Here is a 56,135-nt window from a genome sequence, read left to right on the forward strand (position 1 = left end):
CCCGGTTACATTCCGAACCCGGAAGCTAAGCCTTACAGCGCCGATGGTACTGCAGGGGGGACCCTGTGGGAGAGTAGGACACCGCCGAACAAATAGTAGAGCTCTGGCTCTTGGGTCTCAGATCCGGGAGCCAGAGCTTTTTTGCGTTGCGGTAAGGTCAGGAAGCAACATTCGTACGTTTCCCACAGGAGGCTCCCGGGTGGAGGTCCAGGAGACCCGCGTCCAGACAGACCGGGTGCTCACCATCCCGAACATCCTCAGCATGGCGAGGCTGGTCGGCGTACCGCTGTTTCTGTGGCTGATTCTCCGGCCCGAGTTCGGCGGGCCGAAGAGTGACGGCTGGGCGCTTCTGGTGCTCATGCTCAGCGGGATCAGTGACTACCTGGACGGCAAGCTTGCACGGCAGTGGAACCAGATCAGCAGCCTCGGTCGGCTTCTGGATCCTGCCGCCGACCGGCTCTACATTCTCTCCACTCTGGTTGGCCTCACGTGGCGCGAGATTCTGCCGCTTTGGCTGACGGCCGTGCTCCTGGCGCGGGAACTGGTTCTTCTGGTGATGGTCGGTGTCCTGCGCCGGCACGGCTATCCGCCGCCGCAGGTGAACTTCCTGGGTAAGGCCGCGACCTTCAACCTGATGTACGCCTTCCCGCTGCTGTTGCTCAGCGACGGAAGTGGGTGGATCGCGTCACTTGCTGCTGTTCTCGGATGGGCGTTCGCCGGATGGGGTACAACCCTGTACTGGTGGGCAGGAGTTCTCTACATGGTGCAAGTCCGCCGGCTGGTCCGGGCGGATGCCATGGCCGATTGAACCCGTGTATCTGTGAGGCCGTTGCGGCCGGATGGCCCGCGAATGAAAAGTGCGGCACAATTTGAGCGGGTGAAGTCGGTCAGACCGTCGTCTCTTCGAGGAGGACGCTTCCGACATGAAGGCCGTCGTGATGGCCGGAGGCGAAGGCACGCGCCTTCGTCCCATGACCTCAAGCATGCCCAAGCCGCTCCTGCCGGTGGCGAACCGGCCAATCATGGAGCACGTTCTGCGGCTACTCAAAAGGCATGGGCTGAATGAGACCGTCGTCACCGTCCAGTTCTTGGCCTCACTGGTCAAGAACTACTTCGGTGACGGTGAAGAGCTCGGTATGGAGCTCAGCTATGCCAATGAGGAGAAGCCACTCGGTACCGCCGGAAGCGTGAAAAACGCCGAAGAGGCGTTGAAGGACGATGCGTTCCTCGTCATCTCCGGCGATGCCCTGACCGACTTCGACCTCACCGACCTCGTCAAATTTCACAAGGAAAAGGGAGCGCTCGTCACGGTCTGCCTGACGCGTGTGCCGAACCCGCTGGAGTTCGGTATCACCATCGTGGACGACGAGGGAAAGGTGGAACGCTTCCTTGAGAAGCCGACCTGGGGACAGGTCTTCTCGGACACCGTGAACACGGGCATTTACGTGATGGAGCCCGAGGTCTTCGACTACGTCGAGCCCGACGTGCCCGTCGACTGGTCCGGTGACGTCTTCCCGCAGTTGATGAAGGAAGGCAAGCCGATCTACGGCTATGTCGCCGAGGGCTACTGGGAGGACGTCGGTACACACGAGAGCTACGTCAAGGCTCAGGCCGACGTGCTCGAGGGCAAGGTCGACGTCGACATCGACGGCTTCGAGATCTCCCCCGGTGTCTGGGTGGCGGAAGGTGCCGAGGTGCATCCCGATGCCGTGCTCCGCGGGCCGCTCTACATCGGTGACTACGCCAAAGTGGAATCCGGCGCGGAGATCCGGGAACACACCGTCGTGGGCTCGAACGTCGTGGTGAAGAGCGGCGCCTTCCTGCACAGGGCCGTCGTGCACGACAACGTGTACGTCGGGCCGCACAGCAACCTCCGGGGCTGTGTCGTCGGTAAGAACACCGACATCATGCGCGCCGCACGGATCGAGGACGGCGCCGTCATCGGCGACGAGTGCCTGATCGGTGAAGAATCGATCGTTCAGGGCAATGTGCGTGTCTACCCCTTCAAGACGATCGAGGCCGGGGCCTTCGTCAACACCTCGGTGATCTGGGAGTCCAGGGGACAGGCGCACCTCTTCGGCGCCCGTGGCGTCTCCGGCATCCTCAACGTCGAGATCACGCCGGAGCTGGCCGTGCGCCTGGCCGGCGCGTACGCGACCACTCTCAAGAAGGGGTCCACCGTCACGACCGCGCGCGACCACTCCCGTGGCGCCCGTGCGCTCAAGCGCGCGGTGATCTCCGCCCTGCAGGCCAGCGCCATCGACGTACGCGACCTGGAGAACGTACCGCTGCCCGTGGCGCGGCAGCAGACCGCGCGGGGCAGTGCCGGCGGGATCATGATCCGGACGACGCCCGGGGTGCCGGACTCCGTGGACATCATGTTCTTCGACGGGCAGGGCGCGGATCTCTCCCAGGGCAGCCAGCGCAAGCTGGACCGCGTGTTCGCGCGGCAGGAGTACCGGCGTGCCTTCCCGGGCGAGATCGGTGACCTGCACTTCCCCGCGAGCGTCTTCGACTCGTACACCGGGTCGCTGCTGCGGAACGTGGACATCTCCGGGATCGCCGAGTCCGGGCTCAAGGTCGTCGTCGACGCGTCCAACGGCAGTTCCGGGCTGGTGCTGCCCAGCCTGCTGGGCAAGCTGGGTGTCGATTCGCTGACGATCAACCCGGGGCTGGACGAGTCCAGGCCCACCGAATCGGCCGACATGCGCCGGGCGGGGCTGGTGCGACTCGGCGAGATCGTGGCGTCCTCCCGCGCGGCCTTCGGGGTGCGGTTCGACCCGGTCGGTGAGCGGCTGTCCCTCGTGGACGAGAAGGGCCGGATCATCGAGGACGACCGGGCCCTGCTGGTGCTGCTGGACCTCGTGGCCGCCGAGCGGCGCAGCGGACGGGTGGCGCTGCCCGTGACCACGACCCGGATCGCCGAGCAGGTGGCCGCGTACCACGGTACCCAGGTCGAGTGGACCACGACCTCGCCCGACGACCTCACGCGCGTCGGACGCGAGGAAGGGACCATCTTCGGGGGTGACGGCAAGGGTGGTTTCATCGTCCCGGAGTTCAGCGGCGTCTATGACGGCACGGCGGCATTCGTACGGCTCATCGGGCTGGTGGCCCGGACGCAGCTCACGCTCAGCCAGATCGACGCGCGAATCCCGCGGGCGCACGTCCTGAAGCGGGACCTGGCGACCCCCTGGGCAGTGAAGGGTCTGGTGATGCGCCGGGTCGTCGAGGCGGCCGGGGACCGCTTCGTGGACACCACGGACGGCGTGCGGGTCGTGGAGGCCGACGGGCGCTGGGTCATGGTGCTGCCCGATCCGGCCGAGGCGGTCACGCACCTGTGGGCCGAAGGGCCCGACGACGCCTCCGCACAGGCCCTGCTCGACGAGTGGGCGGCCGTCGTGGACAGCGCAGGACGGTAGAAAAGACCTGCACGAGTGCGTGCCGGACAAGCGCCCCCAAGAGGGCCTGTCCGGCACGCCGATGGGGCCATTCGGAGGTAGCGGCCCCCACATGCGACGATGTGCGGCATGCCGCAGCAACCCCCCGTTCGGAGCACCCCCACGCGGCCCCGGCGCCCGGACGCGTCCATGTCGTTGCTGACCAACGTCATGGACCACAGCCTCGACGACGGATACGCCGAGGCCGCGGCACGGAAGCAGGCCGCCGGTGGCGGGGGCATGCCGAAGACCCTCAGGGCGAAGCTGGGCCTCGCGGCGGGGCTGGTCCTCGCGGCGCTCGTCGTGACCGTGGGCGCGGCCCAGGCGCGTGTGGCGGCGCCCGCGGTGGCCAAGGAGCGCGAAGAGCTGATCGACCGCATCGACCGGGAGACCGCGACGGCCGACAACCTCGAGGAGTCCATCGACACGCTCCGCGACGAGGTCGGTACGCGCCAGCGCGAGGCACTGAGGGACAGCGGCGGCGACCGGTCCACGCTGGTCGGCATCCTGTCGGGCGCGGTCGCGGTGCACGGTCCCGGGGTGAAGCTCGTCGTGAACGACGCGAAGGACACCACGACGGGCGGTGACGGCAACCCGCGCCGTACCACCGGTTTCTCCGACACCGGCCGGATCCGCGACCGGGACATGCAGCGCGTGGTCAACGGTCTGTGGGGGTCGGGCGCGGAGGCCGTCTCCATCAACGGGCAGCGGCTCACGGCACTGTCGGCGATCAGGGCGGCGGGTGACGCCATACTGGTCGACAACCGGCCACTGGTGCCGCCGTACACGGTGCTGGCGGTGGGGGACGGCAAGCGGCTCGGCAACAGGTTCCAGAACAGCGTGGACGGCCTGTACCTGCACGCCCTCCAGGAGAACTACGGCATCAGGACCGCCATCTCCGTGGAGGACGACCTCCGGCTGCCCGCCGCGCCGCGTGTGATCGTACGTTCCGCACAGCCGATAACCGAGAAGGGCACATCGTGATCGCCGTACTGGGCCTCGTCCTGGGAGTCGTGGCCGGCCTGTTGGTCCGGCCGGAGGTTCCGGCGGTCGTCGAGCCGTACCTGCCGATCGCCGTGGTCGCGGCGCTCGACGCCGTCTTCGGCGGTCTGCGGGCCATGCTCGACGGCATCTTCGACGACAAGGTCTTCGTGGTGTCGTTCCTGTCCAACGTGGTCGTCGCCGCGCTGATCGTGTTCCTGGGCGACAAGTTGGGCGTGGGCGCGCAGCTGTCCACCGGCGTCGTGGTCGTGCTCGGGATCCGGATCTTCTCCAACGCCGCGGCGATCCGCCGGCACGTGTTCCGGGCGTGACGCCGATGAGTGACAAGGACGACACGAACGAGAACAGGCTCCGCAAGGAGCTCCCGCAGGAGGTGCCCGTGGCGAGCGAGCCCGAGGCCACGGATCCGCCCGAGGAGGAGGAGCCTGCGCCGAGCGGTCGGCAGCGGCTGGCCGGCAGTCTGTGGCCGCCGCGGGCCTCACGGGCGCAACTCATCGTGGCGCTGCTGCTGTTCGGTCTGGGCTTCGGCCTGGCCGTGCAGGTGGCCTCGAACAGCGGGGGCGACAGTGCGCTGCGCGGCGCGCGTCAGGCGGATCTGGTGCGCATCCTCGATGAACTCGACGACCGCACACAGCGTCTTGAAGACGAGAAGCAGGGACTCGAGAAGCAGCGCGACGAGCTGGAGAGCAGTTCGGACCAGGCCGAGGAGGCCCGTCGGCAGACGATCGAGAAGGAAAGGCAACTCGGTGTGCTGGCGGGCACCGTGGCAGCGCAGGGGCCCGGCGTCACCATGACCATCGGGGACACGAGGGGGACGGTCCAGGCGAACATGCTGCTCGACGCCGTTCAGGAGCTGCGCGCGGCGGGGGCCGAGGCGATCCAGGTGAACGACGTGCGAGTGGTCGCCGGGACCTTCCTCACGGACTCCGGGGGTGGAGTGAGCGTCGACGGGAACAAGATCAACGCGCCTTATCGTTTCAAGGTCATCGGCAAGCCGCAGGACCTCGAGCCGGCGCTCAACATCCCTGGAGGCGTGGTGCAGACTCTGGAGAACAAACAGGCCACCGTCACGATCGAGCGGTCGAGCAAGATCGTCGTGGATGCCTTGCGAGCGGCGAAGCGGCCTGACTACGCTCGGTCGTCCTCCCGGTGAAGCGGGGGTGCATGGCAGCCGTCGGCCGGGGGCATGAGGTTGCGGGGGGTCGGCGCACCAATCGAGTGGTGCGTGGTGGAAACTGTTTGGCGGATACGGACGTTGTGAAGGTGTCCGGGTCGGCCGGTGTAGGCAATCAGGGTTCGTCCTGCCCCACGGGCGGGTCTGTTTCGGTCAAGGGGAATCGCCCGTGAAGTTGTTTGCGAAGTTGTTCGGCAAGAGCGCGCGAGAAGGCGGCGAGAACGCCACCGCTCGTCATCGCGCACAGCCTGACGCAGAAGGGCAGCGTCCGCTGTTCCGGGACCAGGTGGCTGGCCCGGACGGTGGCCTTTCCGGTGGTCAGGGCGCGCCGTCTGTTGACCCTGCGCAGTCCGGCGGCATAGGTTTCGGCCAACCGTCGACCTCGAGTACGGGTGGAGGGTTTTCCGGAGACCCGTACGCGTCCCATGCCCCGCAGGGGCAGCCGCAGGAGGATCCGTCCATGTCGGCCCTGGTGTGCACGAGGTGCGGTAATCGCAACGCCGAGAACAGCCGCTTCTGCTCCAACTGCGGCGCTCCCCTGAGGCCCGCCGCGGCGCCGGAGCGACCGTCGGAGACCACGTCCACGATCTCCATTTCCGGCCTCGAGGCCTACGACTCCGAGACCACCGGCCAGACGGCCGTGCCGGCACTCTCTCCCGAGGCGCAGGCCGCAGTCGACGCGCTGCCGCTGGGTTCCGCGCTGCTGGTGGTGCGCCGCGGTCCGAACTCGGGCAGCCGCTTCCTCCTGGACAGCGACCTGACCACGGCCGGCCGTCACCCGCAGAGCGACATCTTCCTGGACGACGTCACGGTCTCCCGCAGCCACGTGGAGTTCCGGCGTGGTCCGGACGGCTCGTTCACGGTGGCGGACGTGGGCAGCCTGAACGGTACGTACGTCAACCGGGAGCGGATCGACCAGGTGGCCCTGTCGAACGGTGACGAGGTGCAGATCGGCAAGTACCGGCTGGTGTTCTACGCGAGCCAGCAGGGTTACTGACCCGTCCCGGACCAGGTCCGGGGGACCCCCGAGGGAAGGTCCATGCGGCAAACACGGAGCGGCGGTGCCGGGCACGGTGCCGCCGCCACGGACAGCGGGCTGATGAGCATCGGCACGGTGCTGAACGTGCTGCTCGACGAGTTTCCCGAAGTGACCATCTCCAAGATCCGTTTCCTGGAGTCGGAGGGGCTCGTCGAGCCGCAGCGGACCCCGTCGGGGTACCGCAAGTTCAGCGACGGCGATGTCGAGCGTCTCGGCCATGTCCTGAGGATGCAGCGGGACCACTATCTGCCGCTCAAGGTGATTCGCGAGTACCTGGACGCCTTGGAGCGCGGTGAGGCCGTGGAGCTGCCGGCCCTGGGGCGTCATCGCGAGGCTGAGGGCGAGCCGGAGCCCCTGGCGGGGCAGGAGCCCACCGCGGCACGCATCGGGCGTGACGAGCTGCTCGCCGCCGCCGGGATCGATGAGCAGGAACTGAGGGAGTGGGAGTCGTACGGGCTCCTGGCGCCGCTGCCGGACGGGGCGTACGTCGCGGAGTCGGCGACCGTGGCGTCGCTGGTCGTGGAACTCGGGCGGTTCGGGATCGAGCCGCGGCATCTGCGGGCGGTGAAGGCCGCCGCCGACCGTGAGGCCGGGCTGGTGGAGCAGGTGGTGGCGCCGCTGAAACGACACCGCAATCCGCAGACCAGGGCACACGCCGAAGCCCGGTCCAAAGAGCTGGCAGGGCTGACCGTGCGGCTGCATGCCGCGCTGGTGCAGATGTCGCTCGGTGTGCGGCTGCCCTGAGCGGTCGGCGGGCCCCGGATCGGCCAACCGTTCCCGGCCCGACTACCCAAACGTCGTGGGCACGGCCTAGGGTTGCTGTGTGAACGAGCTCGATGTCGTAGGTGTCCGGGTCGAAATGCCCTCCAACCAACCGATCGTGCTGCTGCGTGAAGTGGGAGGCGACCGTCACCTCCCGATCTGGATCGGTCCGGGGGAGGCGACGGCGATCGCTTTCGCTCAGCAGGGCATGGCTCCTCCCCGGCCGCTGACCCACGACCTGTTCAAGGACGTGCTGGAGGCCCTCGGCCAGGAGCTCACGGAAGTCCGCATCACGGATCTGCGTGACGGCGTTTTCTACGCGGAGCTGGTGTTCGCCGGCGGTGTCGAGGTCAGTGCCCGTCCGTCCGACGCCATAGCGCTGGCGCTGCGCACGGGGACGCCGATCTACGGCAGTGACACGGTGCTCGACGACGCGGGTGTCGCGATCCCGGACGAGCAGGAGGACGAGGTGGAGAAGTTCCGCGAATTCCTCGACCAGATCTCGCCGGAGGACTTCGGCTCCAGCAACCAGTGAGGTCGTGTGTGGCATGCGCCGATGGCGACGGGGAGTGTCCGTTCCGTGCCCTGTTCTGAGCGCATTCGGCTAGCCTTTCCCCGCGGTGGGGCACGGGAAACCACTCTTAGGGTGATTATCACTCGGCGTGCCGAGTGTGGCGATCGTTGACGCACCCCCGGTGACTGCCTACCGTCGAGAGGGCAGGTCAAGGGACGGAGGTCGGCGTGAGAAGCAGCGGCGACGGTACGGTTGGGGGCGCTCCCGGACGCAGTCCCGGGCCCGGCGGTCCGTACCCTCCACCCACCCCTCGGCTTCTCTCGAGCGGGGGGTCACCCCATCAAAGCAGCGCCGATCACGCTCCGCAGCGACCGACGGGCGTACCGAGCAGCGGAGGGGCGACGTCCATGACGTCCGAGCAGATCGGCTATCGCGGTCCGACGGCATGTGCGGCTGCCGGCATCACCTACCGGCAGCTCGACTACTGGGCCCGTACCGGCCTGGTCGAGCCGAGTGTCCGGCCCGCACACGGGTCGGGAACGCAGCGGTTGTACAGCTTCCGGGACGTCGTCGTCCTGAAGATCGTCAAGCGGTTCCTGGACACCGGGGTGTCCCTGCAGAACATCCGCACCACCGTCCACCATCTGCGCGCGCAGGGCTTTCGCGACCTGGAGCGCATGACGCTGATGAGCGACGGCGCCACCGTCTACGAGTGCACCTCGCCCGACGAGGTGCACGCCCTGCTCCAAGGCGGTCAGGGCATCTTCGGTATCGCCGTCGGTGTGGTGTGGCGGGACGTCGAGAGCGTGCTGTCGCAACTGCACGGAGAGCGCATCGACACCGGCGAGACCCTCGTCGGTCACAACCCGGCGGACGAGCTGGCCCGGCGGCGCAACCGGGCCGTCTGAGTCCCGTCCCCCGCGCCGGGGTCTTTGTCAGTGGCGTAAGGCAGCATCGGAACTGTGAGAGCCGCGCCCACGATCCTCCATCTCGACATGGACGCCTTCTTCGCCTCGGTGGAGCAGGCGTCCAAGCCGAGCCTGCGCGGGAAAGCCGTGATCGTGGGCGGCCTCGGCCCGCGCGGAGTGGTCGCCACCTGTTCCTACGAGGCCCGGGTCTTCGGAGTGCATTCGGCGATGCCCATGGCGCAGGCCCGGCGGCTCGCGCCGAACGCCGCGTATCTCGTGCCGCGCTTCGGCTTCTACCGGACGATCAGCGAGCAGGTCATGGAGCTGCTGCGGGCCTTGTCGCCGCTGGTGGAGCCGCTCAGCCTGGACGAGGCGTTCGTGGACCTGGAGGCCCGGGGAGTCGCCTGGGACGAGCCTTCGGCGCGGCTTGCCGGGGCGCGGCTGCGGACTGACATCCGGGCCGTCACGGGTCTCACCGGGTCGGTGGGTCTGGCCGCCTCCAAAATGCTCGCGAAGATCGCCTCCGAGCAGGCCAAGCCCGACGGGCTCGTGGTGATCGAGCCGGGAAGCGAGCGGGCCCTGCTCGCCCCGCTGCCGGTGCGGACCCTGCCGGGCGTGGGGCCGGCGACCGGCGACCATCTGCGGCGGGCCGGCATCCACACGGTGGACGAGCTCGCCGAGGCGGGTGAGGACGAGCTCGTACGGCTGCTGGGCAGGGCACACGGGCATGCGCTGTACGCGATGGCGCTGGCGCACGACGAGCGGCCCGTGGTCGCCGAGCGGGAGACGAAGTCGGTGTCGGTCGAGGACACCTACGACGTCGACATCCACGACCGGACACGGGTCGGACTCGAAGTGCAACGGCTGGCCGAACGGTGCGTGCGGCGGCTGCGTGGTGCCGGGCTCTCCGGGCGGACGATCGTGCTGAAGGTGCGGCGCTACGACTTCTCGACGCTGACCCGGTCCGAGACGCTTCGCGGGCCCACCGACGATCCCACGGTGGTGCGGGAGGCGGCTGCCCGGCTGCTGGAGGCCGTGGACACCACGGGCGGGGTCCGGCTGCTCGGCGTCGGGGTGAGCGGCCTCGCCGACTACACGCAGGAGGACCTGTTCGCGCAGGTGGCGGGGGAGCACGCCGAAGAGCTCGACGAGGAGCGCGAGGACGACGGGCCCGCCGAGGAACAGCGGGTGCCCGCCGAGCGGCACTGGCCCGCGGGCCACGACGTGCGGCACGCCGAGTACGGGCACGGGTGGGTGCAGGGGAGCGGGCTCGGGCGGGTCACCGTGCGGTTCGAGACACCCGACTCGGGGCCCGGGCGGGTGCGTACCTTCCGGACCGATGATCCCGGCCTGGAGGCGGTGGAGCCGCTGCCGCTCGTGGGGCGAAGACCCGGGGGCGGCGAGTGGGCATCGGCGAGTGGCGGGCAGGCCGGGGAGCAGGGCTGAGGCGGCATCGCCGCCGGCAACACCCTGGTGTGGATCCCCGCCCCCAGTAGGTGGTGCCTGGCGACGCTGAACCGTGGGGTGGGAAGCGTCTGGCTCGGGGTGCGGGCGGGCGCGCACTTTCCGGACCGATGATCCCGGGCTGGGGGTGGTGGAGCTGCTGCCGCTCGTCGGGCGAAGACCCGGGGGCGGCGAGGGGGCGTCGGCGAGTGGCGGGCAGGCCGGAAGCAGGGTGAGGCGGGCGATGGAACCGTGCGGGTTCGAGACCGCCCGACTCGGGGCCTGCGCGGGTGCGTACGTTCCCGCGGTGGTGAGGGTGACGTGGAGGCGGTGGAGCCGCTGCCGTTGCCGGGCGAAGAGCCGGAGCCGACGGTGATGGGTCCCCGCGAGAAGTGGGTACGCCGGGGAGCCGGGCCCACGGCCGGAGGACAGCGCGGGGCTCAGGCGTCCTCGGTGCCGGCCAGCTTGCCGAAGTCGTGGTCCGGGACGGAGGGAGGGGAGGCGGTGCCGAGACCGTAGTGGTGGTAGAGCTGGAGTTCCTGCTCGGGGGAGAGGTGGCGGCCGACGCCGAAATCCGGGGCGCCCTTGATCAGCGCCCGGTCGAAGGGCACACGCAGGGTGCCCTCCACCAGCTCGCTGGGCTCCAGGGGGACGAAGGCGTCCCGGCCGAACAGGCCCGTGCGTATCGCCGCCCACTCGGGCTCGCCGGTCGCGTCGTCCAGGTAGATCTCGTCCACCGTGCCGATCCTGCTGCCGGTGCGGTCGACGGCCTTGCGGCCGATCAAGTTGCGCGGATCGATGTCGGTCTGCACGGGCCCTCCACGTGGTCGCAGCTCATCCCTGAGTACAACAAAAGAGCACATCGGAGCCCGCGGCCACTCGAAGGTCTGTGCGTTGACCTCGCTGGTAGGCTGGCAATGGCTGCTGACCCCGTGCGGGAGAGTCCTCCGAACTCCACCGGAGGCGCCGAAGGAGCAAATCCTCCCCGGAATCTCTCAGGCTCACGTACCGCACGGACGAGGTCACTCTGGAAAGCAGGGCGGACGTCGACGGCTTCCGCTCTCACCGACGGTGAAAGCCGGGCGTCCCTCGGGCGGCCCGGTGAAGCTCTCAGGTCGAGATGACAGAGGGGGAGGCCGTCCGGGTACCCGCGCCGTGGTGCCCCCCGAAGGTCGTCAGACCAGGAGGCCTCCGCAATGACCGCCCATCGCATCCCGCTCTCCGAGCTCGAACAGGCAATCCCCTTCGAGCAGCGCCACATCGGCCCCGACCACGAGGCACGGGCCAAGATGCTCGCCCAGGTCGGCTACGGCTCGCTGGACGAGCTGACGGCCGCCGCGGTCCCGGACGTGATCAGGAACACCGAGGCGCTGGACCTGCCGGGTGCCCGTTCCGAGGCCGAGGTGCTGGCCGAGCTGCGCGCCCTCGCCGACCGCAACCAGGTCCTCGGCTCCATGATCGGGCTGGGCTACTACGGTACGTTCACGCCGCCCGTGATCCTGCGGAACGTGATGGAGAACCCGGCCTGGTACACGGCGTACACGCCCTACCAGCCGGAGATCTCCCAGGGCCGCCTCGAAGCCCTGCTGAACTTCCAGACCGTGGTCGCCGACCTGACCGGTCTGCCGACCTCGGGCGCCTCCCTGCTGGACGAGGGCACGGCCGCCGCCGAGGCGATGGCGCTGTCGCGGCGCATGGGCAAGAACAAGAAGGGCCTGTTCCTGGTCGACGCGGACGCCCTGCCGCAGACCGTCGCCGTCATCCAGACGCGCGCGGAGCCGGCCGGCGTCGAGGTCGTCGTCGCCGACCTGAGCGACGGCATCCCGGCCGAAGTCGCCGAGCAGGAGATCAACGGCGTACTGATCCAGTACCCGGGCGCGTCCGGCGCCGTACGCGACATCAAGCCCCTCATCGACCGGGCGCACGAGCTCGGCGCGCTCGTCACGGTCGCCGCCGACCTGCTGGCGCTGACCCTGCTGAAGTCCCCGGGCGAGCTCGGCGCGGACATCGCGATCGGCACCACGCAGCGCTTCGGCGTGCCCATGGGCTTCGGCGGGCCGCACGCCGGCTACATGGCCGTACAGGAGAAGATGGCGCGCAGCCTGCCCGGGCGGCTGGTCGGCGTGTCCGTCGACGCCGACGGCAACAGGGCGTACCGGCTCGCGCTGCAGACCCGTGAGCAGCACATCCGCCGGGAGAAGGCCACCAGCAACATCTGCACCGCGCAGGTGCTGCTCGCCGTCATGGCCGGCATGTACGCCGTCTACCACGGCCCCGACGGGCTGCGTGCCATCGCCCGTCGCACCCACCGGTACGCCACGATCCTCGCCGCGGGCCTCGCGGCGGGCGGCGCCGAGGTCGTGCACGGCGGCTACTTCGACACGGTGACCGTGCGCGTCGAGGGCCGGGCCGCCCAGGCAGTCGCGGCCGCCCGCGACAACGGGGTGAACCTGCGCCTGGTCGACGCCGACCACGTCTCCATGGCCTGCGACGAGACCACCACGCGTGCGCAGATCGCCGCCGTATGGGCGGCCTTCGGTGTCGACGGCGACGTCGGGGAGCTCGACGCGACCGCCGAGGACACGCTGCCCGGGGCCCTGCTGCGCACCGACGCGTTCCTCACGCACCCGGTGTTCCACCAGCACCGCTCCGAGACCGCGATGCTGCGCTACCTGCGCCGGCTCGGCGACCGTGACTACGCGCTCGACCGCGGCATGATCCCGCTGGGCTCCTGCACCATGAAGCTCAACGCGACCACGGAGATGGAGCCGGTCACCTGGCCGGAGTTCGGCGCGCTGCATCCCCTCGCACCCGCCGAGCAGGCCCAGGGCTACCTCACGCTCATCCACGAGCTGGAGGACCGTCTCGCCGAGGTCACCGGCTACGACAAGGTCTCCCTCCAGCCGAACGCCGGCTCCCAGGGCGAGCTGGCCGGTCTGCTCGCCGTCCGCGGCTACCACCGCGCCAACGGCGACGAGCAGCGCACCGTGTGCCTGATCCCGTCCTCCGCGCACGGCACGAACGCCGCGAGCGCCGCCATGGCCGGGATGAAGGTCGTCGTCGTGAAGACCGCCGGGGACGGCGAGATCGACATCGAGGACCTGCGGGCCAGGATCGAGCAGTACCGCGACGAGCTCGCCGTGCTGATGATCACGTACCCGTCGACGCACGGCGTCTTCGAGGAGCACGTCGCCGACATCTGCGGGCGGGTGCACGACGCGGGCGGCCAGGTGTACGTGGACGGCGCCAACCTCAACGCCCTGGTGGGCCTGGCCAAGCCCGGCCACTTCGGCGGCGACGTCTCCCACCTGAACCTGCACAAGACGTTCTGCATCCCGCACGGCGGCGGCGGTCCCGGCGTCGGCCCGGTCGCCGTACGGTCGCACCTCGCGCCGTACCTGCCGAACCACCCGCTGCAGCCCGAGGCCGGTCCTGAGACGGGCGTGGGCCCGGTCTCGTCGGCGCCCTGGGGGTCGGCGGGCATCCTGCCGATCTCGTGGGCGTACGTCCGGCTGATGGGCGGCGAGGGCCTCAAGCGGGCCACGCAGATCGCCGTGCTCTCCGCCAACTACATCGCCAAGCGCCTCGAGCCGCACTACCCGGTGCTCTACACCGGCCCGGGCGGGCTCGTCGCGCACGAGTGCATCATCGACCTGCGCCCGCTGACCAAGGCGACCGGCGTCAGCGTGGACGACGTCGCCAAGCGGCTCATCGACTACGGTTTCCACGCGCCGACGATGTCCTTCCCGGTCGCCGGGACGCTCATGATCGAGCCGACCGAGTCCGAGGACCTCACCGAGCTGGACCGGTTCTGCGAGGCGATGATCGCCATACGCGCGGAGATCGAGAAGGTCGGCTCCGGCGAGTGGCCCGCCGAGGACAACCCGCTGCGGGGCGCCCCGCACACCGCCGCCGCGCTCGGCGGGGACTGGGACCACGCCTACAGCCGCGAGGACGCCGTGTTCCCGGGCGACGTGACGGCCGCGGACAAGTACTGGCCGCCGGTGCGACGCATCGACCAGGCCTTCGGCGACCGGAACCTGGTCTGCTCCTGCCCGCCGCTGGACGCGTACGAGGACTGACGGCTTCGACGCGCCCCGACGGTGCGACGAGTGAGGGGGCGCCGCCCGGCCGGGTGGCGCCCCTGGCCTGTGTCGCACGCCGGACCCGCGTGCCTCTGCGCCGCTCAGGTGTGCCACGCCGCCCGCTCGGGGAAAGGGCCGCGTGGTGTGCGGGCGCGTCGCTCAGGCCGGGTACGCGTGCGTCTGCGTCGCCTTCACCGTGGCCCACACCGGTGCACCCGGGTGCAGGTCCAGCTCGGCCGCCGCGACCGTCGTCAGGTCGGCGGCGAGGGACAGCTCACCGGTCAGGCCCGCCCGGATCTGGTCGCCGTGGGAGTCCAGGCCCGCGACCTCGCAGCGCCACAGGTTGCGCGCGCTGGAGCCGGCGGGCCGCTCCCGGTACAGGGTCACGGCGCCCGGCGGGAACGCCACGAACACCGGGCCGGACAGGTCCTCCGACGTGGTGACGGACGGGCCCGCGTCCAGCAGGACGGTGTGGCCGTCGGCCCGCCCGCGGTACAGGTTCAGGCCGACGAGCTGGGCGATGTAGTCGGTACGGGGGTGCCGCGCGATGTCCGACGGAGTGCCTTCCTGGACCACGTGACCGTCCTCGATCACGACGAGCCGGTCGGCCAGCACCATGGCGTCCAGCGGGTCGTGCGTGACGAGGAGGGCCACCGCCTCGAACTCCGCCAGGTGGCGGCGCAGCCGGGCGCGCACCTCGAGGCGGGTGCGCGCGTCCAGGGCCGCCAGCGGCTCGTCGAGCAGCAGCAGACGGGGCCGGGTGGCCAGGGCGCGGGCGAGCGCGACGCGCTGTGCCTGCCCGCCGGACAGCCGGCGGGGCTTGATACCCGCGTACTCGGCGAGGCCCATGCGCTCCAGCCACCGGGCGGCCCGCGCCCTGGCCTCCGCCCTGCCGGCGCCCCGGCAGCGCGGCCCGAAGGCCACGTTGTCCAGGGCGGTGAGGTGCGGGAAGAGCAGGTAGTCCTGGAAGACGACGCCGACCGGGCGGGACTCGGGGGGCGTGCGGTCGAGGTCGGTGCCGTCCAGTCGCAGACGGCCGTCGCTGAGCGGGGTGAGACCGGCGAGGGCGCGCAGGGCGGTGGACTTGCCCGCGCCGTTCGGGCCGAGCAGGGCGACGACGTCACCGGGGGCCGCGGTCAGCGTCACGTCGAGCCGGAACCCCTCGCGGTCCACGACGAGGTGGGCGTCGAGCCCTTGAGGACTGGGGGTTCCCGTGCGGGTCGCGCGGGGGGTGCCCGTTCCGGTCATGACGGTGTCATCCATCGGTCGCGCAGGCCCGCCAGGACCGCGATCGAGACCGCGAGCAGGACCAGGCTGAGGGCGATGGCCGCCGCAGGGTCGTTCTGCAGGGCGAGGTACACCGCGAGCGGCATGGTCTGGGTGCGGCCGGGAAAGTTGCCGGCGAAGGTGATCGTCGCCCCGAACTCGCCCAGCGCCCGCGCCCACGCCAGGACGGCACCCGCGGCGACACCGGGCGCTATCAGCGGCAGCGTGACCCGGCGGAACGCCGTGAACCGGGACGCGCCGAGCGTGGTGGCCGCCTCCTCGTAGCGCGGGTCGGCGGCCCGCAGGGTGCCCTCCACGCTGATGACGAGGAACGGCAGTGCCACGAACGTCTCCGCGACGACCACGCCGGCCGTGGTGAAGGGCAGCGTGATGCCGAACCACGCGTCCAGCCACTGCCCGACGAGTCCGCCCCGGCCGAGCGCGAGCAGCAGGGCCACACCGCCCACCACCGGGGGCAGCACCAGCGGCAGGGTCACCAGCGCCCGTACGAGGCCGCGGCCGGGGAAGTCGGTGCGGGCCAGCAGCCAGGCCAGCGGCACCCCGACGACCAGGCTGAGCGCGGTTGCCGCCGTGGCGCACACCAGCGACAGGCGCAGCGCCTCCCAGACCGCCACGCCGGTCAGCTGCCGCGGGAGGCTGCGCCAGGGGGCGCGCACCAGCAGGGCGATCAGCGGCAGCAGCAGGAACGCCAGGCCCGCGAGCGCCGGTACCAGGATGGGGAGCGGGACCCCGCGCCGTACGGGCCGGCGCGCACCGCTCCGGGTGTCGGCCGGGGTCCCGGTCCCGGGGGTGCGGCCCCGCGGGGGTGTGGAGGAGGGCTTCACGGCCGGAGGAATCCCGCCTCGAGAAGCACCTTCTGTCCTTCGGCGGACCTGGCGAGGGCGATGAAGGCCTTCGCCGCCGTCGGGTTGGGCGCGTTCCTGAGCAGGGCGAGGGGACAGTCGTTGACGGCCTCGGCGGACTCGGGGAACTGCACGCCGTCCACCTTGTCACCCGCGGCCAGCACGTCGGTCCTGTACACGACGGCGGCGTCCGCTTCCTTCAGCGCGACCTTCGTCAGGGCGCTCTTGACGTCCTGCTCGTACGAGACCGGCGTGAGCTTCAGCCCGTCCACGTTCAGCGCCTTCCGCGCGGCGGCCCCGCAGGGCACCGAGGTGGCGCACAGGACGACCTTGAGGTCGGGCCGGGTGAGGTCCTTGAGGGAGGTGATGTGGTCGGGGTTGCCGGGAAGGGTGGCGATTTCGAGCTGGTTGCGGGCGAAGGGGGCCGCGGTGCCCGCCACGTCCTCGTGGTCGGTGACGATCCGCATCGTCCTGGTGCTGGCGGCGGCGAAGACGTCGGCCGGCGCGCCGCTGGTGATACCGGCGGCCAGCGAGTCGCTGCCGCCGAAGCTGAAGGTGACCTCCGTGCCGGGATGCGCTTTCTCGAACCGCTCGCCCAGGATCGTGAAGCTCTCCTTCAGGGAGGCGGCGGCGAAGACGGTGACCGGCCCGGAGATCCCTCCCCCGGGCGAGCCGGACGAGTCGGAGGCCGTCGGCCCCGCGGGGGAGCAGGCACCGAGCGCCAGCAGCGCGACGGCTGCCGCCCCGCCCGTCCGCAGGGCGCGGGCACGGCGGGTCCGGCACGCGGATCGGATCGTCACAGGGCCACTCCACCTTCGTCCCGGCGGGGCTCCTCGGGACGCCGAGGACCACCACTTCGTCACGACGAGGATACTTCCGCAGATGCGAGGTGGAAGCCCCTTGCCGTCTTGCATGAGCGACGGTACGGCTGTCCCCGGGCCCGCATGTGCGTCCATACGGAGACGGTGGTGGCGCTCGGCTTCGCCGGGTACGCGGCCGCCGGTCAGACGCGGTCGATGTGTACGTTCGTCGACTTCACGCGGGCCGTGGCCTCCATGCCGACCTCCAGGCCGAGTTCCTCGACGGCCTCGCGCGTGAGCAGGGAGACGAGTCGGTGCGGGCCGGCCTGCACCTCGACCTGCGCGGCGACGTCCCCGAGCTTGATCGCGGTGACGATGCCGGGGAAGGCGTTGCGTACGGAGGTGTACGGGGTGTCCTCCTCGGTGCCGCCCTTGGCGAGCTCGACGGAGAACGCGGCCAGGTCCCGTCCGTCGATGAGCCGCCGCCCGCTGTCGTCGCGGTGGGTGGCCATCCGGCCGGCGTCCGCCCAGCGGCGCGCGGTGTCGGGGCTGACGCCGAGCAGCCGCGCCGCCTGGCCGATTGTGTAGGACTGCATGCGGTCACGATAGAGGGGCGGGCCGGGCCGGTTGCGCGTGAGCGGGGCGAGGTGCCGTCGAGAGGCAGGCGCGTGGTGGTGAGCGCGGCGCCCGGTGACGGAACGCGGGACGGGTGACGCGAGAGACGGACGATCGCGAAGCTACGGCCGAGTGCGCATACCGCATGCGGCGCTACCGTCGGTGACACGGCCCGGACATGCGTCAGGGCCGGTTCGCGGAGGTGCGGACCGGCCCCTCATGTTCTGCGGACGGTGCGTGCGCCGCCCGTGGTGCTCTTGCCCGAGGTCTCTCAGACGGCGGTCGCGACCCGGCGGACGTCCGGCCGGTGCGGGGCGATGATCTGGCCGTCGGGCAGGAGTTCACCGGTGTCCTCGAAGAGCACGACGCCGTTGCACAGCAGGCTCCATCCCTGTTCCGGGTGGTGCGCCGCGAGGCGGGCGGACTCCCGGTCGGCGGAGTGGGCTGACGGGCAGGGCGGCTGGTGCTGGCACATTGGTTGGGTCTCTCGTCGTGTGTCGGTTGAGTGTGCTGTCGTTTTTGTCCTGCGGCGTGAAGACTCGCTCATGGCCGCCCCCCGTGGTGACAGTCGGTCGGATCCCAGTGTTGCCCCACGGACGTGATTCCGCAGGGATTTCGCGGCACCGCTTCTCATAGGTTCATGACGCATCACCCGCCCGAGCGGTTCAGTCCAATTGCACTGCCACATCGGATGGTTCGCCATGGCCGGTTGGGGCTAGTCCGGTCGGAGGTGCGGACCTCGATCCGCTCGTACGTGCATGCTGGCGCTCGTGAGAGCAGGGTGGTGCGTGCACGTGTGCGTGTGCGATGACGCGCACGGGGGCCGGTGCGCGTCGCGCGGCCGCCGGAGTGATGCCGACGGTCCCGCTGGAGACAGCAACGTACCCCGCCGCGCGGAATCCGGCGACGGGGTACGCGGTGTCTTCTCACACCGGACCGTCCGGCGGTCCGTCGGGCCACCGCCCGCCACCGGCGCTGTGCCCCGGCAATGGGCGGCCGGCCGACGCGGCGGGCGCCTTGTGGTGAGGCGGGCGCCTCGTGGCGGTCAGGCCGTCGGGCGGAGCAGCCGCGAGGGCGTGGCGCGGCTCGTCAGTATCGGGAGCAGGTCGGCGACCCGGTACGGGCGGTGGGCCGCGATGCCGGGCGGTGCGGGTGCCAGCGGGATCAGCAGGTCACCCGGGGCGGGATGGCCGGCGCCCGGGTCGGCCGTGCAGTCGCCGTGCAGCCACAGCGTGAGCATGTACAGGCTCGGCAGCGACAGGAGCCGCGGCTGGTAGGGCTGCGGCACGGTCTCGGCCTGCCGCAGTGCCAGCTCGGTGGAGGTGACGTACGGGCCCTCGAAGAAGTGCGCGAAGGCCCAGCCGTCGGGGGTCAGGGTGGTCTCCGCGGCGGCCACGGCGCGCTCACCGCAGCGGATGAGGAAGCGCCACCCGGCCAGTCTGGTGGCCGTGACGCCCTCGGCGGTGATCCGATCGAGGACGTGCACCGGCAGCGGCAGTTCGGGAGTGGCCGGGGCCTCGGCGTTGCGCAGCGCCGGGGTCGGGACCTCGCTGAGCGCGGTGGGCGAGCCGAGCGCGGTCAGAACGGTGTGCACGGCGGGCGCGGGAGCCGGGGAAACATGCAGCGGCATGATGGGTCGCCTCTCATGAGAAGGCACGGTGGCGCGAGGGCGGAGGGCGGACGACGCTGTCAGCACGAGGAAGTCAGAGAGGCAGGGGCCGGGTCTGTGCGTGGGTGCTGAATGAGGACCGCCGCACATCGTCCTGGCGGCAGCATCCCGCGACCGTGGGCGCCAACCTTCTGCCTTGTGCGCGGAGTTTATACGACGCGTGTTCAGCCAGTGTTTCGACTAGCCGTTTTGATGTTGTGAATCAAGGGTACATTCGGACGACGATTAGCGAAAAATATGCCGATTCCCGCGTCGTCGTGCGACGTTGACCTCGGGAAAGCGCCGCCGAGCGGTCGGCCAATTGTCGTCGGCGTTTTTCACGAGTTCGTGTCCGGGCCGAAAGAGTGCCGTCCCTCATGCCTCGTGAATGTGCCGCAGGCCTTCTCCCACAGAGTAGCGGTAACCGGGTCCGCGTGGGACGTTATCGATCGCGTCGGCTGGGCATCATCCCACCTGACCCAGCACGCCGGCGGCCGATCGATCATCGGTACGCCCATCCGAGGAGGGACGGTTCGATGGGGGAAAAGGTCGCGGCAGGCGAGTTCGACCTGTCCGATCGCCAGCACTACCGCGACAAGCTGCGGCAGTGTCTGACGGGCCTCGGCCGGCTGCTGGAGGAGAAGCGGTTCGACCGCCCCAAGAACCTCATGGGGGTGGAGATCGAACTCAATCTCGTGGGCGCCGACGGCATGCCGAAAATGTTGAATGCGCAAGTCCTGGAGCGGATCGCCAGCCGCGATTTCCAAACAGAGCTCGCCATGTTCAACCTCGAAGTGAACATCGCGCCGCACCGGCTCGCCGGCCGGGTTTTCGACCGGCTCGCCGAGGAACTCCGTACGTCACTGGCGTATGCCCACCGCAAGGCCGGTGAGGTGGACGCGGGAATCGTCATGATCGGCATCCTGCCGACCCTCGACCGTGACGACCTGGTGTCCTCCAACCTTTCGGCAGTGGACCGCTACGCCCTGCTCAACGACCAGATAGTGGCCGCCCGGGGCGAAGACTTCACGCTGGACATCTCCGGGGTCGAACACCTCAAGTGCACCTCGCGCTCCATCGTGCCCGAGGCCGCCTGCACCTCCGTACAGCTGCACCTTCAGGTCACGCCGAACCGATTCGCCGACGTGTGGAACGCGGCGCAGGCCGTCGCCGCCGCGCAGATCGCCGTCGGCGCCAATTCGCCCTTCCTCTTCGGCCGCGAGCTGTGGCGGGAGTCCCGCCCGCCGCTCTTCCAGCAGTCCACCGACACCCGGCCGCCCGAGCTCCAGGCCCAGGGGGTCCGGCCGCGCACCTGGTTCGGGGAGCGCTGGATCACCTCGGCGCACGAGCTCTTCGAGGAGAACCTGCGCTACTACCCCCCGCTGCTCCCGATCTGCGACGAGGAGGACCCGATCGAGGTCCTCGACGCGGGCGGCGTGCCCAAGCTCGCCGAGCTCGTCCTGCACAACGGCACCATCTACCGCTGGAACCGCCCGGTCTACGGCATCGCCGACGGCGTCCCGCACCTGCGCGTCGAGAACCGCGTCCTGCCCGCGGGCCCGACCATCACCGACGTCATCGCGAACGCGGCCTTCTACTACGGCCTGGTGCGGGCCCTCGCCGAGGAGTCCCGGCCGGTGTGGACCCGGCTGCCGTTCGAGGCCGCCGCCGCCAACTTCGAGACCGCGTGCCGGGACGGCATCGACGCGCGCCTGACCTGGCCCCGGCGCGGCCGGTACGCCGGTACGCAGGAGGTCGACGCCGTCAGCCTGGTGCGCGACGAACTCCTGCCGCTCGCCGAGGCCGGCCTCGCCGCGTGGGGCATCGAGCCCGCCGACCGCGACCTGTACCTGGGCGTGATCGAGGAGCGCTGCCGTCGCCGCGCCAACGGGGCGACCTGGCAGACGGCCACCTTCCACAAGGCCCTGGCGTCCGGTCTGTCCAGGGAGGCCGCGCTGGCCGCGACGACACGGCGGTACTACGAGCTGATGCACCACGGCGACCCCGTGCACTCCTGGCCCGTGGGGTTGCCGGAGCCCGTGCCGACGGCCTGAGCACGTGCCGGGCGGACACGACCCGGGGCTGCCCACGCCCGCTCCATACTGATCCGGCAAGCTGTGACGTCCGAAGGACGGCAGTTCACGGCGCGTTCCCCGCGTTCTACGACGATGGTGGCGTCCCGTGACGGCCGTGACCCCCTGCGCCCGGCACTGCGCACCTCGTGCGCGGGCCGCGCCGGGTGGTCCCGGCCGGGTCGGTCGAGTGGTGCGAGTGGAGGCAGGCGTGCAGGCGCAGTACGGCCCGGTGGCCGCATCACGTCCCGGGGAGGAGCCGTCCCGGCGGACGCTCCGCTCCGAGACGCTGCTCGTGCTGGCGCTGTCGCTCGGTGCGAGCGGCGTGTCCGCGCTGATCAGCTTCGTCGGATCGGTCACCAGACCGGGCGGCCTCAAGGACCAGGCGGCGACGCTGAACGCCTCGGCCGCGCCGGGCCGCCCCTGGCTGGACCTCGCCTGGCAGCTGTTCGGCATCACCACCTCACTGGTGCCGGTCGCCCTCGTCGCGCACTTCCTGCTGCGTGAGGGCCGGGGCCTGCGCGTCATCGGCTTCGACCGCACCCGGCCCTGGCCCGACCTGGGACGCGGCGCGGCCGTCGCGGCGATCGTCGGGAGCACCGGCATCGCCTTCTACCTCGCCGCGCGCGGCCTCGGCTTCAACCTCACCGTGGTTCCCGAGGCGCTGCCCGACGTGTGGTGGAAGCACCCCGTCCTGATCCTTTCCGCGCTCCAGAACGCGGTGCTGGAGGAAGTGATCGTCGTCGGCTACGTGCTGCGCCGGCTCGGACAGCTGGGTTGGACACCGGCGGCGGCACTGGCGGCCAGTTCCGTACTGCGCGGCTCGTACCACCTCTACCAGGGCATCGGCGGCTTCGTCGGCAACATGGCGATGGGCGTGCTGTTCGTCTGCTTGTACCGGCGCTGGGGCCGGGTGGGTCCGCTGGTGGTGGCGCACGCGCTGCTCGACATCGGCGCGTTCGTCGGCTACGCGTTGCTCGCGGGCAAGGTGGACTGGCTCCCGACGGCATGAACCCGCACGGCTGGGGGCGCACGGCACGGGTCGTACGCCCTCACGTGTGCTGGGCGAGCAGGTCGCCGTCGATGACCGTGACCGCGCGACCGGTCAGCAGGGTGCGGTCGCCGCACAGGCGGGTGCGGACACGGCCGGAGCGGGGTGAGGCCTGGAGGCCGGTGAGGTCGGAGCGGCCGAGGCGCTCCGACCAGAACGGGGCCAGAGCCGTGTGGGCGCTGCCGGTGACCGGGTCCTCGTCGATGCCGACGTTGGGGAAGAAGCAGCGGGAGACGAAGTCGTAGCCCCGGGACGGGTCCTCGGCGCGGGCGGTGGCGATGACGCCGCGCTCGGAGAAGGCGCCCAGAGCCCGGTGGTCCGGCGTCAGACCCCGGACCGTCTGCTCGTCGGCCAGCACGATGAGGAGGTCCCCGACGGCCGGACCGGTGTCGTAGGCGGCGCGCGGCGGCGCGCCCAGGGCCTCGGTGACCCCGACCGGGACGGCGACCGGGCCGAGCGGGGCGGTCGGGAAGTCCAGGGTGATCGAGCCGTCCTCACCTGGGGTGGCGACCAGGACGCCGCTGCGGGTGGCGAACCGTACGGGGCCCTCGTGAGCGCCGGTGGTGCGCAGGACGTGGGCGGTGGCGAGCGTGGCGTGCCCGCACATCGCGACCTCGGTGGCGGGCGTGAACCAGCGCAGCGCCCAGTCGGCCTCGCCGCCCGCCGGCAGGCGGTGGGCGAACGCCGTCTCGGCGTGGTTGACCTCCAGGGCCACCTTCTGCAGCCAGTCGTCGGAGGGGAAGGCGTCGAGCAGCAGGACACCGGCGGGGTTGCCGGCGAAGGGGCGGTCGGTGAAGGCGTCGACGATTCGGATGCGCATGCCGTGACGCTAGCCGGTGCGGGATGCCGCGGCCCAAGGCCAATCCGCGACAACCGGCCCGGTTTTCCCGCGGTGTGGCCCGCAGCCGCACAGCCGTGTCACGTCTCAGCCGATGATGTCCCGGGGGACGGCTGTGACCCGGGACGACCCGCAAGAAGCGACCAGAAGGCGCCGAGACGCGACGCTGCGATGCCACGGCTCCGGGCTCATGGCTCCGGGGTTACGGAGCCCCGTGCCGGGTGGGTGCTCCGTACCGCCGGGCCTCGTGACGCGGTGGGGCCGGACCCGGAGTGTGAGACTCAGTCGAGACAGAACTCGTTGCCCTCGATGTCCTGCATCGCCAGGCAGGACTCGTTCACGCCGTCGGCACGCAGGAGCTGTACGCGGACCGCGCCGAGCGCGGTCAGGCGTGCGCACTCGGCCTCGAGCGCGGCGACGCGCTCTTCACCCACGAGCCCGGTGCCGACCCGCACGTCGAGATGAACCCGGTTCTTGACGACCTTGCCTTCGGGAACGCGCTGGAAGAACAGTCGCGGGCCCACACCCGAGGGATCAACGCAGGCGAACGCGGAATCCTGACGTTCGGGCGGCAGCGAGCGGTTGAACTCGTCCCACGTGGCGAACCCCTCCGGCGGTGGCGGCACGACGTACCCCAACACCTCGCACCAGAAACGAGCGACGCGCTCCGGTTCTGCGCAGTCGAAGGTGACTTGGAACTGTTTGATCGACGCCATCGGCCCACCATAGCGGCCCGTCCAGTAGCGACGAAGTGAGTTATCCGCGCACCGCTGACCTGCGTGGACTGTCCGGCGCGAGAGGCATGGACCCGCCGTCGTCGGCTCGCACGACGAGAGCGGCGCCGGCGATCACGGGCGTCCTCGGGTGCGGCCGAGGGCCAGGAGCGGCAACGGCACGACCGGCGGCATTGCCTGTCGAGCTATTCCGATATATCGTTGAAGCATCGCGACCGATCAACGATGGATGGGATGGGTGTCATGCACAGTCACGGATACGGGCAAGGGCCCGGGTACGGCGACCACGGCCGTGGCGGTTTCGGGGAGCGGCGCGCCGCCTTCGGGCCTTTCGGCCCGGGTGGCCCCGGGTTCGGGCAGGGCCCCTGGGGTGGCCGGGGGCGCGGTGGGCCGAGGGGGAGGGCGCGGCGGGGGGACGTACGCGCGTCGATCCTGGCGCTGCTCAAAGAGCGGCCGATGCACGGCTACGAGATGATTCAGGAGATCGCCGAGCGCAGCGGCGGGGCGTGGAAGCCCAGCCCCGGTTCGGTGTACCCCACGCTGCAACTGCTGGAGGACGAGGGCCTGATCGTCAGTGAGAGCGAGGGCGGCAAGAAGCTGTTCGCGCTCACCGACGCGGGCCGCGGCGCCGCCGACGACGGTCCCGAGGCCCCCTGGGAAGAGGCCTCACGCGGCATGGACTGGGAGGCGCTCGGTGAGATCCGCCAGGCCGGTGTCGGTCTGATGGAGGCTTTCGGCCAGGTCTGGAAGACCGGCAGCAAGGACCAGCGGGACAAGGCGCTCGCCGTCATCAACGACGCGCGAAAGAAGCTGTACCTGATCCTGGCCGACGAGGACTGACGGCGCGGCATCCGGAATCCGCCGGGCCGGTCGGGCGGCCCGGCGGGTCTCCGCCGCGTCGCACACGTCCCGCGCTCGGCGGCGCCGGCTCCCGGCCTGGCAGTGCCAAAGCCTTCGGGAACAGGTCGGCGAGCGGCGGTCCTTCAGGGCGTATCCCGTTGCACGTACTGCCTGCCGCCGACGGCCGGTGAGCACACCAGCCGGGCACTGCGGTCCATGACGCACGGTGCGTACGGCCCCGGGCGGACGGCCCCCCGGTGCTTGGCGCAAGGCGGCGCGCTCTCCCTGGGGGAATATGACGCGATCTCCTCCCTGAGGAGGAGATTGGGGCACAGTGTGTCCACTTCCTGCGGGACGCGAAGATGCTTCCCGTTGGGGATGCCCCGCGCACGGGGTGGCTGATGGGGTGTGAGAGTGCAATCCAGCATCCCGCGGCACCCCGTTCTCGAGCAGGGCGTACCGCATGCCGGCAACGATGCCGAGCTCAGCGACGAACTGACCGCGGTGGTCGGCGGCGCGCGCCGCAGGGCGCTGCGCGACGGGGACCGCCAGATCGACACGGCCCATCTGCTGCACTCCCTCCTGGAGTACGACCCCGACGTGCGGGCCGTCTTCGGCGAAGGGCCGCAGCTGGCGCGGCTGTTCGGCTACCTCGTGCAGCGCAGCATCGGCTACGGCCTGCGCTGGCAGAGCGGCGTCGAGCGCTCCGGCGCCGGGCTCGGCGGCGGCACGGACACCGAGAGCTTCTCGCCGCTCGCGGCCGGCGCCATGCAGGACGCCCGGGACCGTGCCGGCCTGCGGGGCGCCGCGCAGGCGCGGTGCGTCGACCTGCTGGCCGCGATCGTCGTGGACCCGACGTCGCGGGCCGTCGAGGTGCTGGCGCGTGCCGGGATCGACCCGGTCCGGGTGTTCGCATACGTCGACAAGAACGCGACGGGGCCCGTCGAGGACGCGGCCGACGGCGCCGACACGTGACAGCCCCTCCGGCCCCGCTGGGCCGAGATGCGGATGAGCGCGGCGCCGGGGGACCTGCCGGCCCCGGACAGGCGGCCCGCGTCCCAGCACATGAGACAGGTGCCTGAGCGGGTGACGCTCCTGTCGTCGCCTGTCATCATGTGCCGGTGCATACGTCGGAGAGCAGCCGGGTCAGTCGCGGAAAGGGCATGGGGCTCGGCCTCGCGCTCGCGTCCGCCGTCGCCTTCGGCGGATCGGGTGTCGCCGCCAAGCCGCTGATCGAGGCGGGCCTCGACCCGCTGCACGTGGTGTGGCTGCGGGTGGCGGGCGCGGCCCTGGTGATGCTGCCGCTCGCCGTACGCCACCGCACGCTGCTGCGCCGCCGGCCCGGGCTGCTCGCCGGGTTCGGACTGCTGGCCGTGGCCGGTGTCCAGGCCTGCTACTTCGCCGCGATATCCCGTATCCCCGTCGGCGTCGCGCTGCTCGTGGAGTACCTGGCGCCCGCCCTCGTGCTCGGCTGGGTGCGGTTCGTGCAGCGCCGCCCGGTCACGCGCGCCGCTGCCGTCGGCGTGGTCCTCGCGGTCGGCGGGCTCGCCTGCGTCGTGGAGGTCTGGGCGGGCCTGAGCTTCGACGTCCTCGGCCTGCTGCTCGCGCTCGGCGCGGCCTGCTGCCAGGTCGGCTACTTCGTCCTGTCCGACCAGGGCAGCGACGCCGGTGACGAGGCACCCGCGCCGCTCGGCGTCATCGCGTACGGCCTGCTCGTCGGGGCCGTCGTCCTGACCTTCGTCGCCCGACCCTGGACCATGGACTGGGCGGTCCTCGCGGGCACCGCCCCCATGGACGGCACACCGGTCGCGGCGGCGCTTCTGCTGTCCTGGATCGTCCTCGTCGCCACCGTGCTGGCGTACGTCACCGGCGTGGTCGCCGTACGCCGGCTCTCCCCGCAGGTCGCGGGCGTCGTGGCCTGCCTGGAGGCGGTCATCGCGACCGTGCTGGCCTGGGTGCTGCTCGGCGAGCACCTGTCGGCTCCGCAACTCGTGGGTGGTGCTGTCGTGCTGGTCGGCGCGTTCATCGCGCAGTCCTCGACACTCGCCAAAAGCCCGGGCGAACCGGTCATGGGTGGCGGCGCCGACAGGGAGGTGTCCGCCCGGGAAACCGCCACTTGAGGCGCTGATCCCGCAGGCGAACGCCCTGGTCCTGGCGCTTCCGCCCGCCGGGGCGGGCCCTTTCCGAACTGAGCCCGGCCTCGGGCCGGTCCGGGGAACGGCGCGCCCTCAGACGAAGTCCGCGGACCCCGCCCGGGGACGGTCCCTCCCGGACATCCGCGCGTCGACACCGGCCTGCCGCCCGTCGCGCGCAGCTGCGGAGAAGAGACGTGTCGAATGACGTTGCCGGTCCTCCTCCGGCGAGGCCTGCTGTATCTGATCTCCGCCGGAGGCGTCCGGGGCACCGCGGGCGCTCCCGCCCACTGCTCCACCGCACCAGCGAGATGACGTCCTCGTGCGGATAGCGCTGCACACGGAGGGGCCGTCAGCTCTGCGTCCTACTCCCAGTACTCAAACCGGTCCAGGGTGGCCTGAGCTTTCGCGCGGTCTTCGGCAGTGAAACAGCCGGGGTTCTGCTTGATCAGGTAGGCGTGCGTGCGCAAGCTGATAAGCCATTCGGTCCTATCGCCGTCGGGCCCGTTGAGCGCGTCCGCCTCCCGCTGCTTGTGCGAGGTGAGCTTCCGGAGCTCGGCGCAATCCTCTCCACCGGTGGTGGAAGCCCGCCCGGCGAGGAACCCTCCGAGGGCAAGAACCACTGCGGCCAGTACGAAACAGAGGATCACCCAGGGTTTCGGTCCGCGTCTCGCGGACGAGTCGGGTGCTTGTGCTGAGGTGTTTGTCATGGTCCCCCCACGGTGATGTCGAATGCTGGCCGGCAGACAGCGACCACGCCTGCCCCAACCACTCAACAGGGTCCGGCGACCTTCGATCGCCGGACCCTCACGCATGCCGTTCCAGGTCGCGTCGCGTCCTGCGGCTGAAGCTCTTGTACGCCGTGGCCGGTCCGGGACGCGCCATGCCCTCTAAGCGGCGGCCTCCTCCTCGTCGTCCGGATCCTCCCCCGGACATGGCGGCCGGTCCACGTCCGCCGTACGTCGCTGAGGCTCCGTCTCGTCCAGCTCCCAGTGGTGGCCGCACTCTTCGCACCGAACACCGTCCACCAGAACCTGGTCTTCCCCGTTCGGGCAGTCCGTGCCGTCTCCGCGGCCCGCGCACACTTCCCTGGTGTCACCCATGCGTTCGACGGTGGACTGAGCTGTCGGGACCCGGGAGGGTACCTGTGGGGGCGTACGGGTGCTCGAACCCGGCACGATGCCTCAGCACCCGTCACCTGCCCCAGCCGGCTCCCGGGCCCGCGACCAGGAGCCTCGGTGCATGCCAGGATTTTCTACGCGTCGTCGACCAGGAGCCGGCCGGTGCCGAGCTGCCGGCCGCGGCGGCCGAGGAAGTGACGTCCTGGCCGTTCGACTCCGCGTCCCGTGCCCGCCGGGTGACGTGGGTGGCGGGCCACACGGCCCCGCTCGCTGCCGCGGACGCAGTTGACGGAACTCGCCGATTCCCCGAGCCCCGATCCCGCCCATCGCCGTGCCGGTACTTTCCGGGGGCCCATCAGCCCGGCGTCACCGCGCCCTCCGGTGCTCCGAACCACTCGTTCAGCGCCTCCTCCAGCCCGGCCGTCGATGCCGCCACCTGCTCGCCCGCGTCGGCCGCCCAGGCCGTGAAGCCGTCCGGACGGACGAGGACCGCCGCCAGTTCCGGGCGGGACGGACAACCGGCCGTCAGGATGTCGACGCGGCCGGCGTACCCCGCGGCGTGGGCCCGGAGCTCCGGGTCGTCGCTGAGGTCGAGCAGGAGCGCCCGGCCGCCGTGCAGGTGGTCCGCGAGGCGGCTGCCCTCGGAGAGTTCCAGATCCGGGGCGCTACGGCCGGTCAGCGGGTGCTCGCCCGGCAGCTCGTACCGCACCCCGGCACCGTTGAGCCGCGCGGTGAGGTACGTGGTGCCCATGACCGTCCCTGCCAGGTCGCTGACGATCTCGCGCAGGGCCCGGGACTGCGGGTCCGGACGCATGGCCGCGACCTGGGACCGGGTCCAGTCCAGGACCTGCGCCCCGACCGGGTGCCGCTCGGAGGTGTACGTGTCCAGCAGCCTTTCCGGCGCCCGGCCGCCGATCACCGCGGCGAGCTTCCAACCAAGGTTCATCGCATCCCCGAGACCGAGGCTCAGCCCCTGGCTCCCGAACGCGGAGTGCACGTGCGCCGCGTCGCCCGCCAGCAGCACCCGGCCCTTGCGGTACTCGGTGACCTGGCGGGCGTGGTCGGTGAAGCGCGTCGCGGTCCGCACCCTGGTGATCGTGACGTCCACCCCGGACACGCGGCGCAGCCTGGCCTGGAGGTCATCGGTGGTGACCGGCGCCCCCCGGTCGGCCGGCGGGCCGTCGAACTCCACGGTGACGACACGGCCCGGCATCGGCCCGTAGGCGTACACGCCGGTGGCCGTGGCGGTCCAGCCGACTTTCAAGCCCTCGGCGCCGGTCATCTCCACGACCGCCTGGTGACAGGTGATCTCCGGGTCCGTACCGGGAAACGCGAACCCCGCGAGCTTGCGGACCGTGCTGCGGCCGCCGTCACAGCCCACGAGCCAGCCGGCACGTACCGGCCCGTCGCCCGTCCGCACGGTGACCACCCCGTCGTCGGCGTCGAAGCCGGTCAGTTCCACACCCCGGCGCACGTCGACGCCGAGTTCGGCTGCCCGCGCGCCGAGCAGCCGCTCGATGTCCTGCTGCGCCACGAAAGCGATCTCGGCGGCGGGCCCGGCGTCGCCGAGGCCGGGCTCCGTACGGTCGACCAGGTCGGCGCGGAGCATGATCCCGGCGAAGTGCCCGACGATTCCGAGCCCTCGGCCCGCAGTCCCGCCTCCGCCGTCCCGCTCGCGCAGGAACGACCGGAAGCGTGCCATCGTCTGCCGCTGCACCTCGGCCAGCGCGGGCAGCATGCCGCGGCGGTACAGCGCCTCGGCGCCGGGCGTGGTGATCGCCCCGCCCTTGATCGTCGCGTCCACGTCGGTGAGGCGCTCCAGGACGGCCACCCGCGCGCCTCCGAGCCGGGCCTCGCAGGCCAGCATCAGTCCGACCGGGCCGCCCCCGGCCACCACTACGTCATAGTCCATGACGCCCACTATGACCGGCGGCCGAAGAGTCGCTTTCACCGCCCTGACCAGCCACAACAGGCCCCGTGATGTCAAGGGGCCGGCCCTCGGCGGGGACAGGCCGCGCCCGCGCGTGGTCCGGGGCCGCACGGGGGCCGGGGCACGGAGTCCGGGGCCCTCGTGCCCGGTGCCGTGGGGGTGTTCCGGTGCGGGTTCCGCGCCCGGTGTGCGGTCCCGTGCTGCGGGCGTTCGCCCCGGTGCGGTCCCGCCGCGCCGTCACCGGGTGGTCAGGTAGGGGGGCAGTCCGGTGCCGGGGGCCAGGCCGGGGTCGGCGACAGGCGCGTCGTAGCCCTTGCGGAGCGGGACGATGCCCGCCCAGTGCGGAAGGGCCAGGTCTTCGGGCTCGTCGTTCACGCCGCCGGTGCGGAGCTTGGCGGAGACCTCGGAGAGGTCGATGCGGATCACGGCGGTGGCGGCGAGTTCCTTCTTGTTGGCCGGCCGCGAGTCGGCGGCGCGGCCCGGCACCACGTGGTCGACCAGGACGTCCAGGGCCCGCCGCTTCTCCTCCGGGTCCGTCACGTCGTGGGCGACGCCGTGCACCACCACGGAGCGGTAGTTGATCGAGTGGTGGAAGGCGGAGCGGGCGAGGACCAGCCCGTCGACGTGGGTGACGGTCAGGCAGACCGGCAGCCCCGGGTCGCTCTGCCCGGCCGCCCGCAGCGGGCGCGAGCCCGTCGACCCGTGGACGTACAGTCGCTCGCCCACGCGCGCGTACAGCGTGGGCAGCACGACCGGCGCGCCGTCCCGGACGAAGCCGAGATGGCAGACGTAACCCTCGTCGAGTATCGCGTGCACCACCTCCCTGTCGTACCTGGCGCGGTCCGGGGAGCGGGTGGGGACGGTGCGGTCGGTCGGTGGGTAGGCGGCGTGCTGCGACGGCGCCCCTGTGGTGTCCGTGGTCCCGGCGTTCCCGCTGGTCCCTGCGGCCCCGGTGGTCCCCTGCATGGCACTCCTCATTGCACTAGTGCATACTTGATTTTGTGCTAGGAGAGTATCGGGTCACAGGACGGCGCGCAGCCGACATTTCCGCCAGCATCGAGCGCGCGGTGAGTGCGGGAGAGCTGCGGCCCGGCCAACTGCTGCCGCCCATGCGGGAGTTGGCCACGACCCTCGGCGTGAACGCGAACACGGTCGCCGCCGCGTACCGCACGCTGCGCGAGCGCGGGGTCATCGAGACGGCCGGCCGGCGGGGCAGCAGGGTGCGGCCCGCCCCGGCCACGACCGGACGGGACCACATTCGGGTGGACGTGCCCGAGGGCGTGCGCGACGTGTCGAGCGGCAACCCGGACCCGGCGCTGCTGCCGTCCCTCGAGCGGGCGTTCGCGGCGGCGGCGGCCGACGCCGACCGGGCGCCCGTGCTGTACGGGGAGGACGCCGTGGACCCGGAGCTGGCCCGGATCGCGCGGGCCGAACTCGCCGCCGACGGAGTGCCCGACGGGCCCCTCGCCGTCGTCTCCGGCTCCCTCGACGCCGTCGAACGGGTCCTCGCCGCCCACCTCAAGCCGGGTGACACCGTCGCCGTCGAGGACCCCGGCTGGGGCCGGACCCTCGACCTCGTCCCGGCCCTCGGCCTGCGGACCGTGCCGGTCGGCGTGGACGACGAGGGACCGCGCGTCGACGACGTACGGCGTGCGCTCGCGTCCGGGGCGCGCGCCCTGATCGTCACGGACCGGGCCCAGAACCCGACCGGCGCCGCGGTGAGCGCCCCGCGCGCGCGTGCCCTGCGGGACGTACTCGCCGAGCACCCCGGGACGCTGCTGATCGAGGACGACCACGGGCACGGCATCGTGGACCTGCCGCTGCGTCCGCTCGCCGGCACCACCCGGCACTGGGCCTTCGTACGGTCGGTGGCCAAGGCCTACGGGCCCGACCTGCGGCTCGCCGTCCTCACCGGCGACGCCGTCACGCTCGACCGGGTCCGCGGGCGGCAGCGGCTCGGACCGGGCTGGGTGAGCAGGCTGCTGCAACGCGCCGTCGTACGGCTGTGGGCCGACGGGGCGGTGGACGCGCGGGCGGTGGCGGCGTCGTACGGGCGGCGCCGGGACGCGCTGATCGGCGCGCTGGCCCGGCGCGGGATCACGGCGCACGGGCGCAGCGGCCTGAACGTCTGGATTCCCGTGCCGGACGAGACCGGCGCCGTCGCCCGCCTCCTGCACGCCGGCTGGGCCGTGTCCCCCGGCGCCCGCTTCCGGATGAGCGCCCCGCCCGGCATCCGCGTCACCGTCGCGACGCTGGGAGAGGGAGGCTGCGGAGAGGGGGACGTGGGGGAGCTGGCGGACGCCATCGCGTCGGCGGTGGGACCGGCGCCGACGCGGAGTTACGGGTAGGGGCGTCCACCGGGCGGGCCGGGGCCGGGGCGGGGGCGTGGGCGGATCACGCGGTGCAGGTGTCGGCGTCTCGCCGGGTGGTGGCCTCGCAGGTGCCGGTGTCCGGCTGGGAGACCGTGACGCGGTCGCCGGAATCCGCCGGCCGGTCCCGCACCCCGGGCCGGACGGCCGCCGCCGCGACCGCCGCAGACCGGGCGGTCCTCGTACGCCGCCCCGCCGCCCCGGCTCGCGACCTGGGCCCACGCCCCCGCGCACCCTGCGTCAGCGCGGCCCCCGCCAGGACGATCAGCGCGCCCACCGGAGTCGACCAGGTCAGGGACTCGCCCAGGACGGCGACGCCCGCCGCGGTGGCGATCACCGGGATGAAGTACGTGACCATCTGGGCCGTGGTGGGGCCGACCTCCGCCACCAGGCCGTACTGGAGGAGTACGGCGACGCCCGTGCCCAGCGCGCCCAGCGCGGCGACCGCCAGCAGCGGTACGACCGGCACACCGTCCGGCGCGTCCGTGAACAGCGGGGTCACCACGGCCAGCTGGACCGTCGCCAGCATCAGCTGCGCACCCGTCAGGGACAGGTGGGAGTGACCGGACCCGGCGAGCGTGCGACGGACGTAGATCCAGCCGACCGGGTAGCTGAGCGAGGCCAGCAGGGCCATCGCCGTGCCGGTGGCGTCCAGGCCGGCGAAGCCCTGCCAGGCGCCGAGCACCGTCAGGACACCGAGGAAGCCGAGGCCGAGGCCGGCGACCCGCAGGCGGGTCGGCCGGTCCTCCGACAGCGCGACCAGGGACAGGGCCATGCCCCACAGTGGCGAGGTCGCGTTGCAGATGCCCGCCAGGGTGGACGGGATGGTCAGCTCCGCGTACGCGAACAGCGAGAACGGCAGAGCGTTGAGCAGGAGACCGGCGACCGCCAGATGAGCCCAGGTGCGCGCCCCGCGCGGCAGCCGCTCCCGCTTCACGGCCATCGTCGCGGCCAGCACCGCCGTACCGAACACCAGACGTCCGAACGTGACCTGGAACGGGGCGTAGCCCTCCGTGCCCACCTTGATCAACAGGAAGCTGAATCCCCAGATCAGCGACAGGATGCCGAAGCGCAGCCGCCAGTCGAGGGTGCGGGCAGGGGATGCGGTGGCCGGAGTGCGGTCCGGGGTGGCGGTCGGCGGCCCGGCAGGGGTGCGGGATGCGGTGGAGCTGGTCATGGGCCCCACGATGCCGCCCACGACCTCGTAGCACAATCGAGATTTCGCACGCCCCATCTCGTAGAAACGCTTACCTGTTCGTAGAATGGCCCGCATGTTGAGTCTGGAGCGCCTGCGCACCCTCGATGCCCTCGCCCGGCACGGCTCGGTCAGCGGAGCCGCCGAAGGGCTGCACATCACGACGTCGGCCGTGTCGCAGCAGATGTCGAAACTGGAGCGCGAGGTCGGGCAGCAACTGCTCGCGAAGAACGGGCGCGGGGTGCGGCTCACCGACGCGGGCAGGCTGCTCGCCGAGCACGCGGCGCGCATCCTGTCCCAGGTGGAGCTGGCGCAGTCCGACCTGGAGGCGCATCGCGGTCAGGTCGCCGGCGAGCTGCGGCTGGCGGCGTTCCCGACGGCCGCGCGGGGCCTGTTCCCGGCGGCGCTCGCCGCGCTGCGCGCCGAGCATCCGGACCTGCGGGTGCGCTCCCGCGAGCTGGAACCGGAGCGCGGCGTCGCCGGTGTCGTACGCGGCGACCTCGACCTCGCGGTGGTGCTCGACTGGTACAACAAGCCGATGCCGGTGCCGGACGGCCTGGTCAAGGCGCAGCTCCTGGACGACCCCGCCGACGTGGCGCTGCCGGCCGGGCACCGGTTCGCGGACCGCGCCGAGGTGGACCTCGCCGAATGCGCCGAGGAGGAGTGGATCACGTGGGGCGAGGGCGAGTTCTGCCACGAGTGGCTGATGTTCACGCTCCGCTCGAAGGGCATCGAACCGAACATCGTCCATCGCGCCGCCGAGACCCACACCCAGCTCGGGCTGGTCGCCGTGGGCCTCGGCGTGTGCATCGCCCCGCTGCTGGGCCGCCGCCCCATCCCGCCCGGCGTCGTCACGGTCCCGCTCGCGCAGCGGGTGAAGCGGCACGTCTACGTCGTCTGGCGCGCGGACGCCGACCGACGCCCCTCGATCCGGGCGGCGGTGACCGCCCTACGGACGGCGGCGCGGCAGTTCGACTGAGGCGTCCTCGCTCTGCAGTGCGGCCGGCTCGCGGAAATCCAGGACGCGGCTTTCCCGGGTGTCAGCCGCAGCCGGCCGTGCCTCCCGTCGTGCGGCATCTCCTCGATGCGGGAGTTCTTGCGGGCGAACAGTGCCTCCGGCGCGTCGACTTCGGCGCACGGCTCACCGGTGATCTTCCGGCCCCGGCGCTGACCGACGGTCATCCGCACCCCTGTCCGCTCGTCCTGGCCCGACGTACGGAGGGAGCCCGCACGTCGGGCCAGGACGAGCCGTCGGCCCTCGCCGCGCAACCACCGTCATCGTGCGGAGCCGGCGCCTGCTCCGGTCGGCGGCGTTCAGCCCAGCCGGATCGCGTCGCCCTCGACGGTGATCCGCGCGGCGGGGAGCGGGTTCGTCGCGGGTCCTTTCCGCACACTGCCGTCGCCGACGGAGAACGCGCTGTGGTGACAGGGGCAGGTGATCGCGCCCCCGGTGACGGCCGTGACCACGCAGCCCCGGTGGGGGCACTTCGCCGAGAACGCCTTGAAGGTGCCCGCGGTCGGCTGCGTGACCACGACGCCCTGGTCCGTGAAGATCTTCCCGCCGCCCTCCGGTATGTCGGCGGTCTTCGCCAGTACGGTGCCGCCGGCCCCGGCCGACCCGCCCGGGGCCTCCGCGTCCGCACCGTCCGACGAGACCGAGGACGAGCCGTCGTCCGAGCCGCAGGCGGTCAGCGCGGCGGCCAAGCCCGCCGCTCCCGCCGCCGCCACGACGGTCCGGCGGGCCGGTCCCGGTACGGGACGGTGCGCCGAGGACTGAGGCGATGCGCTGGTCATGGTGGGGTTTCCTTCCGCCTGCCGACTCGTGATCGCCCCTACATACGGCCCGTCGGCCCGAGCCGTTCAGCCGCCGTGCCGCCGGAGGCGTCGATCGCCGCGCGGGCCGTCGAGGAAACGTCCCCGCGGACGGGCGATTCGCTGACGGACTCGCCGGGGCCGACCCGCTCCAGGCCCACTGCCCCGGCCCGGCCCGGCCCAGCCCGCCCGTCTGCGCGGCCCGCCCGTTCACCGCCCGGGTGCGGGGCCCCGCCGGACAGTTTCAGGCGCTCCGGCAGATTCGATGTGGGCGAGTTGCGCGGCGAGGATCTCCTCGAACGCGGCCCGGCGGTCTGCTCCGAGGGGGCGGACGTCACGGGCGAAGTGGGACAGGGCGGGGAAGCGTTCGGGGTCGGCGCCCAGTACCGCGACGCGGAACAGCTCCATGCCCTGTTCGTGCTCCTCGGGGGTGACGGTGCTGACCCCGGCCTCGGAGGCGATCAGCGCGGCGATGAGGACCGCGATCCGGTGGTAGCGCGCCGGGATCTCCTCGTCGGGCAGGCCGGATGCCCGGAGGGCCTGCAGCACCTCTTCCATGATCAGCCGGGAGCCGGTGCCGCTCGACGCGTAACGTCCCCAGACCGCGGCGAGCGGCGGCTGCTGACCGAAGGCCTCCCGGACCCGCAGGCCCAGGGCGGTGATGCGCTGCTTCCAGTCGCCCTCGGGGCGGTAGCCGTCCATGGCGGCCAGGAGAATCCGGTCGGCGACCGCGCGCAGCAGTTCGGTCTTGCTGCGGAAGTGCCGGTAGAGGCTGGACGAATCCGTCCCGAGAGCCGCGGCCAGTCTGCGCACGCTGAACGACTCGGCGTCGCTCGTGCGCAACAGTTCGGCCGCCGCATCCAGGATCTCCTCGGTCGTCCAGCGCCTTCGCCCTGCCATCCGACTCCTCTCACCAAGTCCTCAGCCTAACTTATGCACTTGGTGTTGCACGCACCGCGTGCATACTGAGGGCATGGGCGTGGCGCCCGTCCGGCGGCAGGGCCGGCCGGCCGCCACCCGTGCCCGCACCCGCGATCGGGTGACCGACGTGGAGCCCCGCCCCGGGGAAAGACGAGAGGACGCATGCCGTGCACGGTGTGAGGAACACGCTGGATCCCACGAAGTTGAACGCCGCCCTGGACGCCGTCCACCGCGCGGGAATGCCGGGCCTGTTCGCCGAGGTGCGTGACGGTGGCCATGTCTGGCGCGGCGCCGCGGGGTTCGCCGATGACGTCGCCGGCCGCCCCGTGACCCCCCGTATGCGGCACCGCGTCGGCAGCATCACCAAGACCTTCACCGCTGCCGCCGTTCTCCAGCAGGTGGAGAGCGGTCGCGCAGGTCTCGACACGCCGATCGGCCGCTATCTGCCGGACCTGGTCCCGGGCGGGCGTGGGGACGCGATCACGGTCCGCATGCTGCTCAACCACACCAGCGGCCTCGCCGAGTACCTTCCGTACGCCTATCCCTCCCTCAAGGCGTTCCCCGTCCTCGCGGACACCGGGCCCGAGAGCCTGGACGACCACCGGTTCACCCGCTTTCAGCCCGCCGAGCTGATCGGGATGGGGGTCACCGCCCCGGCCGTCGGCGCCCCTGGCGGCACGCCGGGGGTGTACTCCAACACCAACTATCTGCTCCTCGGCGAACTCCTGGGACGGGTGACCGGCACGACGGCCGAGCGGTACATCACCCGGAACGTCATCGAGCGCGCCGGGCTCCAGGACACCGAACTCCCCGCCGGGCCCTACGTGGGCGGGCCGCACTCGCAGATGTACGAGGCCTGGTTCGGCATGATCGACCCGCCGCGCGACTACAGCGTCTACGACATGTCGTGGGTGGGGCCGGCGGCCTCGCTGATATCGACCGTCACGGACCTCAACCTCTTCTTCGGCAGGCTGCTGGCCGGCGAGATCGTCAGCCCGTCGTCGCTGGCAGAGATGCAACGCACCGTTCCGGTCGTCTCCCAAGAGGGCCGGACGATCGACTACGGCCTCGGCCTGCACCCGATGGAGGCCGCCGGCCAGGACACCTTCTGGGGTCACGGCGGCACGGCCTGGGGTGCCGGAGCGCTGGCCATGATCCGTGCCGACGGCAGGCGGCGGATGACCGTCGCGGTGAACCTGCAGAGATGGAACCGACTCGACTCCTGGGGCAGGCCGCAGCCCCATCCCATCGACGACGCGCTCGCGGAGCTCTACCGCGTGGCGATGTACGGCTGACCTGCCCGAGGGCCCACGCGTCCTCCCAGACTGTCACTCTCGGTTACTATGCTCCCTTCATGCCGGAGGCCGTGGACGAGGGACGGGCGGCTCCAGACGGACAGCGGGGAGGGGGAGGCGAGATGCGCGTGCCGGCCGGAACCACCCGGAGTCTCCGGCCCCTCCTCGGGCCCGCCCGGGGACGCTTCCGCGGAGCGGGCCCGACGGGGGCCGAACCGACCGTGACATGCGGGGCAGACAGGCGACGAGGTCCTGGAAGATGCTGAGAGATGTCGTGGCGACCCGCTACATCACGCCCCTGCGGGAGGGCGGCTCCCTGCCGGGGCTCGTCGAGGCCGACGACCTCGGGACGTACGTCCTGAAGTTCACCGGGGCCGGTCAGGGCCGCAAGACGCTGGTCGCCGAAGTGCTGTGCGGCGAACTCGCCCGCCGGCTCGGCCTCCGGATGCCGCGCCTGGTGACGGTCCACCTCGATCCGCTGCTGGGCCTCGGCGAACCCGACCAGCAGGTGCAGGAACTCCTCAAGTCCAGCTCCGGCACCAACCTCGGCATGGACTTCCTGTCCGGCGCGCTCGGCTTCGACCCGCTCGCCTTCCCGGTGAGCCCGCGGGAGGCCGGCCGGATCATCTGGTTCGACGCGCTCGTGAACAACGTCGACCGGTCCTGGCGCAACCCCAACCTCCTCGTCCACCAGGGTGAGCTGTGGCTGATCGACCACGGCGCCACCGTCATCTGGCACCACAACTGGCCCGGCGCCGAGACCTCCGCGGCCCGCCCCTACGACGCCTCCGAGCACGTCCTCGCACGCTTCAGCCCGGACATCGCCGCGGCCGCCGCCGACCTCGCCCCCCTCGTCACCGAGGACCTCCTTGCCGAGGTCACCGCCGAGATCCCGGACGTCTGGCTCACCGGCGAGCCCGGCTTCACCACCCCGGACGAGCTGCGCCGGGCCTACGCCCGCCCCCTGCTCGCCCGCGCCGCCGTCATCCACCAGCGCGTCAAGGGGGACCAGTGACCGAGCGCCACATCATCAGGGCGGGCCAGGGCGGCGGCCGGGACGTCTTCGAGTACGCCCTGCTGCGGGCCGTACCGCGCATCGAGCGCGGCGAGTGCGTCAACGCGGGCGTGCTCCTGTACTGCCGGGCCCGGGCCTTCGTCGTCGCACGCGTCCACCTCGACGAGGCCCGTCTGCTCGCCCTGGACCCGGACGCGGACGTGGCGGGTGTCCGGGCCGCGCTGCGCGCCGTCGAGGACGTGTGCGAGGGCGGCGAAGCCGCCGGACAGGCGGCCCGGGACGACGCGGGCCGCCGGTTCCGCTGGCTCGTCGCGCCCCGTTCGACGGTGCTCCAGCCCGGCCCGGTCCACACCGGCCTCACCACCGATCCGGCCGCCGAGGCGGGGCGCCTGCTCGACCTGCTCGTGCGCTGACCCCGCCGCGGACGACGGGGTCAGCTGCGGCGCCGCCTCACCCAGAAACCCGTGGCCAGCGCCGCGCCCACCACGAACACCGCGCCCACCGCGATGTCCCCGCCGCTCGGCCCGCCCGACGACGAACCGCCCTGACCGCCCCGCACGCCCAGAGTCGTCGTGGCGGTACCGGGGGAGACGGGCACCGTGGGCGAGGCGGTCGCCGTCGGGAGGGTGGTCGGGCTCGCGGCCGATGTCATGGGGCTCGGTGAAGTGGTGGACGACGTGAGCCCGGCGCGCCGGGGCAGCGCCTCACAGGCCTTCCCGTCGTCCGGGCCCTGCTCCTCGTCGAGACGGTGGGGATCGCTCGTGTCCAGGTCGAACACGGCCTGCGCCTCCTCCTGGTAGGTGAAGTCGCGGCAGTCGAGGTCCTGCGCGTGTGCGGGATGGGCCAGCGCGGCAGCCGAAACGAGCGCGATCAGCGTGCCCAGGGCACCGGTGCTACGGCGCATGGTGCGCCTCCTTTCCTGCCACGGGGCCTTCTCCGGCCGTAAGTGGCTCGGGCTCCGACGCTAGGGAAGGTCCGCGGCAGCCGCGCGCGGCCGAGGGCCGACCGGGTGCTTTTCGTCCGGGCCGAGGGGCGGGGCGCACGAGGGCGCCGGGGGCCCGGCGCGCGGGGAATGGATCACACGCGCCCGGTGTGCCGTTGACACCGGGTGCCGGGGCTTCTAGCGTCACGTCTGCTGAAGGTACTAAGCGGTCGCTCACCCATCGTGGCGTGCCGCGCGAGAGCCGCATCCCTAGGTCGAGGAGAAGCAGCAATGTCCACCACTGAGCAGCGGGTCGCCGTCGTCACCGGTGCCGCGCGGGGTATCGGCGCCGCCACCGCCGTACGGCTGGCCGAAGAGGGCCGCGCGGTCGCCGTGATCGACCTCGACGAGGCCGCCTGCAAGGACACCGTCGAGAAGATCACCGCCGCGGGCGGCCGGGCCATCGCCGTCGGCTGCGACGTGTCCGACGAGGCGCAGGTCGAGGCCGCCGTCGCGCGCATCGCCGAGGAGCTCGGCGCGCCGACGATCCTCGTCAACAACGCGGGCGTGCTGCGCGACAACCTGCTGTTCAAGATGAGCGCCTCCGACTGGGACACGGTCATGAACGTGCACCTGCGCGGTGCCTTCCTGATGACCAAGGCCTGCCAGAAGCACATGGTCGACGCGGGCTTCGGCCGCGTCGTCAACCTGTCCTCGTCCTCCGCCCTCGGCAACCGCGGCCAGGCCAACTACGCCGCCGCCAAGGCCGGCATGCAGGGCTTCACCAAGACCCTCGCCAAGGAGCTCGGCAAGTTCGGCGTCACCGCGAACTCGGTCGCGCCCGGCTTCATCGTCACCGAGATGACCAAGGCCACCGCCGAGCGCGTCGGCATGGGCTTCGAGGACTTCCAGGCCGCCGCCGCCACCCAGATCCCGGTGCAGCGCGTGGGACGCCCGGACGACGTCGCGGGCGCCATCGCCTTCTTCACGGGCGACGCGGCCGGTTTCGTCTCCGGCCAGGTCCTGTACGTCGCCGGCGGACCGCTCGACTAGGGGAACACGCACATGACTTCCGTGGAACTCTCCGGCAGGGCCGCCCTCGTCACCGGCGCCAGCCGCGGCATCGGGTACGGCGTCGCCGAGGCGCTCGTCGCACGCGGCGACCGGGTCTGCATCACCGGCCGCAACGAGGACACCCTCAAGGAGGCCGTCGACAGGCTCGGCGCCGACCGGGTCATCGGCGTTCCGGGCAAGGCGCACGACGAGGCCCACCAGGCCGTCGCCGTCGAGCGCACGATGGAGGCCTTCGGCCGCGTCGACTTCCTGGTCAACAACGCCGGTACGAACCCGGTGTTCGGGCCGATCGCCGACCTCGACCTGAACGTCGCGCGCAAGGTGTTCGAGACCAACGTGATCTCGGCGCTCGGTTTCGCCCAGAAGACCTGGCACGCCTGGCAGAAGGACAACGGCGGCGCGATCGTCAACATCGCCTCCGTGGCGGGCATCGCGCCCTCGCCCTTCATCGCCGCGTACGGCGTCAGCAAGGCCGCGCTGATCAACCTGACCGCGCAGCTCGCACACGAGTTCTCGCCGCTGGTGCGGGTCAACGCGATCGCCCCGGCCGTCGTCAAGACCAAGTTCGCGCAGGCCCTGTACGAGGGCCGGGAGGCGGAGGCCGCCGCGGCCTACCCGCTCGGCCGGCTCGGCGTGCCCTCCGACATCGGCGGCGCCGCCGCCTTCCTCACCTCCGAACAGTCGGACTGGGTCACCGGGCAGACGCTCGTCGTCGACGGCGGCATCTTCCTGAACGCCGGCGTGGGCTGACCCCTACGGCGGCGGTACGGGCGCCCGCACGACGACGGGGCGCGGCGCCCGTACCGCAGCGGGCCGCGGGCGCCCGTACCGGCGCGGGGCGCAGGGAGGGGTGACAACGTAGTCATCGGGGTGTCGGGCAAGGTCACAGCGCCCTGGGAGGTCCGGTCGGCGCGGTGCTGCGGTATCGTCTGCCGACCCTGGGTACGGCAGTTCGACTGGTACGGCAGATCGAGGAGCGTGCGCGTGTTCAACGGGAACCGAGGCCTGCGGCGGATGGCGGCCATCGCGTCCATATCATCGCTGGTGGCCGGGTGCGGTGTCCTGTCTTCCGATACCCCGGAGGACGACGGACCAATCGTGCTGGGTACCACCAGCGCCCCGAGCACGCTGGATCCCGCCGCGTCGTGGGACAGCTCCTGGGAGCTCTTCCGCAACATCTACCAGACGCTGCTGGCCTACCCCGACGGCGCGACCACGCCCCAGCCGGACGCGGCCAAGGAGTGCGCCTTCACCGACACCTCGAACCGGGTCTACCGCTGCGAACTGCGCGAGGGCCTCACCTTCTCCAACGGGGACACGCTCACCGCGGCCGCGGTGAAGTACTCGATCGACCGCATCCGGACCCTCGACTTCAACGGCGGCCCCGCCGCCCTCCTCAGCAGCCTCGACCGGGTGCAGGCGCCCAACGACCGCGAGGTGATCTTCCACCTCAACAAGGCGGACGCCACTTTCCCGTTCGTGCTGGCCACACCCGCCATGTCGATCGTCAGCCCCGACGAGTACCCGGCCGACGCCGTCCGCGACGACGGCAGGATCCTCGGCTCCGGGCCCTACACCCTCAAGTCGTACGCCGAGGGCAAGAAGGCCGAACTCGACAAGAACGAGAACTACGCGGGCTTCGCGGACCGCAAGAACGACGCGGTGACCGTGCGGTACTTCGCGGACTCCGCCAGCATGGTCAAGGCCCTGCGGGACAAGCGGATCGACCTCACCTACCGCGGTCTCGCCGCGAGCGACATCGTCGCCCTCCAGAGCAAGAACTCCCACGAGGACATCCAGATCGTCGAGGGCTCGGGCACGGACATCAACTACCTGGTCTTCAACCCGGACGACCCGATGGCGGACAAGAAGCCCGTCCGGCTGGCCATCGCCCAGCTCATCGACCGCGCCGCCATCGCGCACAAGGTCTACAAGGACACCGTCGTCCCCCTGTACTCGATGGTCCCCAAGGGACTGACCAGCCACAAGACGCCCTTCTTCGACGTCTTCGGCGAGCCCGACGCCGACAAGGCGCGCGAGATCCTCACCGAAGCCGGCATCACCACGCCCGTCCCGCTCACCTTCTGGTACACCACGGACCGGTACGGCTCCGAGACCGCCCAGGAGTTCAAGGAGATCAAGAGCCAGCTGGAGGCGTCCGGCCTCTTCGAGATCACACTCAAGAGCCGCCCGTGGCGGACGTACGTGACGGGCTACCAGAAGGGGGAGTACCCGGTGTTCGGCCGTGGCTGGTCCCCGGACTTCCCGGACCCCGACAACTTCATCGCCCCCTTCGTCGGCGAGCAGAACGCCCTCGGTACGCCCTACACCGCCACCAGGATCACCAGCGAGCTGCTGCCCCGCTCACGCCGCGAGAGCGACCGCGGTGACGTGGTGAAGGCGTTCGAGGAGGCCCAGGAGGTCCTGGTGAAGGACGCGCGTCTGCTGCCGCTGTGGCAGGGCAGGCAGTACGTGGGCGCGAGCAACGAGATCTCGGGCGCGGAGCGGGCCCTGGACCCGGCGACGATCATGATGATGTGGGAGCTGCACCGCAAGACCAGCTGGTAGGGCACGTCGTGCGGTCCGAGGGACCCGATGTCAGTGGGCGCCGGTAGGTTCTGAGACCTGAAGTGACCGCACATCGTGAGGAATTGACGTGACCGACATCGCCATGCTGCCCGAGTCCTGGCGCGGGGTTCTGGGCGACGAACTGCAGCAGCCCTACTTCAAGGAGCTGACCGAGTTCGTCGAGGAGGAGCGGGCGAGGGGTCCCGTCTATCCGCCGCGCGAGGAGGTCTTCGCGGCGCTGGACGCGACGCCGTACGACAAGGTCAAGGTGCTGATTCTGGGGCAGGACCCCTATCACGGCGAGGGCCAGGGCCATGGTCTGTGCTTCTCGGTCCGCCCCGGCGTCCGCGTTCCGCCGTCCCTCAGGAACATCTACAAGGAGCTGCACGAGGAGCTGGGCACGCCCGTCCCGGACAACGGCTACCTGATGCCGTGGGCCGAGCAGGGCGTCCTGCTGCTCAACGCGGTGCTCACGGTCCGCGCCGGTGAGGCCAACTCGCACAAGGGCAAGGGCTGGGAGAGGTTCACGGACGCGGTGATCCGCGCGGTCGCCGAGCGGCCCGACCCGGCCGTGTTCGTCCTGTGGGGGAACTACGCGCAGAAGAAGCTGCCGCTGATCGACGCCACGCGGCACGTGGTGGTGAAGGGGGCGCACCCCTCGCCGCTGTCGGCGAAGAAGTTCTTCGGCTCCCGCCCGTTCACGCAGATCAACGAGGCGATCGCGCTGCAGGGCCATCAGCCGGTCGACTGGCGCATCCCCAACCTCGGCTGACCCGCCCGGGCCGGTCCCTCACCGGGCCGGCCCGGTGCCTGCCGTGCATGTCCCGCGTGCCGGCCGCAGGCCCCTCGCCGGGCCGGTCCGGTGCGGCATGACGGGTCTCGCCCGTGTCGGCGGTTAGCGTCGGCGGTGACAGCCGGCGAGCGCGGAGGACACGGTGGCGGAGCGACAGGAGCAGGCGGCGCCGGACGCCGTGATGACGCGGATCGGCCAGGTGGTGATGCTGCATCACGCCGGGGACCGCGAGGAGGCCCAACGGCGTTTCCTGGACCTGTGGGCCGAGATCGGCGAGGACGGCGACCCGCTGCACCGGTGCACGCTCGCCCACTACATGGCCGACACGCAGGACGACCCCGCGGACGAGCTGGCCTGGGACCTCAGGGCGCTCACGGCCGCCGGGGAAATCGCCGACGACCGCGTAGCCCCTCAGGACGGCGCCCTCGCGGTCCGCTCCCTGTACCCGTCCCTGCAGCTGAACCTCGCCGCCGACTACCTCAAACTCGGCCACGGCCGGGCCGCCCGCGCCCATCTGCGCCGCGCCCGCGTCGCGTCGGAGTTCCTCGCGGACGACGGTTACGGCAACGGAGTACGGGCGGCGATCGGGCGTCTGGAGACCCGGCTGCGGGAAGACGGCCCGGCGGACGGGCCCGGCCCGCGACCGCCGAGGCAGCGGCCGTAAGGGCTCCCGCGCCGGTTCGTGCGGGGGCTGCCTCTCACCTCCCCTGTGCCTCGCGGCAGATGGCGGATTCGGGGCTGCCCTGGCGCCAGCCGCCGTACTTGTCTCCCAGGGCGCACACGTCGGTGTCGCCACCGCGGACGTCCTCATGGATGTCGTCCGCCAGGCCGGGGAGGTCGGCGCGCGGGGGCAGTGGTACGGGGGGCGCCGGCCGGAGGTGCGGGGGCTGCCGGGACCGCTCGGGCTGCCCGTCCCGCCCGGGGGCCGGCGCCGACGGGCGGCGCGGGGCCGAAGGGTCCGGTTCCGCCTCGCGGGAGGGGGAGACGCGGTCCAGCGCCTCGCGGGCCGGGGCCTGCACGATGCGCGGCTGCTGCCGCTCGTCCGCGCCGGGCGCCGGCGGCCGGGCGGGAGCCGCCGAGACGCCCGCCAGGGACGGACGCTCGACCGTCACACAGCCGGTCAGGACGGAGACCGCCATGGTCACCAGGAGCGTTGCGCTGGTCGTCGTTCGATGCACGGGCGCCACTCTGCTGGCTCGGCGGGCGCCGGGGGCGCCGGACGGGCGCACTATGCCCCGCACGGGTGATCTCCCCGCCCCGTACGGAGGGGGGCGCGGCGGCGCGGGGTGACGTCAGTCGCCGGTCGCGCCGTCGATGCGCTCGCGGAGCAGGTCGGCGTGGCCGTTGTGGCGGGCGTACTCCTCGATCATGTGCGTGTAGATCCAGCGCAGGCTGATGGTGCCGGCGAGACGGCTGCGTCCGCGGCCCACGTCGTCCAGGCCGAGGCCGGCCGCGTTGCGCCGCGCGGTGTCGATCTCCGCCTGCCAGGCGGCGCGGGCCTCCTGCCAGGTGTCCTCCTCGGTGAGGTGGAACTCGCCGTCCGGGTCGGCCTCGCTGGAGTAGAGGGGTTTCGAGTCGTCGGCCATGAGCACCCTGCGGAACCAGTGCTGTTCCACCTCCGCCATGTGCCGCACCAGGCCCATCAGGGTCAGGTCGGAGGGCGCGGCGGAAGCGGTCCTGAGCTGGGCGTCACTCAACCCCTCGCACTTGTGGGCCAGAGTCTGCCGGTGGTAGTCCAGCCAGCCTTCCAGCATGGCGCGTTCGTCGGCGGTGGTGGAGGGGAGACTGCGTTCACTCGTCATGTCCGCATCGTCACCCACGGCCGTCCGGTCCCACCATCAGATTCTCTCCGGCTCGGCACGCCGGCCGGCCTCTCCGCGGGCCCGTCCGCACTTCCGCCCGGCCCGGCACCTTGGCCGGACTACCGAGCCACCGCCCGCCGGACCCGCGCCCTTCCCGCGTGGCCTCGACGGCATCGCCGACCGGCGGCCGCCCGGGCACCGCCCGCTCGCACGAAGCCGCGAGCGGAGAGAAACGGACGCACCGTATGCTTCGGCAGAACCCGGCCGACCACCGCCGGGCGACGGCAGACCGCCGGTGGCGCCGGCGAGCGGTCGGCAGGCACCCGGCAGAGGAGAGCACCCCGTGAAGGTCGGCTGCATCGGACTCGGCGACATCGCGCAGAAGGCCTACCTTCCCGTCCTCGCCTCCCTGCCCGGCGTCGAACTGCACCTGCAGACCCGCACGCCCGCCACCCTCACCCGGGTCGCCGACGGCCTCCACCTGCCGCCCGCGCAGCGTCACACGGACCTCGACGCGCTGCTCGCCCAGGACCTGGACGCCGCGTTCGTGCACGCGCCGACCGCCGTCCACCCGGAGATCGCGACCCGGCTGCTGGAGGCGGGCGTCCCCACGTACGTCGACAAGCCGCTCGCCCACACACTCGCCGAGTCGACGCGGCTCGTGACCCTCGCCGAGGACCGCGGGGTGAGCCTCGCCGTCGGCTTCAACCGCCGTTTCGCACCCGGGTACACGCAGTGCGCCGACCATCCGCGCGAGCTGATCCTCATGCAGAAGAACCGGATCGGGCTGCCGGAGCCACCGCGCACGATGATCCTGGACGACTTCATCCACGTCGTCGACACGCTCCGCTTCCTCGTGCCCGGCCCCGTGGACGACGTGACCGTGCGCGCCCGCGTCGAGGACGGCCTGCTGCACCACGTCGTGCTCCAGCTCGCCGGGGACGGCTTCACCGCGCTCGGCGTGATGAACCGGCTCAGCGGCTCCGCCGAGGAAATCCTGGAGGTCTCCGGTCAGGACACCAAGCGCCAGGTGGTCAACCTCGCCGAGGTGATCGACCACAAGGGCCAGCCGACCGTGCGGCGGCGCGGCGACTGGGTGCCGGTGGCACGGCAACGCGGCATCGAACAGGCGGCGCTGGCCTTCCTGGAGGCGGTGCGGGCGGGCCAGGTGCTCAGCGCCCGGGACGCGCTGGAGACTCATGAGCTGTGCGAGCGGGTGGTGCGGGAGGTTCAGGAGCGGACCGCCTGAGGCGCCCGGCCCGTACCCCCTCGGCCGCGACCCAGACGGCGAGGACCAGCAGCGCGGCGTGCGCGGGCCAGTCACCGAAGCGGACGTACGGCGTGGTGCCGTGCGCGAGCGGAACGTCGTACACCCGCGCCCCGACGGTGTCCGTGCCGAGCCAGGGGCCGACGCGGGCGCCGTCCGGGCCGTGCACCGCGGAGACACCGGTCAGCGTCGCGTGCACCATCGGGCGGCCGGTCTCGGCGGCCCGCAGCGCCGCCAGCGAGGCGTGCTGCCCGGGGGCCCAGGTCTGCTGGTAGGTCGACGTCGACGACTGCGCGAGCAGAACGTCCGCGCCGTCGCCCGCGAGATGCCGGCTCATGTCGGGGAACGCGGTCTCGAAGCACACCATGGGCCCGATCCGCAGCCCGTCGCCCACGTCCATCACGACCTGCCCGCCGCCGCGCCTGCGGTCCTCGCCCGCCGCCCGGCCGACGGACGTCGCCCAGCCGAGCAGGGAGCGGGCCGGGACGTACTCGCCGAACGGCACGAGGCGCATCTTGTCGTAACGGTCCCCGGTCGGGCCGTCCGGTCCGACCAGCACGGAACTCTTGTAGATACCGGGCTTGTCGGAGCGCCGCGCGTCCACGTTGACCAGGATCTCCGCACCCGTGGCCCGGGACAGCGACACGAGGCGATCAGCCAGGTCCGGCCGGTCCCGCAGGTCGAATCCGACGCTGCTCTCGCCCCACACGACCAGGTCCACGTCCTGGCCGGCGAGTCGCCGGGTGAGCTGCTCCTGGCGGTCGAAACGCCGCTCGACGCCGTTCGCGCCGGAGACGACACCCGGCTGCACAACGGCGATCTCGACCCGGTCGTCCACGTCGGGGCGCGGCGACCACACCCACGCCGCCGAGGTGACGGCAGCGGTCGCGACCAGTCCCGCCACGGCGGGGACCCGGGTCCGCGGAATCGCGACGAGGACCGCCACCGCGACGTTCACTGCGACCAGCAGGAAGCTCAGCAGCCACACCCCGCCCACCGACGCCAGCCGCAGTGCCGGCTCCACCTGCCACTGGCTCGCCCCGAGCATGCCCCAGGGGCCGCCGAGCCCCTCCCACGAGCGGACCAGTTCGGCCAGCAGCCAGCCCGACGGCAGCACGAGAAGCGCCGCGCCCACCCGCCGCCGGGAGGGCGCCCCGCCCAGCAGCCGCCGCACCAGCAGACCCCACGGCGCCCACAGCACCCCGAGCAGCGCGGCGATGACGACCGTGAACACGTGCAGGAACGGCAGCAGCCAGTGGTGCATCACCAGCATGAATCCGAACCCGCCGCACCAGCCGTCGTACGCCGCCCGTCGCGCCGTCGGCGCGGTCCGGGCGAGCAGCAGCCACGGCACCAGCGCGACGTACGCGCACCACCACAGGGACGGGGCGGGGAAGGCCAGGACGGGCAGGGCACCCGCCAGTGCGGCAGTGGTCGAGCGCCGCCACGGGGAGGCGAGCCATTCGCCGAGCGTCATCATGCGCGCCTCCTACCCCGCGCAAGCCTCCGGTGTGCACGCCGCGCGCGATCCGGGGGCATGCGCGTCGGCAGGCGGCCGGCCCGGGTGCGGCCGGAGGTGCCTTGCTTCAGCGGATCGCAGGTGAGGCGGGGTCGCCGGGAGCGCGGTGCCACCGCTCCTCGGCGACCACCCCGCTCAGCCGCCAGCCGTCCGGCGTACGCAGCAGGGCGAAGCCGTACCGGCCGCCGTACATCCGGACGGACGCGTCGTCCCCGGCCGGGACCACCGGGCTGACGTAGTCGGCGCGGACGCGGGCCGTGTCGCCGCTGTCCTGCTCCCAGACCCCGAAACGCAACTGCCGGTTGACGACGAGATGCTGCCGCGCCGGAAACCCGTCCCGGCGCCCGGCGAGCCAGTCTGCGACCTCCCCGGCCTCCCCCTCGATGCCACCCGCCGCCCGGTAGTCGGCGCGGCCCCGCGGGGCGAAGAGCGACCGGTACGCCGTCCAGTCACCGTCCCCGACGGCGATCGCGAAGTCGGTGATCACGTCGTCGATGGCGAGCCGGTCCCGGACGGTGGCGAGTTCTACGCGCTGCGTCATCGCCACAGTCTTGGGCACGGGAAGAGCCACGCCAAGGGTTACGCGGCGACATGGCGTTTTCCCCGCGGCCGGGGGCCGGGACGCGTGACGACGGCGCGGCTCGACCGGCCCGCCGCATCACGCAGCGGCGATACGTGTTCCACACCGCGTCGGTCCCCTCGCGCGGCGGTCCGGTCCGGTCCTACTCGACGTCGATGCCGAAGTCCCGTACGAGTTCCTCCAGGCCGCCCGTGTAGCCCCTGCCGCCCAGGACGAAGTCCCAGTCCCCGTTGGACCGTCGCCGGAAGGACCCGAGCACCAGGGCGGTCTCACCCGCTCGCCCGTCGGACACCTCGAGTTGTCCCAGCTCGGTCAGCGTCGGGTCGAGCAGGCGGATGCGGGCGTCCGTGAAACCGGACAGGTCCGCGTCCGGGTTGACCTCGGGGTCGATGGCGGCGACCAGGACGAAGCGATCGGCCTCGTCCGGCAGGCCGTCGAAGGAGACACAGACCGCGGCCTTGTCGGGCGCGGTGGCGGGCAGGGCGCGTACGGCGCCGTCCGGCGTGCGCGGGTTGTTGTAGAAGACGAAGTGGTCGTCGCCGAGGACCCGGCCGCCCCGGCAGACGAGCGCACACACGTCCAGGGCGACGCTTCCGGCCCACGACATGCCGAGGACGTTGTAGTCGTCGGGCAACGAGGTGTCCGCGGCCGGCGGGGCCGGCTGCGCCGGGACCCGCCGGCCCTTCTCGCCCAGCCGCCCGCGCAGCCCGTGGCGGTGCAGCAGATCGACGAGCTCGGTGCCCGAGACCAGCTCCAGGGGCTTGCCGTTGGCGAAGGTGTGCGAGCCGGGCCCGAACCCGGACGTGGTCACGAGGACGCCCTTGTTGGCGCCGGCGTCCTGCACGGTGCCGTACAGGTCGCGCACCGCGGTGGGCGGCACCGTGCCGCGGTAGCGCTTCACCTGGACGATGATCTGCCCGCCCCGGATCGGCGCGGGGTCCAGCGCCCTGACGTCCACACCACCGTCGTTCGAACGCTGCGTCGTCACCGCCTGCATTCCCATGGCCTCGAAGAGCTCGGCCACGAGTTCCTCGAAGGCGAGGGGGTCCATCTCGTACAGGTTCGGTTCTTCGTCGCCGCCGTGGGCGACCACACGATTCCCGACGTCCTGGGGCCGGCGGCCGGGCCGTACCGGGGCGAGCTGGTCCGGCCGTGCCGAGAGCTGCCCCCGCAGCGCGTCGGCCAGGCAGCTGCCCGCGTCCACCTGCGCCAGATGCAGGTCCGAGAAGGAGGAGCGCGCGGCCATGACCGTGGCCAGGACGATGTGGCCCGGCCGGCCGGTCGTGGGGTCGTGTCCGTCCACGAACCCGTTCAGGGCCACCGACTCGAGCGCACCGAATGCGTCAGCGGCGAAGAGCTCGTGGAGAACGAGCAGGACGCACTGGGCGAGAACCTCCTTGTACAGCGCCCGGCGCTGCCCCGCCGGGCGCGGAGTCTCCTTGTACTGGTCGGTCGAGGACATGTACCGGACGGACTTGACCTCGGGCACGATGTCGTACGCGGGCAGCTCCCAGTCCAGCACCAGCTGCCGGGCCGCAGGGTCGTAGGCCGCCGCGACCTGGCGCGGGAACCCCTCGGGCCATGCGGTCGAGGAGTAGAGAGCGGCCGAGAAGTACTCGACGACGGCCTCGGGCTCCCGGCGCCCCACGCCCTCGGTCACCGCGACGACCCCGGCGTTGTGCCGCCGTACGTCCGCCAGCCGGGCATCGGCCCGCTGCTGGTACTCCCGTCGGTACGACTGGAGCTGTTGCTGCCGCTGCGCCTCCGCGGCCTGGGCCGCGTGCCAGTCACGTTCGAAGCGCGCCCGCGCCTCGGCCTGGGCCTGGGCACGGCGTCCCGCGGTCCACCCGCCGCCCTGCGCCTGGTAGTGACTCGGGTCCGGCATCGCAACCGGCTGCGCGAGCGCTCCCGGGGAGAAGGGCTGAACCTCCTCGGCACGCATCAGGGAGGAAGCCCGGAAGGCCGGAGCCCGGCATCCCGCGGCCAGAAGCCCCCGCAGCGACGCGACCCGGGCGTCCAGTTCCTCCGTGCGTCGAAGCGCCTCGGCCTGCTTGTACTCGCGGTGACTCTGGGCGGCTCGGCGTTGATAGGAACGCGCCTGTTGCTCTTCCCGCCTCCGCCGCCCGGCCTCCGCCTCCAGCTGGCGTTGCTGCTGCCGTTGCATCTCGGCCCAGACACCGACATGACCAGTCGAGCGACGACTCATGTGCTGCAAGCCCTCCCCAAGGCACTGGTTGCCCCACAACCAGTTGTAACGGGGCGACTCTATCCAGCAATCACCGGCCCGCATAACCACGCGTCAGCAGCCGCCGGGGGTCGGCTTCGCCGCAGGTTGGAGGGGCTGTGGCCGCACCGCACGGCAGGACCGCGGGACGGCCCCGTGAAGCGGCGGTGTCCCGGCCCGACGAGGCGCCGGGCCGTCTGAGAAGCTGAGCGCGCATGATCGGCCGGGCCGCACCAGTGGAGGTACCTCATGTCCCGTCCCGTGACGGTGGTGACCGGTGGCAGCCGGGGCATCGGCGCCGCCACCTGCCTGCGGCTCGCGGCGGACGGCCATGACGTCGTCGTGGGGTACGTCCGGGACGCCGAGGCCGCCGGTACGGTGGCGGACGGGGTCCGTGACGCGGGGGCGCGCGCGGTGACCGTGGCGGTGGACACGGTGGACGAGGCCGGTGTGGAGCGCCTCTTCGACACCGCCGAGCGGGAACTCGGACCGGTGACCGGGCTGGTGAACAACGCCGGTGTGACCGGCATGCTGGGGCGGCTCGTCGACGCGGACACCGCCGACCTGCGTCGCGTCGTCGACGTCAACCTGCTCGGCGTACTGCTGTGCGCGCGACGGGCCGCGCAGTCGATGGTGCCGCGCGGCAGCGGGGCCATCGTGAACGTGTCGTCGGCCGCCGCGACCCTCGGCAGCCCGGACGAGTACGTGCACTACGCCGCGACGAAGGCCGCGGTGGACGCGCTGACCGTGGGCCTGGCCAAGGAACTCGGCCCGGACGGCGTCCGCGTCAACGCGGTCGCGCCGGGGACCGTCGAGACAGACATCCACGCGGCGATGGGCGACCCCGGCCGGCCGTGGCGGCTGGCGCCCGCGACTCCGCTGCGCCGGCCGGGCCGGGTCGAGGAGATCGCGGCGGCCGTGGCCTGGCTGATGTCGCCGGAGGCGTCGTACACGACGGGGGCGGTGCTGCGGGTGGCGGGAGGACGCTGAGGGCCTGGGGCCGGGGACGGCTCCGGTGCCGGTGCGGGACCGGAGCGGTGGTGGAGGCCGGGGGCCCCGGCCGGCCCGCGTCCCCTTGTGCGGTCCGGTGTCCCGGCTCAGGCCGCCTCGATCACCGTGCTGCGGATCGCGGCCGCCCACTCGATGACCAGCAGCTCGTACTCCTCGCGCTCCTGGGCGGACAGGGAGCCACCGGCGCGCAGCCACAGGGAGCGGATCTGCTCGTTGACCTCGGCGGCCGGCCGCACGGAATCCGGTGACGGCGAAACCGGGGTCACGGAATCGGGGGACATGTGCCCCAGGGTAGGGCCAAACACTGACACTGCGCTACCGAGCGGCTACGCAGACGGTCCGCTCAGCCGGCCGACTCCGCCGCGTGCGGGCTGAGGGCACCCATGGTGACCAGCACGATGATGACGATGCCCAGGACGATGCGGTACCAGACGAACGGCATGAAGGACTTCGTGCTGATGAACTTCATGAACCAGGCGATAACGACATAACCCACCGCGAAAGCGATGACCGTCGCGAAGATCGTCGGACCCCAGGCGACATGGTCGTCCTCCATCGCGTCCTTGAGTTCGAACAGGCCGGACGCGAGGACCGCGGGGACGGCGAGCAGGAAGGAGTAACGGGCCGCCGACTCGCGCGTGTAGCCCATGAACAGACCGCCGCTGATCGTCGCGCCCGACCGGGAGACACCCGGGATCAGCGCCATCGCCTGGCAGGCGCCGTAGATCAGGCCGTCCCGGACGCCGAGGTCCTGAAGGCCCTTGCGCTGCATGGGGGCGCGGTGCCGCCCGCCGGACTCGTCGCGGGCGGCGAGCCGGTCCGCGACGCCGAGGACGACGCCCATGACGATCAGCATCGTCGCCGTGATCCGCAGATCGCGGAACGGCCCCTCGATCTGGTCCTTCAGCGTCACACCCAGCACGCCGATCGGGATCGAGCCGACGATCACCAGCCAGCCCATGCGCGCGTCCTGGTCGCCGCGCATCGACTTGTCGGCCAGCGAGCGGAACCACGCCGAGATGATCCGCCCGATGTCCTTGCGGAAGTAGATCAGCACCGCGGCCTCCGTACCGATCTGCGTGATCGCGGTGAAGGCCGCGCCCGGGTCCTCCCAGCCGGAGAAGGCCGCCGTCAGCCGCAGGTGCGCGCTGGAGGAGACGGGAAGGAACTCGGTCAGCCCCTGGACGAGTCCGAGGATGAGGGATTCAAACCAAGACATGAGGTACGGAGTCCAAGCGCCGATCGTGGAACGGGCGACGGGCACACCGAGCCGCCCGGGAGTGGTGATCAAGGATCAGGTGCGTGCCGAGGGGCAGCGTAGCGTCCTCGGACGACCCTCCCGACACGGGGGTTTCGCCCCGGCAGGGGGTCCCCGAGGCACTCGCGGGCCTCTGCGGTCACGACGTGCCGGGTGCCGCCCGTCCCGGAGGACGGCCGGGCCCGTCACGGCCTGCGGACGATGTGCGAGGCGGGCGGACTCGCCGACGCCATGATCCGCGCAACGCGGTGTGACGCCCCGCCCCGCCGTCGGCCGGCAGCCGGTGGCGCCGACAGGGCGAAAGGGATCGTGGCGCCCCGCTCGCCGCCCGCCGTCAGTGTGCGCGCAAGTGGTGGCGCTTGTGCCAGGCCACCACCACGCCCACCAGCGCGGGTACGGCGATACAGGCCAGCGCGATCAGGAACGCCGGGGACGTCGGCGTCGACGCGCGGGCACCCGCCACCGCGTACGCGGCGGTGTTCGGGATCGAGCCGAGACCCGTCGCGAGCAGAAACGGCAGCAGGCCCATGCGGGAGACGGCCGCGCAGTAGTTCGCCGCCCAGAACGGCACCCCGGGGAACAGCCGCGCCGCCAGCATCGAACGGAAACCGTGCCGGCTGAGCTGCCCGTCGGCCGCCCGGAGCACCCGGCCCCGCAGCAACGGCCGCAGCGCCTCCTGCCCCAGCAGCCGGCCGAGACAGAACGCGATCCCGGCGCCCAGGACCGTGCCCGCGAGAGCCGAGCCCAGCCCCAGCAGCGGGCCGAACAGCGCCCCCGCCGCGAGGTTCAGCAACGGTCGCGGCACGAACGCCACCGTGCACAGCCCGTACGCCACCACGAACACCAGCGCCGCGGCCGCACCGCCGAGTTGCGGCGGCCAGCCGTCCGTCAGCACCTTCTGCGGCTCGAACACCAGCACCGCCGACGCCCCCGCCGCCAGCAGCACCACCAGCAGCGCCAGCCGCGCCCACGGCGACAGCAGGGCTCTCGTGCAGCGCGCGGCGAAACCCACCGCGACGACGGACGGAACAGCCGCAACGGCCGTCACCGCGGGAACGGTGACGGCAAGCTCGGTGGTGGCGGCCCGGGGAGGAGCCGTGGCGGTGCCTCCAGAGCGGGTGGTGGCATCGGGCATCCGGTGACACTAACCGACAAGATGATGTGATCGCCGTATGGTCTGTCTCATGGCTGTCACCGCCGACGAGACACCCGGGGCCGCACCGGAAATCCCCGGCAGCGCGCTCGCCGACACCGTGCTGGAGCGGCTCACCGCCACCTACGGCGCCGCGGCCGATCCCGGACGCGCCCCGGCCATGCGCGCGTACATGAAGGACGTCGCCCCGTTCCTCGGCCTGGCCGCGCCCGTCCGCCGCGCCCTGTCCCGCACCGTCCTGAAGGGCATGCCGCGGCCCGCCGAGCGTGACTGCGCCGCCGTCGCGCTGCGCTGCTGGCGGCTGCCGGAACGCGAGTACCACTACTTCGCCGTCGACTACCTGCGCCACCACGCCGGGCGCTGCTCCTCCGCCGTCCTGCCGGTCGTCCGGCACGCGTCACCACCGTCCCGTGGTGGGACACCGTCGACCTGCTCGCCGCGCACGTGGTCGGCGGGCTCGTGGCCGCCGACCGCGGCCTCACCGCGGACATGGACGCGTGGATCGAGGACAACGACCTGTGGCTCGCCCGCAGCGCCCTGCTCCACCAACTGCGCTACAGGGAACGCACCGACACCGCACGCCTCTTCGGTTACTGCCTGCGGCAGGCCGGGCACCAGGACTTCTTCGTCCGCAAGGCGATCGGCTGGTGCCTGCGCGAGTACGCCAAGACCGACGCCGACGCCGTACGGGACTTCCTCGCGCGGGAGGGAGACAGCCTCGCGCCGCTGTCGGTGCGCGAAGCGCTGAAGAACATCGGGGGACCGGCCCGAACCGGCGGACCGGCCTGAGCGGACCGGCCGAACCGGCGGGCGGGGAAAACCGTTCGACGCGGAGCGGGCCGGCGGCGATGATCGACGCCATGTTCCGGTACGCCTTCCACCTCGCAGCATCCGCCGTCGCGGATGCCCCGAAGGCTGCCGTGCGCGCGTACCTGGCCGCCGTCGACGGCGCCCGAAGCTGACCCTCCCCGGATCGACCGGCGGACCCCGCAGGGGGAGGGTCGGCGAGTTCCCCGGGGTCCCCGTCCCGGCCGAGCGCCCGCAGCGCCGCCGGGACCTCGCCCGTCACCCTCACGACTTCGA

At 72.0% G+C, this 56,135-nt stretch carries 53 protein-coding genes, 1 rRNA gene, 2 pseudogenes and 1 riboswitch; of the genes and pseudogenes, 30 read left to right on the forward strand and 26 right to left on the reverse strand.

Annotated elements, in window-relative coordinates:
* The 11 genes from rrf to ABZ354_RS16475 form a co-directional block, all read left to right on the forward strand.
* Window positions 1-90 (forward strand): 5S ribosomal RNA (gene rrf / locus ABZ354_RS16425); the annotation flags it as partial.
* Window positions 91-199: 109 nt separating this feature from the next.
* Entirely contained in the window at window positions 200-808 is a 609-nt protein-coding gene (locus ABZ354_RS16430) for a CDP-alcohol phosphatidyltransferase family protein (protein ID WP_358657200.1), read from the forward strand.
* Window positions 809-923: 115 nt separating this feature from the next.
* Window positions 924-3,419: a mannose-1-phosphate guanyltransferase gene (locus ABZ354_RS16435; protein WP_358657202.1), complete on the forward strand. Its 2,496-nt coding sequence runs from the start codon at window positions 924-926 to the stop codon at window positions 3,417-3,419.
* Between the two features lie 108 nt (window positions 3,420-3,527).
* Window positions 3,528-4,421 carry a DUF881 domain-containing protein gene (locus ABZ354_RS16440; RefSeq protein WP_358657204.1) on the forward strand — a complete coding sequence of 298 codons (894 nt, stop codon included), beginning with the start codon at window positions 3,528-3,530 and terminating at the stop codon, window positions 4,419-4,421.
* Complete coding sequence (locus ABZ354_RS16445) at window positions 4,418-4,750, forward strand: small basic family protein (protein WP_009343209.1); 333 nt, start codon at window positions 4,418-4,420, stop codon at window positions 4,748-4,750. The genes ABZ354_RS16440 and ABZ354_RS16445 overlap by 4 nt, the downstream gene beginning before the upstream one ends.
* Window positions 4,751-4,755: 5 nt before the next feature.
* Complete coding sequence (locus ABZ354_RS16450; protein ID WP_358657206.1) at window positions 4,756-5,592, forward strand: DUF881 domain-containing protein; 837 nt, start codon at window positions 4,756-4,758, stop codon at window positions 5,590-5,592.
* 190 nt (window positions 5,593-5,782) lie between these two features.
* Window positions 5,783-6,610 (forward strand): FHA domain-containing protein, encoded by an 828-nt coding sequence (locus tag ABZ354_RS16455; RefSeq protein ID WP_358657208.1) that lies wholly within the window; start codon window positions 5,783-5,785, stop codon window positions 6,608-6,610.
* A 42-nt stretch (window positions 6,611-6,652) separates the two neighbouring features.
* Window positions 6,653-7,396 (forward strand): MerR family transcriptional regulator, encoded by a 744-nt coding sequence (locus tag ABZ354_RS16460; protein ID WP_358657210.1) that lies wholly within the window; start codon window positions 6,653-6,655, stop codon window positions 7,394-7,396.
* Window positions 7,397-7,475: 79 nt separating this feature from the next.
* Complete coding sequence (locus tag ABZ354_RS16465) at window positions 7,476-7,949, forward strand: bifunctional nuclease family protein (RefSeq protein WP_358657212.1); 474 nt, start codon at window positions 7,476-7,478, stop codon at window positions 7,947-7,949.
* A 206-nt stretch (window positions 7,950-8,155) separates the two neighbouring features.
* The gene (locus ABZ354_RS16470; RefSeq protein WP_358657214.1) at window positions 8,156-8,836 is read left to right on the forward strand and encodes a MerR family transcriptional regulator; all 681 of its coding nucleotides are present in this window, start codon (window positions 8,156-8,158) and stop codon (window positions 8,834-8,836) included.
* A 54-nt stretch (window positions 8,837-8,890) separates the two neighbouring features.
* The gene (locus tag ABZ354_RS16475; RefSeq protein ID WP_358657216.1) at window positions 8,891-10,282 is read left to right on the forward strand and encodes a DNA polymerase IV; all 1,392 of its coding nucleotides are present in this window, start codon (window positions 8,891-8,893) and stop codon (window positions 10,280-10,282) included.
* Window positions 10,283-10,719: 437 nt separating this feature from the next.
* Here the strand turns inward: ABZ354_RS16475 and ABZ354_RS16480 are convergent, their stop codons facing one another.
* Complete coding sequence (locus ABZ354_RS16480) at window positions 10,720-11,091, reverse strand: PRC-barrel domain-containing protein (protein WP_358657218.1); 372 nt, start codon at window positions 11,089-11,091, stop codon at window positions 10,720-10,722.
* Between the two features lie 113 nt (window positions 11,092-11,204).
* Window positions 11,205-11,300, forward strand: a riboswitch (glycine riboswitch).
* A 175-nt stretch (window positions 11,301-11,475) separates the two neighbouring features.
* Here ABZ354_RS16480 and gcvP point away from each other — a divergent pair.
* Window positions 11,476-14,361, forward strand: coding sequence for an aminomethyl-transferring glycine dehydrogenase (gcvP, locus tag ABZ354_RS16485; protein WP_358657220.1), 2,886 nt, complete (start codon window positions 11,476-11,478; stop codon window positions 14,359-14,361).
* Between the two features lie 162 nt (window positions 14,362-14,523).
* Here the strand turns inward: gcvP and ABZ354_RS16490 are convergent, their stop codons facing one another.
* From ABZ354_RS16490 to ABZ354_RS16515, 6 genes are all read right to left on the reverse strand, one after another.
* Window positions 14,524-15,612 carry an ABC transporter ATP-binding protein gene (locus ABZ354_RS16490; protein WP_358657222.1) on the reverse strand — a complete coding sequence of 363 codons (1,089 nt, stop codon included), beginning with the start codon at window positions 15,610-15,612 and terminating at the stop codon, window positions 14,524-14,526.
* On the reverse strand, window positions 15,609-16,367 hold the full coding sequence (gene modB, locus ABZ354_RS16495) for a molybdate ABC transporter permease subunit (RefSeq protein ID WP_358657488.1): 759 nt from the start codon (window positions 16,365-16,367) through the stop codon (window positions 15,609-15,611). The genes ABZ354_RS16490 and modB overlap by 4 nt, the downstream gene beginning before the upstream one ends.
* A 104-nt stretch (window positions 16,368-16,471) precedes the next feature.
* On the reverse strand, window positions 16,472-17,293 hold the full coding sequence (modA, locus tag ABZ354_RS16500) for a molybdate ABC transporter substrate-binding protein (RefSeq protein ID WP_358657224.1): 822 nt from the start codon (window positions 17,291-17,293) through the stop codon (window positions 16,472-16,474).
* Window positions 17,294-17,496: 203 nt separating this feature from the next.
* Window positions 17,497-17,889, reverse strand: coding sequence for a helix-turn-helix transcriptional regulator (locus ABZ354_RS16505; protein ID WP_358657226.1), 393 nt, complete (start codon window positions 17,887-17,889; stop codon window positions 17,497-17,499).
* A 290-nt stretch (window positions 17,890-18,179) separates the two neighbouring features.
* Window positions 18,180-18,383, reverse strand: a complete 204-nt coding sequence (locus ABZ354_RS16510; RefSeq protein WP_358657227.1) for a DUF5999 family protein — start codon at window positions 18,381-18,383, stop codon at window positions 18,180-18,182.
* A 570-nt stretch (window positions 18,384-18,953) separates the two neighbouring features.
* Window positions 18,954-19,538: a hypothetical protein gene (locus ABZ354_RS16515; RefSeq protein WP_358657229.1), complete on the reverse strand. Its 585-nt coding sequence runs from the start codon at window positions 19,536-19,538 to the stop codon at window positions 18,954-18,956.
* A 554-nt stretch (window positions 19,539-20,092) separates the two neighbouring features.
* On the opposite strand from ABZ354_RS16515, the gene ABZ354_RS16520 reads away from it, so the two are divergent.
* Together ABZ354_RS16520 and ABZ354_RS16525 are read left to right on the forward strand one after the other, a co-directional pair.
* Window positions 20,093-21,610 carry a glutamate-cysteine ligase family protein gene (locus tag ABZ354_RS16520; protein ID WP_358657231.1) on the forward strand — a complete coding sequence of 506 codons (1,518 nt, stop codon included), beginning with the start codon at window positions 20,093-20,095 and terminating at the stop codon, window positions 21,608-21,610.
* 229 nt (window positions 21,611-21,839) lie between these two features.
* Entirely contained in the window at window positions 21,840-22,640 is an 801-nt protein-coding gene (locus ABZ354_RS16525; RefSeq protein ID WP_358657233.1) for a type II CAAX endopeptidase family protein, read from the forward strand.
* A 40-nt stretch (window positions 22,641-22,680) separates the two neighbouring features.
* On the opposite strand, the gene ABZ354_RS16530 is transcribed toward ABZ354_RS16525, so the two are convergent.
* On the reverse strand, window positions 22,681-23,499 hold the full coding sequence (locus tag ABZ354_RS16530; RefSeq protein WP_358657235.1) for a PhzF family phenazine biosynthesis protein: 819 nt from the start codon (window positions 23,497-23,499) through the stop codon (window positions 22,681-22,683).
* 299 nt (window positions 23,500-23,798) lie between these two features.
* Window positions 23,799-24,233, reverse strand: a complete 435-nt coding sequence (locus ABZ354_RS16535; protein WP_358657237.1) for a VOC family protein — start codon at window positions 24,231-24,233, stop codon at window positions 23,799-23,801.
* A 261-nt stretch (window positions 24,234-24,494) separates the two neighbouring features.
* Here ABZ354_RS16535 and ABZ354_RS16540 point away from each other — a divergent pair, with 261 nt between their 5' ends.
* From ABZ354_RS16540 to ABZ354_RS16550, 3 genes are all read left to right on the forward strand, one after another.
* A complete protein-coding gene (locus tag ABZ354_RS16540) occupies window positions 24,495-25,091 on the forward strand; it encodes a PadR family transcriptional regulator (RefSeq protein ID WP_358657239.1) in 597 nt (198 codons plus the stop codon).
* 414 nt (window positions 25,092-25,505) lie between these two features.
* Window positions 25,506-26,066, forward strand: coding sequence for a Clp protease N-terminal domain-containing protein (locus ABZ354_RS16545; RefSeq protein ID WP_358657241.1), 561 nt, complete (start codon window positions 25,506-25,508; stop codon window positions 26,064-26,066).
* 140 nt (window positions 26,067-26,206) lie between these two features.
* Complete coding sequence (locus tag ABZ354_RS16550; protein WP_358657243.1) at window positions 26,207-27,211, forward strand: EamA family transporter; 1,005 nt, start codon at window positions 26,207-26,209, stop codon at window positions 27,209-27,211.
* Window positions 27,212-27,588: 377 nt separating this feature from the next.
* On the opposite strand, the gene ABZ354_RS16555 is transcribed toward ABZ354_RS16550, so the two are convergent.
* The 4 genes from ABZ354_RS16555 to ABZ354_RS16570 form a co-directional block, all read right to left on the reverse strand.
* Complete coding sequence (locus tag ABZ354_RS16555; protein WP_358657245.1) at window positions 27,589-27,873, reverse strand: hypothetical protein; 285 nt, start codon at window positions 27,871-27,873, stop codon at window positions 27,589-27,591.
* Window positions 27,874-28,113: 240 nt separating this feature from the next.
* Window positions 28,114-28,326 (reverse strand): hypothetical protein, encoded by a 213-nt coding sequence (locus tag ABZ354_RS16560; RefSeq protein ID WP_358657247.1) that lies wholly within the window; start codon window positions 28,324-28,326, stop codon window positions 28,114-28,116.
* A gap of 373 nt (window positions 28,327-28,699) precedes the next feature.
* A complete protein-coding gene (locus ABZ354_RS16565) occupies window positions 28,700-30,256 on the reverse strand; it encodes an FAD-dependent monooxygenase (RefSeq protein WP_358657249.1) in 1,557 nt (518 codons plus the stop codon).
* Window positions 30,257-30,511: 255 nt separating this feature from the next.
* Window positions 30,512-31,240, reverse strand: a complete 729-nt coding sequence (locus ABZ354_RS16570; RefSeq protein WP_358657251.1) for a pyridoxamine 5'-phosphate oxidase family protein — start codon at window positions 31,238-31,240, stop codon at window positions 30,512-30,514.
* A 35-nt stretch (window positions 31,241-31,275) separates the two neighbouring features.
* On the opposite strand from ABZ354_RS16570, the gene ABZ354_RS16575 reads away from it, so the two are divergent.
* On the forward strand, window positions 31,276-32,622 hold the full coding sequence (locus ABZ354_RS16575) for an aminotransferase class I/II-fold pyridoxal phosphate-dependent enzyme (RefSeq protein ID WP_358657253.1): 1,347 nt from the start codon (window positions 31,276-31,278) through the stop codon (window positions 32,620-32,622).
* A 46-nt stretch (window positions 32,623-32,668) separates the two neighbouring features.
* Here the strand turns inward: ABZ354_RS16575 and ABZ354_RS16580 are convergent, their stop codons facing one another.
* On the reverse strand, window positions 32,669-33,856 hold the full coding sequence (locus tag ABZ354_RS16580) for a DMT family transporter (RefSeq protein ID WP_358657255.1): 1,188 nt from the start codon (window positions 33,854-33,856) through the stop codon (window positions 32,669-32,671).
* Window positions 33,857-33,914: 58 nt separating this feature from the next.
* On the opposite strand from ABZ354_RS16580, the gene ABZ354_RS16585 reads away from it, so the two are divergent.
* Window positions 33,915-34,817, forward strand: a complete 903-nt coding sequence (locus tag ABZ354_RS16585; protein ID WP_358657257.1) for a LysR family transcriptional regulator — start codon at window positions 33,915-33,917, stop codon at window positions 34,815-34,817.
* Between the two features lie 38 nt (window positions 34,818-34,855).
* On the opposite strand, the pseudogene ABZ354_RS16590 reads toward ABZ354_RS16585, so the two are convergent.
* From ABZ354_RS16590 to ABZ354_RS16600, 3 genes and pseudogenes are all read right to left on the reverse strand, one after another.
* Window positions 34,856-34,987: pseudogene (locus ABZ354_RS16590) on the reverse strand (pyridoxamine 5'-phosphate oxidase family protein); the annotation flags it as partial.
* A 165-nt stretch (window positions 34,988-35,152) separates the two neighbouring features.
* The gene (locus ABZ354_RS16595; RefSeq protein WP_358657259.1) at window positions 35,153-35,632 is read right to left on the reverse strand and encodes a Rieske (2Fe-2S) protein; all 480 of its coding nucleotides are present in this window, start codon (window positions 35,630-35,632) and stop codon (window positions 35,153-35,155) included.
* Window positions 35,633-35,860: 228 nt separating this feature from the next.
* On the reverse strand, window positions 35,861-36,550 hold the full coding sequence (locus ABZ354_RS16600) for a TetR/AcrR family transcriptional regulator (protein WP_358657261.1): 690 nt from the start codon (window positions 36,548-36,550) through the stop codon (window positions 35,861-35,863).
* Between the two features lie 197 nt (window positions 36,551-36,747).
* Here ABZ354_RS16600 and ABZ354_RS16605 point away from each other — a divergent pair, with 197 nt between their 5' ends.
* The 3 genes from ABZ354_RS16605 to ABZ354_RS16615 all read left to right on the forward strand — a co-directional run bounded on the left by ABZ354_RS16605 (window position 36,748) and on the right by ABZ354_RS16615 (window position 39,294).
* Window positions 36,748-37,866, forward strand: a complete 1,119-nt coding sequence (locus ABZ354_RS16605; protein WP_358657262.1) for a serine hydrolase domain-containing protein — start codon at window positions 36,748-36,750, stop codon at window positions 37,864-37,866.
* 259 nt (window positions 37,867-38,125) lie between these two features.
* Window positions 38,126-38,881 (forward strand): HipA family kinase, encoded by a 756-nt coding sequence (locus tag ABZ354_RS16610; RefSeq protein ID WP_358657263.1) that lies wholly within the window; start codon window positions 38,126-38,128, stop codon window positions 38,879-38,881.
* A complete protein-coding gene (locus ABZ354_RS16615; protein WP_358657265.1) occupies window positions 38,878-39,294 on the forward strand; it encodes a DUF3037 domain-containing protein in 417 nt (138 codons plus the stop codon). Before ABZ354_RS16610 ends, ABZ354_RS16615 begins: the two co-directional genes overlap by 4 nt.
* Window positions 39,295-39,314: 20 nt before the next feature.
* Here ABZ354_RS16615 and ABZ354_RS16620 read toward each other — a convergent pair whose 3' ends face one another.
* Window positions 39,315-39,785, reverse strand: a complete 471-nt coding sequence (locus tag ABZ354_RS16620) for an excalibur calcium-binding protein (protein WP_358657267.1) — start codon at window positions 39,783-39,785, stop codon at window positions 39,315-39,317.
* Between the two features lie 309 nt (window positions 39,786-40,094).
* Between ABZ354_RS16620 and fabG the strand changes: the two genes are divergently transcribed.
* From fabG to ABZ354_RS16645, 5 genes are all read left to right on the forward strand, one after another.
* Window positions 40,095-40,856: a 3-oxoacyl-ACP reductase FabG gene (gene fabG / locus ABZ354_RS16625; RefSeq protein WP_358657269.1), complete on the forward strand. Its 762-nt coding sequence runs from the start codon at window positions 40,095-40,097 to the stop codon at window positions 40,854-40,856.
* A 12-nt stretch (window positions 40,857-40,868) separates the two neighbouring features.
* A complete protein-coding gene (locus ABZ354_RS16630; protein ID WP_358657270.1) occupies window positions 40,869-41,627 on the forward strand; it encodes an SDR family oxidoreductase in 759 nt (252 codons plus the stop codon).
* A 234-nt stretch (window positions 41,628-41,861) separates the two neighbouring features.
* Window positions 41,862-43,445 carry an ABC transporter substrate-binding protein gene (locus ABZ354_RS16635; protein WP_358657272.1) on the forward strand — a complete coding sequence of 528 codons (1,584 nt, stop codon included), beginning with the start codon at window positions 41,862-41,864 and terminating at the stop codon, window positions 43,443-43,445.
* 88 nt (window positions 43,446-43,533) lie between these two features.
* The gene (ung, locus tag ABZ354_RS16640) at window positions 43,534-44,217 is read left to right on the forward strand and encodes a uracil-DNA glycosylase (protein ID WP_358657274.1); all 684 of its coding nucleotides are present in this window, start codon (window positions 43,534-43,536) and stop codon (window positions 44,215-44,217) included.
* 163 nt (window positions 44,218-44,380) lie between these two features.
* Window positions 44,381-44,902 carry a hypothetical protein gene (locus ABZ354_RS16645; RefSeq protein WP_358657276.1) on the forward strand — a complete coding sequence of 174 codons (522 nt, stop codon included), beginning with the start codon at window positions 44,381-44,383 and terminating at the stop codon, window positions 44,900-44,902.
* A gap of 34 nt (window positions 44,903-44,936) precedes the next feature.
* Here the strand turns inward: ABZ354_RS16645 and ABZ354_RS16650 are convergent, their stop codons facing one another.
* The gene (locus ABZ354_RS16650; protein WP_358657278.1) at window positions 44,937-45,416 is read right to left on the reverse strand and encodes a hypothetical protein; all 480 of its coding nucleotides are present in this window, start codon (window positions 45,414-45,416) and stop codon (window positions 44,937-44,939) included.
* Between the two features lie 114 nt (window positions 45,417-45,530).
* Window positions 45,531-46,040: a DinB family protein gene (locus tag ABZ354_RS16655; protein ID WP_358657279.1), complete on the reverse strand. Its 510-nt coding sequence runs from the start codon at window positions 46,038-46,040 to the stop codon at window positions 45,531-45,533.
* 343 nt (window positions 46,041-46,383) lie between these two features.
* Between ABZ354_RS16655 and ABZ354_RS16660 the strand changes: the two genes are divergently transcribed.
* Window positions 46,384-47,289, forward strand: coding sequence for a Gfo/Idh/MocA family oxidoreductase (locus ABZ354_RS16660; protein ID WP_358657280.1), 906 nt, complete (start codon window positions 46,384-46,386; stop codon window positions 47,287-47,289).
* On the opposite strand, the gene lnt is transcribed toward ABZ354_RS16660, so the two are convergent.
* From lnt to ABZ354_RS16675, 3 genes are all read right to left on the reverse strand, one after another.
* Complete coding sequence (gene lnt, locus ABZ354_RS16665) at window positions 47,213-48,787, reverse strand: apolipoprotein N-acyltransferase (protein ID WP_358657282.1); 1,575 nt, start codon at window positions 48,785-48,787, stop codon at window positions 47,213-47,215. The two genes, ABZ354_RS16660 and lnt, sit on opposite strands and share 77 nt — an antisense overlap.
* Before the next feature lie 106 nt (window positions 48,788-48,893).
* The gene (locus ABZ354_RS16670; RefSeq protein ID WP_358657284.1) at window positions 48,894-49,367 is read right to left on the reverse strand and encodes a nuclear transport factor 2 family protein; all 474 of its coding nucleotides are present in this window, start codon (window positions 49,365-49,367) and stop codon (window positions 48,894-48,896) included.
* Window positions 49,368-49,548: 181 nt separating this feature from the next.
* On the reverse strand, window positions 49,549-51,612 hold the full coding sequence (locus ABZ354_RS16675) for a restriction endonuclease (RefSeq protein ID WP_358657286.1): 2,064 nt from the start codon (window positions 51,610-51,612) through the stop codon (window positions 49,549-49,551).
* 267 nt (window positions 51,613-51,879) lie between these two features.
* Here ABZ354_RS16675 and ABZ354_RS16680 point away from each other — a divergent pair, with 267 nt between their 5' ends.
* Window positions 51,880-52,620, forward strand: coding sequence for an SDR family oxidoreductase (locus tag ABZ354_RS16680; RefSeq protein ID WP_358657287.1), 741 nt, complete (start codon window positions 51,880-51,882; stop codon window positions 52,618-52,620).
* A 107-nt stretch (window positions 52,621-52,727) separates the two neighbouring features.
* Here ABZ354_RS16680 and ABZ354_RS16685 read toward each other — a convergent pair whose 3' ends face one another.
* The 3 genes from ABZ354_RS16685 to ABZ354_RS16695 all read right to left on the reverse strand — a co-directional run bounded on the left by ABZ354_RS16685 (window position 52,728) and on the right by ABZ354_RS16695 (window position 55,034).
* A complete protein-coding gene (locus ABZ354_RS16685) occupies window positions 52,728-52,922 on the reverse strand; it encodes a hypothetical protein (RefSeq protein WP_358657289.1) in 195 nt (64 codons plus the stop codon).
* Between the two features lie 62 nt (window positions 52,923-52,984).
* Window positions 52,985-53,860, reverse strand: coding sequence for an undecaprenyl-diphosphate phosphatase (locus ABZ354_RS16690; protein WP_358657291.1), 876 nt, complete (start codon window positions 53,858-53,860; stop codon window positions 52,985-52,987).
* Between the two features lie 373 nt (window positions 53,861-54,233).
* Complete coding sequence (locus ABZ354_RS16695; protein ID WP_358657293.1) at window positions 54,234-55,034, reverse strand: VTT domain-containing protein; 801 nt, start codon at window positions 55,032-55,034, stop codon at window positions 54,234-54,236.
* 49 nt (window positions 55,035-55,083) lie between these two features.
* Between ABZ354_RS16695 and ABZ354_RS16700 the strand changes: the two are divergent.
* Window positions 55,084-55,841, forward strand: a pseudogene (locus ABZ354_RS16700) (DNA alkylation repair protein).
* The last annotated feature ends 294 nt before the right edge of the window (window positions 55,842-56,135 follow it).

This window comes from Streptomyces sp. NPDC005925, assembly GCF_040638805.1.
In the GTDB taxonomy this organism is placed as follows: domain Bacteria; phylum Actinomycetota; class Actinomycetes; order Streptomycetales; family Streptomycetaceae; genus Streptomyces.

Bases quoted from the DNA above. Each gene is read 5' to 3' on its own strand.
- ABZ354_RS16435 (WP_358657202.1), top strand. From the start codon at position 924: ATGAAGGCCGTCGTGATGGCCGGAGGCGAAGGCACGCGCCTTCGTCCC.
- ABZ354_RS16440 (WP_358657204.1), top strand. From the start codon at position 3,528: ATGCCGCAGCAACCCCCCGTTCGGAGCACCCCCACGCGGCCCCGGCGC.
- ABZ354_RS16450 (WP_358657206.1), top strand. From the start codon at position 4,756: ATGAGTGACAAGGACGACACGAACGAGAACAGGCTCCGCAAGGAGCTC.
- ABZ354_RS16460 (WP_358657210.1), top strand. From the start codon at position 6,653: ATGCGGCAAACACGGAGCGGCGGTGCCGGGCACGGTGCCGCCGCCACG.
- gcvP (WP_358657220.1), top strand. From the start codon at position 11,476: ATGACCGCCCATCGCATCCCGCTCTCCGAGCTCGAACAGGCAATCCCC.
- ABZ354_RS16490 (WP_358657222.1), bottom strand. From the start codon at position 15,612: ATGACCGGAACGGGCACCCCCCGCGCGACCCGCACGGGAACCCCCAGT.
- ABZ354_RS16505 (WP_358657226.1), bottom strand. From the start codon at position 17,889: ATGCAGTCCTACACAATCGGCCAGGCGGCGCGGCTGCTCGGCGTCAGC.
- ABZ354_RS16510 (WP_358657227.1), bottom strand. From the start codon at position 18,383: ATGTGCCAGCACCAGCCGCCCTGCCCGTCAGCCCACTCCGCCGACCGG.
- ABZ354_RS16515 (WP_358657229.1), bottom strand. From the start codon at position 19,538: ATGCCGCTGCATGTTTCCCCGGCTCCCGCGCCCGCCGTGCACACCGTT.
- ABZ354_RS16520 (WP_358657231.1), top strand. From the start codon at position 20,093: ATGGGGGAAAAGGTCGCGGCAGGCGAGTTCGACCTGTCCGATCGCCAG.
- ABZ354_RS16530 (WP_358657235.1), bottom strand. From the start codon at position 23,499: ATGCGCATCCGAATCGTCGACGCCTTCACCGACCGCCCCTTCGCCGGC.
- ABZ354_RS16535 (WP_358657237.1), bottom strand. From the start codon at position 24,233: ATGGCGTCGATCAAACAGTTCCAAGTCACCTTCGACTGCGCAGAACCG.
- ABZ354_RS16540 (WP_358657239.1), top strand. From the start codon at position 24,495: ATGCACAGTCACGGATACGGGCAAGGGCCCGGGTACGGCGACCACGGC.
- ABZ354_RS16560 (WP_358657247.1), bottom strand. From the start codon at position 28,326: ATGGGTGACACCAGGGAAGTGTGCGCGGGCCGCGGAGACGGCACGGAC.
- ABZ354_RS16565 (WP_358657249.1), bottom strand. From the start codon at position 30,256: ATGGACTATGACGTAGTGGTGGCCGGGGGCGGCCCGGTCGGACTGATG.
- ABZ354_RS16570 (WP_358657251.1), bottom strand. From the start codon at position 31,240: ATGCAGGGGACCACCGGGGCCGCAGGGACCAGCGGGAACGCCGGGACC.
- ABZ354_RS16585 (WP_358657257.1), top strand. From the start codon at position 33,915: ATGTTGAGTCTGGAGCGCCTGCGCACCCTCGATGCCCTCGCCCGGCAC.
- ABZ354_RS16595 (WP_358657259.1), bottom strand. From the start codon at position 35,632: ATGACCAGCGCATCGCCTCAGTCCTCGGCGCACCGTCCCGTACCGGGA.
- ABZ354_RS16600 (WP_358657261.1), bottom strand. From the start codon at position 36,550: ATGGCAGGGCGAAGGCGCTGGACGACCGAGGAGATCCTGGATGCGGCG.
- ABZ354_RS16610 (WP_358657263.1), top strand. From the start codon at position 38,126: ATGCTGAGAGATGTCGTGGCGACCCGCTACATCACGCCCCTGCGGGAG.
- ABZ354_RS16620 (WP_358657267.1), bottom strand. From the start codon at position 39,785: ATGCGCCGTAGCACCGGTGCCCTGGGCACGCTGATCGCGCTCGTTTCG.
- fabG (WP_358657269.1), top strand. From the start codon at position 40,095: ATGTCCACCACTGAGCAGCGGGTCGCCGTCGTCACCGGTGCCGCGCGG.
- ABZ354_RS16630 (WP_358657270.1), top strand. From the start codon at position 40,869: ATGACTTCCGTGGAACTCTCCGGCAGGGCCGCCCTCGTCACCGGCGCC.
- ABZ354_RS16655 (WP_358657279.1), bottom strand. From the start codon at position 46,040: ATGACGAGTGAACGCAGTCTCCCCTCCACCACCGCCGACGAACGCGCC.
- lnt (WP_358657282.1), bottom strand. From the start codon at position 48,787: ATGATGACGCTCGGCGAATGGCTCGCCTCCCCGTGGCGGCGCTCGACC.
- ABZ354_RS16670 (WP_358657284.1), bottom strand. From the start codon at position 49,367: ATGACGCAGCGCGTAGAACTCGCCACCGTCCGGGACCGGCTCGCCATC.
- ABZ354_RS16675 (WP_358657286.1), bottom strand. From the start codon at position 51,612: ATGAGTCGTCGCTCGACTGGTCATGTCGGTGTCTGGGCCGAGATGCAA.
- ABZ354_RS16680 (WP_358657287.1), top strand. From the start codon at position 51,880: ATGTCCCGTCCCGTGACGGTGGTGACCGGTGGCAGCCGGGGCATCGGC.
- ABZ354_RS16685 (WP_358657289.1), bottom strand. From the start codon at position 52,922: ATGTCCCCCGATTCCGTGACCCCGGTTTCGCCGTCACCGGATTCCGTG.
- ABZ354_RS16690 (WP_358657291.1), bottom strand. From the start codon at position 53,860: ATGTCTTGGTTTGAATCCCTCATCCTCGGACTCGTCCAGGGGCTGACC.
- ABZ354_RS16695 (WP_358657293.1), bottom strand. From the start codon at position 55,034: ATGCCCGATGCCACCACCCGCTCTGGAGGCACCGCCACGGCTCCTCCC.